This is a genomic window from Kitasatospora sp. NPDC032121 (assembly GCF_055580145.1).
Genome location: NZ_JBVILX010000017.1, coordinates 1 through 56,219 on the forward strand (window position 1 = coordinate 1; position 56,219 = coordinate 56,219).

General features: G+C 69.7%; 54 protein-coding genes and 4 pseudogenes (1 of these 58 running past the window's edge). 29 read left to right on the forward strand and 29 right to left on the reverse strand.

Features of this window, described 5'->3' with window-relative positions:
* From ACZ5OX_RS30970 to ACZ5OX_RS30985, 4 genes and pseudogenes are all read right to left on the reverse strand, one after another.
* The coding region (locus tag ACZ5OX_RS30970) for a tyrosine-type recombinase/integrase (RefSeq protein ID WP_465634581.1) at positions 1-2,057 on the reverse strand (2,057 nt) is incomplete at its 3' end.
* Positions 2,054-3,304 carry a tyrosine-type recombinase/integrase gene (locus ACZ5OX_RS30975; protein ID WP_465634582.1) on the reverse strand — a complete coding sequence of 417 codons (1,251 nt, stop codon included), beginning with the start codon at positions 3,302-3,304 and terminating at the stop codon, positions 2,054-2,056. The genes ACZ5OX_RS30970 and ACZ5OX_RS30975, both read right to left, overlap by 4 nt.
* A 112-nt stretch (positions 3,305-3,416) precedes the next feature.
* The gene (locus ACZ5OX_RS30980; protein WP_465634583.1) at positions 3,417-5,036 is read right to left on the reverse strand and encodes a Tn3 family transposase; all 1,620 of its coding nucleotides are present in this window, start codon (positions 5,034-5,036) and stop codon (positions 3,417-3,419) included.
* A 784-nt stretch (positions 5,037-5,820) separates the two neighbouring features.
* Positions 5,821-6,270, reverse strand: a pseudogene (locus ACZ5OX_RS30985) (DUF4158 domain-containing protein); the annotation flags it as partial.
* Between the two features lie 506 nt (positions 6,271-6,776).
* Here ACZ5OX_RS30985 and ACZ5OX_RS30990 point away from each other — a divergent pair.
* A pseudogene (locus tag ACZ5OX_RS30990) lies at positions 6,777-7,136 on the forward strand (IS701 family transposase); the annotation flags it as partial.
* A 51-nt stretch (positions 7,137-7,187) separates the two neighbouring features.
* Here ACZ5OX_RS30990 and ACZ5OX_RS30995 read toward each other — a convergent pair.
* Complete coding sequence (locus tag ACZ5OX_RS30995; RefSeq protein WP_465634585.1) at positions 7,188-8,360, reverse strand: metallophosphoesterase family protein; 1,173 nt, start codon at positions 8,358-8,360, stop codon at positions 7,188-7,190.
* 472 nt (positions 8,361-8,832) lie between these two features.
* Here ACZ5OX_RS30995 and ACZ5OX_RS31000 point away from each other — a divergent pair, with 472 nt between their 5' ends.
* The 4 genes from ACZ5OX_RS31000 (at position 8,833) to ACZ5OX_RS31015 (ending at position 11,365) form a co-directional block, all read left to right on the forward strand.
* A complete protein-coding gene (locus ACZ5OX_RS31000) occupies positions 8,833-9,258 on the forward strand; it encodes a hypothetical protein (protein ID WP_465634586.1) in 426 nt (141 codons plus the stop codon).
* A gap of 448 nt (positions 9,259-9,706) precedes the next feature.
* Positions 9,707-10,066, forward strand: coding sequence for a hypothetical protein (locus ACZ5OX_RS31005; RefSeq protein ID WP_465634587.1), 360 nt, complete (start codon positions 9,707-9,709; stop codon positions 10,064-10,066).
* Positions 10,067-10,344: 278 nt separating this feature from the next.
* Positions 10,345-10,629, forward strand: a complete 285-nt coding sequence (locus ACZ5OX_RS31010; RefSeq protein ID WP_465634588.1) for a hypothetical protein — start codon at positions 10,345-10,347, stop codon at positions 10,627-10,629.
* A gap of 298 nt (positions 10,630-10,927) precedes the next feature.
* Positions 10,928-11,365 (forward strand): hypothetical protein, encoded by a 438-nt coding sequence (locus ACZ5OX_RS31015; protein ID WP_465634590.1) that lies wholly within the window; start codon positions 10,928-10,930, stop codon positions 11,363-11,365.
* Between the two features lie 449 nt (positions 11,366-11,814).
* Here the strand turns inward: ACZ5OX_RS31015 and ACZ5OX_RS31020 are convergent, their stop codons facing one another.
* Positions 11,815-12,471: a hypothetical protein gene (locus ACZ5OX_RS31020; RefSeq protein WP_465634591.1), complete on the reverse strand. Its 657-nt coding sequence runs from the start codon at positions 12,469-12,471 to the stop codon at positions 11,815-11,817.
* 312 nt (positions 12,472-12,783) lie between these two features.
* Between ACZ5OX_RS31020 and ACZ5OX_RS31025 the strand changes: the two genes are divergently transcribed.
* The gene (locus ACZ5OX_RS31025) at positions 12,784-13,035 is read left to right on the forward strand and encodes a hypothetical protein (protein WP_465634592.1); all 252 of its coding nucleotides are present in this window, start codon (positions 12,784-12,786) and stop codon (positions 13,033-13,035) included.
* 88 nt (positions 13,036-13,123) lie between these two features.
* Here the strand turns inward: ACZ5OX_RS31025 and ACZ5OX_RS31030 are convergent.
* Both ACZ5OX_RS31030 and ACZ5OX_RS31035 read right to left on the reverse strand, forming a co-directional pair.
* Positions 13,124-13,231: pseudogene (locus ACZ5OX_RS31030) on the reverse strand (transposase); the annotation flags it as partial.
* A gap of 125 nt (positions 13,232-13,356) precedes the next feature.
* The gene (locus tag ACZ5OX_RS31035) at positions 13,357-14,565 is read right to left on the reverse strand and encodes an ISL3 family transposase (protein WP_465634593.1); all 1,209 of its coding nucleotides are present in this window, start codon (positions 14,563-14,565) and stop codon (positions 13,357-13,359) included.
* A gap of 383 nt (positions 14,566-14,948) precedes the next feature.
* Between ACZ5OX_RS31035 and ACZ5OX_RS31040 the strand changes: the two genes are divergently transcribed.
* Positions 14,949-15,347 carry a peptidoglycan-binding domain-containing protein gene (locus ACZ5OX_RS31040; RefSeq protein WP_465634595.1) on the forward strand — a complete coding sequence of 133 codons (399 nt, stop codon included), beginning with the start codon at positions 14,949-14,951 and terminating at the stop codon, positions 15,345-15,347.
* Here the strand turns inward: ACZ5OX_RS31040 and ACZ5OX_RS31045 are convergent.
* Complete coding sequence (locus ACZ5OX_RS31045) at positions 15,320-16,105, reverse strand: ArsR/SmtB family transcription factor (protein WP_465634596.1); 786 nt, start codon at positions 16,103-16,105, stop codon at positions 15,320-15,322. The genes ACZ5OX_RS31040 and ACZ5OX_RS31045 overlap by 28 nt on opposite strands.
* 751 nt (positions 16,106-16,856) lie before the next feature.
* On the opposite strand from ACZ5OX_RS31045, the gene ACZ5OX_RS31050 reads away from it, so the two are divergent.
* Positions 16,857-17,246 carry a peptidoglycan-binding domain-containing protein gene (locus tag ACZ5OX_RS31050; RefSeq protein ID WP_465634597.1) on the forward strand — a complete coding sequence of 130 codons (390 nt, stop codon included), beginning with the start codon at positions 16,857-16,859 and terminating at the stop codon, positions 17,244-17,246.
* A gap of 191 nt (positions 17,247-17,437) precedes the next feature.
* On the opposite strand, the gene ACZ5OX_RS31055 is transcribed toward ACZ5OX_RS31050, so the two are convergent.
* Positions 17,438-17,596 (reverse strand): hypothetical protein, encoded by a 159-nt coding sequence (locus tag ACZ5OX_RS31055; RefSeq protein WP_465634598.1) that lies wholly within the window; start codon positions 17,594-17,596, stop codon positions 17,438-17,440.
* 436 nt (positions 17,597-18,032) lie between these two features.
* Between ACZ5OX_RS31055 and ACZ5OX_RS31060 the strand changes: the two are divergent.
* The 5 genes and pseudogenes from ACZ5OX_RS31060 to ACZ5OX_RS31080 form a co-directional block, all read left to right on the forward strand.
* Positions 18,033-18,308, forward strand: a pseudogene (locus ACZ5OX_RS31060) (IS110 family transposase); the annotation flags it as partial.
* Positions 18,309-18,476: 168 nt separating this feature from the next.
* A complete protein-coding gene (locus tag ACZ5OX_RS31065) occupies positions 18,477-18,734 on the forward strand; it encodes a hypothetical protein (protein WP_465634599.1) in 258 nt (85 codons plus the stop codon).
* 130 nt (positions 18,735-18,864) lie between these two features.
* Entirely contained in the window at positions 18,865-20,607 is a 1,743-nt protein-coding gene (locus ACZ5OX_RS31070; RefSeq protein WP_465634600.1) for an alpha/beta hydrolase, read from the forward strand.
* A complete protein-coding gene (locus ACZ5OX_RS31075; protein WP_465634601.1) occupies positions 20,604-21,281 on the forward strand; it encodes a hypothetical protein in 678 nt (225 codons plus the stop codon). The genes ACZ5OX_RS31070 and ACZ5OX_RS31075 overlap by 4 nt, the downstream gene beginning before the upstream one ends.
* Before the next feature lie 79 nt (positions 21,282-21,360).
* The gene (locus ACZ5OX_RS31080) at positions 21,361-21,840 is read left to right on the forward strand and encodes a hypothetical protein (protein ID WP_465634603.1); all 480 of its coding nucleotides are present in this window, start codon (positions 21,361-21,363) and stop codon (positions 21,838-21,840) included.
* 72 nt (positions 21,841-21,912) lie between these two features.
* On the opposite strand, the gene ACZ5OX_RS31085 is transcribed toward ACZ5OX_RS31080, so the two are convergent.
* Positions 21,913-22,455, reverse strand: coding sequence for a DUF6368 family protein (locus ACZ5OX_RS31085; RefSeq protein ID WP_465634604.1), 543 nt, complete (start codon positions 22,453-22,455; stop codon positions 21,913-21,915).
* 154 nt (positions 22,456-22,609) lie between these two features.
* Between ACZ5OX_RS31085 and ACZ5OX_RS31090 the strand changes: the two genes are divergently transcribed.
* Entirely contained in the window at positions 22,610-23,182 is a 573-nt protein-coding gene (locus ACZ5OX_RS31090) for an SMI1/KNR4 family protein (RefSeq protein ID WP_465634605.1), read from the forward strand.
* Positions 23,183-23,261: 79 nt separating this feature from the next.
* Here ACZ5OX_RS31090 and ACZ5OX_RS31095 read toward each other — a convergent pair whose 3' ends face one another.
* Complete coding sequence (locus tag ACZ5OX_RS31095) at positions 23,262-23,702, reverse strand: hypothetical protein (protein WP_465634606.1); 441 nt, start codon at positions 23,700-23,702, stop codon at positions 23,262-23,264.
* Positions 23,703-23,909: 207 nt separating this feature from the next.
* Here ACZ5OX_RS31095 and ACZ5OX_RS31100 point away from each other — a divergent pair, with 207 nt between their 5' ends.
* Complete coding sequence (locus tag ACZ5OX_RS31100; protein WP_465634607.1) at positions 23,910-25,076, forward strand: site-specific integrase; 1,167 nt, start codon at positions 23,910-23,912, stop codon at positions 25,074-25,076.
* A 454-nt stretch (positions 25,077-25,530) separates the two neighbouring features.
* On the opposite strand, the gene ACZ5OX_RS31105 is transcribed toward ACZ5OX_RS31100, so the two are convergent.
* The 7 genes from ACZ5OX_RS31105 to ACZ5OX_RS31135 form a co-directional block, all read right to left on the reverse strand.
* The gene (locus ACZ5OX_RS31105) at positions 25,531-26,694 is read right to left on the reverse strand and encodes a hypothetical protein (RefSeq protein WP_465634608.1); all 1,164 of its coding nucleotides are present in this window, start codon (positions 26,692-26,694) and stop codon (positions 25,531-25,533) included.
* A 536-nt stretch (positions 26,695-27,230) separates the two neighbouring features.
* Complete coding sequence (locus ACZ5OX_RS31110) at positions 27,231-28,985, reverse strand: beta-galactosidase (RefSeq protein ID WP_465634609.1); 1,755 nt, start codon at positions 28,983-28,985, stop codon at positions 27,231-27,233.
* A 36-nt stretch (positions 28,986-29,021) separates the two neighbouring features.
* On the reverse strand, positions 29,022-30,983 hold the full coding sequence (locus ACZ5OX_RS31115; protein ID WP_465634610.1) for a glycoside hydrolase family 5 protein: 1,962 nt from the start codon (positions 30,981-30,983) through the stop codon (positions 29,022-29,024).
* A 97-nt stretch (positions 30,984-31,080) separates the two neighbouring features.
* Positions 31,081-31,926, reverse strand: coding sequence for a carbohydrate ABC transporter permease (locus ACZ5OX_RS31120; RefSeq protein ID WP_465634611.1), 846 nt, complete (start codon positions 31,924-31,926; stop codon positions 31,081-31,083).
* Positions 31,927-31,931: 5 nt separating this feature from the next.
* A complete protein-coding gene (locus ACZ5OX_RS31125; RefSeq protein ID WP_402413104.1) occupies positions 31,932-32,918 on the reverse strand; it encodes a carbohydrate ABC transporter permease in 987 nt (328 codons plus the stop codon).
* Positions 32,918-34,189, reverse strand: coding sequence for an ABC transporter substrate-binding protein (locus tag ACZ5OX_RS31130; RefSeq protein ID WP_465634612.1), 1,272 nt, complete (start codon positions 34,187-34,189; stop codon positions 32,918-32,920). The genes ACZ5OX_RS31125 and ACZ5OX_RS31130 overlap by 1 nt, the downstream gene beginning before the upstream one ends.
* 174 nt (positions 34,190-34,363) lie before the next feature.
* Entirely contained in the window at positions 34,364-35,521 is a 1,158-nt protein-coding gene (locus ACZ5OX_RS31135) for an ROK family protein (protein ID WP_400667009.1), read from the reverse strand.
* Between the two features lie 171 nt (positions 35,522-35,692).
* Between ACZ5OX_RS31135 and ACZ5OX_RS31140 the strand changes: the two genes are divergently transcribed.
* Together ACZ5OX_RS31140 and ACZ5OX_RS31145 are read left to right on the forward strand one after the other, a co-directional pair.
* Positions 35,693-37,810 (forward strand): alpha-galactosidase, encoded by a 2,118-nt coding sequence (locus ACZ5OX_RS31140; protein WP_465634614.1) that lies wholly within the window; start codon positions 35,693-35,695, stop codon positions 37,808-37,810.
* Between the two features lie 35 nt (positions 37,811-37,845).
* A complete protein-coding gene (locus tag ACZ5OX_RS31145) occupies positions 37,846-38,706 on the forward strand; it encodes an alkaline phosphatase family protein (protein ID WP_465634615.1) in 861 nt (286 codons plus the stop codon).
* Between the two features lie 141 nt (positions 38,707-38,847).
* On the opposite strand, the gene ACZ5OX_RS31150 is transcribed toward ACZ5OX_RS31145, so the two are convergent.
* Entirely contained in the window at positions 38,848-39,543 is a 696-nt protein-coding gene (locus tag ACZ5OX_RS31150) for a phytanoyl-CoA dioxygenase family protein (RefSeq protein WP_465634616.1), read from the reverse strand.
* A gap of 337 nt (positions 39,544-39,880) precedes the next feature.
* Here ACZ5OX_RS31150 and ACZ5OX_RS31155 point away from each other — a divergent pair, with 337 nt between their 5' ends.
* Positions 39,881-40,447: a Uma2 family endonuclease gene (locus tag ACZ5OX_RS31155; RefSeq protein WP_465634617.1), complete on the forward strand. Its 567-nt coding sequence runs from the start codon at positions 39,881-39,883 to the stop codon at positions 40,445-40,447.
* 438 nt (positions 40,448-40,885) lie between these two features.
* Here the strand turns inward: ACZ5OX_RS31155 and ACZ5OX_RS31160 are convergent, their stop codons facing one another.
* Entirely contained in the window at positions 40,886-41,059 is a 174-nt protein-coding gene (locus ACZ5OX_RS31160) for a hypothetical protein (RefSeq protein WP_465634618.1), read from the reverse strand.
* 37 nt (positions 41,060-41,096) lie between these two features.
* Here ACZ5OX_RS31160 and ACZ5OX_RS31165 point away from each other — a divergent pair, with 37 nt between their 5' ends.
* Positions 41,097-41,249, forward strand: coding sequence for a hypothetical protein (locus ACZ5OX_RS31165; RefSeq protein ID WP_465634620.1), 153 nt, complete (start codon positions 41,097-41,099; stop codon positions 41,247-41,249).
* A gap of 159 nt (positions 41,250-41,408) precedes the next feature.
* A complete protein-coding gene (locus tag ACZ5OX_RS31170; RefSeq protein ID WP_465634621.1) occupies positions 41,409-41,612 on the forward strand; it encodes a hypothetical protein in 204 nt (67 codons plus the stop codon).
* Positions 41,613-42,088: 476 nt separating this feature from the next.
* Here the strand turns inward: ACZ5OX_RS31170 and ACZ5OX_RS31175 are convergent, their stop codons facing one another.
* The 4 genes from ACZ5OX_RS31175 to ACZ5OX_RS31190 all read right to left on the reverse strand — a co-directional run bounded on the left by ACZ5OX_RS31175 (position 42,089) and on the right by ACZ5OX_RS31190 (position 45,323).
* Positions 42,089-42,712: an SMI1/KNR4 family protein gene (locus ACZ5OX_RS31175; RefSeq protein WP_465634622.1), complete on the reverse strand. Its 624-nt coding sequence runs from the start codon at positions 42,710-42,712 to the stop codon at positions 42,089-42,091.
* A 234-nt stretch (positions 42,713-42,946) separates the two neighbouring features.
* A complete protein-coding gene (locus tag ACZ5OX_RS31180; RefSeq protein WP_465634624.1) occupies positions 42,947-43,342 on the reverse strand; it encodes a hypothetical protein in 396 nt (131 codons plus the stop codon).
* Positions 43,339-43,737, reverse strand: a complete 399-nt coding sequence (locus ACZ5OX_RS31185; protein ID WP_465634625.1) for a hypothetical protein — start codon at positions 43,735-43,737, stop codon at positions 43,339-43,341. The genes ACZ5OX_RS31180 and ACZ5OX_RS31185 overlap by 4 nt, the downstream gene beginning before the upstream one ends.
* A gap of 110 nt (positions 43,738-43,847) precedes the next feature.
* Positions 43,848-45,323: a hypothetical protein gene (locus tag ACZ5OX_RS31190; protein ID WP_465634627.1), complete on the reverse strand. Its 1,476-nt coding sequence runs from the start codon at positions 45,321-45,323 to the stop codon at positions 43,848-43,850.
* Positions 45,324-46,066: 743 nt separating this feature from the next.
* Here ACZ5OX_RS31190 and ACZ5OX_RS31195 point away from each other — a divergent pair.
* Together ACZ5OX_RS31195 and ACZ5OX_RS31200 are read left to right on the forward strand one after the other, a co-directional pair.
* Entirely contained in the window at positions 46,067-47,242 is a 1,176-nt protein-coding gene (locus ACZ5OX_RS31195; protein WP_465634772.1) for an SGNH/GDSL hydrolase family protein, read from the forward strand.
* Between the two features lie 168 nt (positions 47,243-47,410).
* Positions 47,411-47,770, forward strand: coding sequence for a hypothetical protein (locus ACZ5OX_RS31200; protein ID WP_465634628.1), 360 nt, complete (start codon positions 47,411-47,413; stop codon positions 47,768-47,770).
* A gap of 89 nt (positions 47,771-47,859) precedes the next feature.
* Here ACZ5OX_RS31200 and ACZ5OX_RS31205 read toward each other — a convergent pair whose 3' ends face one another.
* Positions 47,860-48,306, reverse strand: a complete 447-nt coding sequence (locus ACZ5OX_RS31205) for a hypothetical protein (RefSeq protein WP_465634629.1) — start codon at positions 48,304-48,306, stop codon at positions 47,860-47,862.
* Between the two features lie 131 nt (positions 48,307-48,437).
* Here ACZ5OX_RS31205 and ACZ5OX_RS31210 point away from each other — a divergent pair, with 131 nt between their 5' ends.
* From ACZ5OX_RS31210 to ACZ5OX_RS31235, 6 genes are all read left to right on the forward strand, one after another.
* Positions 48,438-49,790 (forward strand): tetratricopeptide repeat protein, encoded by a 1,353-nt coding sequence (locus ACZ5OX_RS31210; RefSeq protein WP_465634630.1) that lies wholly within the window; start codon positions 48,438-48,440, stop codon positions 49,788-49,790.
* Positions 49,791-50,058: 268 nt separating this feature from the next.
* A complete protein-coding gene (locus tag ACZ5OX_RS31215; RefSeq protein ID WP_465634632.1) occupies positions 50,059-50,316 on the forward strand; it encodes a hypothetical protein in 258 nt (85 codons plus the stop codon).
* Positions 50,310-50,519: an IS3 family transposase gene (locus ACZ5OX_RS31220; RefSeq protein ID WP_465634633.1), complete on the forward strand. Its 210-nt coding sequence runs from the start codon at positions 50,310-50,312 to the stop codon at positions 50,517-50,519. The genes ACZ5OX_RS31215 and ACZ5OX_RS31220 overlap by 7 nt, the downstream gene beginning before the upstream one ends.
* A gap of 742 nt (positions 50,520-51,261) precedes the next feature.
* Positions 51,262-51,852: a hypothetical protein gene (locus tag ACZ5OX_RS31225; RefSeq protein WP_465634635.1), complete on the forward strand. Its 591-nt coding sequence runs from the start codon at positions 51,262-51,264 to the stop codon at positions 51,850-51,852.
* 21 nt (positions 51,853-51,873) lie between these two features.
* Positions 51,874-52,527 (forward strand): DUF6000 family protein, encoded by a 654-nt coding sequence (locus tag ACZ5OX_RS31230; RefSeq protein ID WP_465634636.1) that lies wholly within the window; start codon positions 51,874-51,876, stop codon positions 52,525-52,527.
* 128 nt (positions 52,528-52,655) lie between these two features.
* A complete protein-coding gene (locus ACZ5OX_RS31235; protein ID WP_465634637.1) occupies positions 52,656-52,838 on the forward strand; it encodes a hypothetical protein in 183 nt (60 codons plus the stop codon).
* A gap of 513 nt (positions 52,839-53,351) precedes the next feature.
* Here the strand turns inward: ACZ5OX_RS31235 and ACZ5OX_RS31240 are convergent.
* Positions 53,352-54,431 (reverse strand): trypsin-like serine peptidase, encoded by a 1,080-nt coding sequence (locus ACZ5OX_RS31240; protein WP_465634638.1) that lies wholly within the window; start codon positions 54,429-54,431, stop codon positions 53,352-53,354.
* 525 nt (positions 54,432-54,956) lie between these two features.
* Complete coding sequence (locus ACZ5OX_RS31245) at positions 54,957-55,373, reverse strand: hypothetical protein (RefSeq protein ID WP_465634778.1); 417 nt, start codon at positions 55,371-55,373, stop codon at positions 54,957-54,959.
* Here ACZ5OX_RS31245 and ACZ5OX_RS31250 point away from each other — a divergent pair.
* On the forward strand, positions 55,339-55,998 hold the full coding sequence (locus ACZ5OX_RS31250; protein ID WP_465634639.1) for a DEAD/DEAH box helicase family protein: 660 nt from the start codon (positions 55,339-55,341) through the stop codon (positions 55,996-55,998). The genes ACZ5OX_RS31245 and ACZ5OX_RS31250 overlap by 35 nt on opposite strands.
* A gap of 122 nt (positions 55,999-56,120) precedes the next feature.
* Here ACZ5OX_RS31250 and ACZ5OX_RS31255 read toward each other — a convergent pair whose 3' ends face one another.
* Positions 56,121-56,219: the final stretch of a hypothetical protein gene (locus tag ACZ5OX_RS31255; RefSeq protein ID WP_465634641.1), read on the reverse strand. It continues 309 nt past the right edge of the window; only the last 99 of its 408 coding nucleotides appear in the window; its start codon lies beyond the right edge, outside the window; it ends in the stop codon at positions 56,121-56,123.

Consider the following 56,219-nt stretch of genomic DNA (forward strand, 5'->3'; position numbering starts at 1 on the left):
GAGGCCAGCTCGTAGTAGCGTTGGGGTCCATCAGACCGCCGCTGCGAGCTGGCGACCTGCGACTTCTCGCCCGTCTGATGCAATTCCCGAGCCTTGGCGTACCCGAGCGTGGTGTCAACGGCCTGATGGCCGCAGATGCGGGCGGCGATGTGCGGTGGCAGGCCGGAGCGCAGGGCGTCGGTGACGAAGATCCTGCGGAAGTCGTGCGGGGTGTAGTGCAGCGGTTGGTCGCCGGGGCCGGTCAGTCCGCTCGCGGCCAGCGCGCCGTTGAGGCAGGTGTAGACGTAGTTGCGGGGGATGGCGCGGTCTTCGGGGCCGACGGGCCGTTGGAAGAGGAACGGCATCGGCGCGCTCCACAGCCGCTCCAGGTTGTCGTAAGCGCTGACCGCCGGCATGGCGGGCTGGCCGCGACGGACGCGCTGGATGATCGCAGTGAGGACTTCGCCGAGTTCCGGGGAGACCAGCAGCAGCCGCTCCTGGTCGAGCTTGGAGGGCGCGACCTGGAGCATGGGCACGATCTCGCCGGTGGTCGGCAGCCGGTAGGCGACGAAGCTGTGGTGGGTCAGCTCCAGGGCCTCCTCGATGCGCATGCCGGTGTGGCGCAGGACCTCGACGATCGCCCAGGCCCAGAAGGCGCGTTCCTCCTCGACGGTCAGGTCGCGGCGCCGGCCGGTGGCGGGGTCGTCGGCCATGACGCGGGCCGAGGCACCGCGGCAGCGGACCAGCAGTGGGCCCTCCGGTGTGGTGAACGAGGTGCCGGCCGGCGCCTGCCGAGCGCGGGCGAGACGGGCAGCGGCGGCCTTGAGCTGCTGCTCGACGGCGGTGACCAGGGCCGGGAGGGCGGGCAGCAGGGTGCGGGTGCGCTGGTCCATGGCCGCCTTGCGGCGGGCGCGTGCCTTGCCGTGCTCGGTGTCGCTATCGCGGACCGGGCACGGGGCCACCCACGGCCCCCACCTGCCGGGGTCGTCGGCGGCCCAGCGGGCGAGGTCCTGGTAGAAGGCGCGGACCCAGGTGAAGACGGAGTGCGCGTTGTCCCGGGGGCGGATCGCGATGCCGTGCCGGTCGCGGATCACGCCCACCCGTTCCCGCCAGGCCGCCACGGTGACCGCGTCCAGCCGCAGCGAGTTGATGCCGGGGTGGTGGGTCTCCAGGTCGCGCCAGAAGAGCCCGGCCAGGGTCCGGGCCATGTCCTCCAGCGTCGTGTAGTCGACCTCGGTGGCGCGCTCGGTCAGGTAGTCGACCAGCAGGTCGCGCACCGGCGTGCAGGCGATGGAGTGTCGGTCGACCATCGCGGCCGGGGTCAGCTGCCCGGGCAGCATCACGGTCTTCAGACGGGTTGGGGCGCCGGGGCCGAAGACGCCGGTCTCGGCGAGGAGCGCGTAGAAGAGGTGTTTGCCGTGGTGGCCGTTGGCCTGGTGCTCGCCGATGGCGTGCTGCAGCTCGACGCAGTCGCCGATGGTGATGTTCCGGATCGTCCCGCCCTTGCGGGCGAGGATCCAGGTGACACGGTTGAGCGCGTTGTTGCAGTCGTTGGCCCCGGCCCGCCCGGACTGCGCGTACCGGGTCGTGAGGCGGGCGAACCCGTCGGGGTCGGTGGCGCTGCGGATGTGGGCCAGCAGTTGGGAGGGCCGTTGCCGCAGCAGCCAGCGGTAGGTCGGGCGGACCGCCTGTCCGCCCAGGAGCGGGATCATGCCGCAGCACAGGTCGATGCGGTCGTAGTTGCGGGCGCGCTGACGGTCGGCCAGCCACTGCAGGGGCAGCCTGGTCCACTCTCGGCCGGCCGCCTCGGCGCCGCTGGCGAGCCAGCGGTCCTGCCAGGTGTGGCCGGGCTGGTCCTGCAGCCAGTCGAGCAGCTTCACCAGGCCGCGCCGGCGGGTGCGCTGGTTGGCGTCGCTGACGGCGGTGAACGGCAGGGCGAGGGTGCGCTCCAGCACGAGCTCGGGCGGCTGCTCGGTCTGCCACCAGGTCGTTGGTGCCTCGCGCGGTTCCTGCCCGGCGGGAACGCGTGCCGAGCGGGCCCGGGGCAGCGCGAGGGTGTACGACGTCGGGGTGGTCACGCCGGTCCTCCGCTCAGAACGGCCGTGCCGAGCAGGGTCTGCAGGACCTCCGGGCGGTAGCCCTGCGCCGGCATCACGGGCCGGGGCGGCTTCGCGGCTTGGCGGGCGTGGTGGGCCAGGATCTGTGCCACGACTTCGTCCTGGGCCGGTTCGAGGTACTGCTCGGTGGTGGCGACGTGCAGGTGGCCGAGGACCCACTGGACGTCGGTGATCGACAGCGCAGGGTCGCGCACCATGCGTTTGGCCGCGCTGTGCCGAAGGTCGTGCAAAGTCCAGTTCGCCCCCAGCTTCTCGTTGGCCCGGGTGAAGACCATGCGCGCGGCGTCGTAGCTCAGCGGTCGAAGCGGTCGCCGCAGCGTCCACCACAGCGGTTCGTCGGGTCCGTCCAGGGCCAGCGGGCGGATCTGCTGCTGGTAGAGCCGCAGCCACACGAACGCGTCGCTGGACGCCGGGATCCACTGCAGGGCCCGCGAGCCCTTCCGGACGACCCCGATGGTCTGGTCCCCGGGGCTGACCCGGTCGCGGGTCACCCCCAGCAGTTCCGAGGCCCGCGGGCCGGCCGAGATGTAGAACGCGACCAGGGCCCGGTCGCGGTGCGAGGGCAGGGCCGCGAAGAGCTCGTTGAACGCCTGGTCGGGGATGCCCCGCGGTGCCCGCCGGGGCTCCTTCGGCTGGTAGGGAGCCCGCCGGCCTGGCTGCCGGAAGGGGTGCATCGGGTTGTGGTGGGCGTTAAGGTGCTCGTCCTCGGCCCGCCTGGCCTTCGGGAACGGGTTGAGCAGCGGGCGGCCGTGCGTCTCGCGGTGGTACTCGTAGAAGCTGCGGACGACGGCGCGCGCGTGCCGCCGGGTCCGGGCCGCGTAGTGCTCGCCCGGGTACCGCTTGCCGGTCACCGGGTTGATCGACCCGGGCGTTGGAGCGTCCGGGCGGCGGGGCCGCGGCGGCTTCTTGACAGCCTGCAGCCACAGGGCGAAGTCGCGGGCCTCCACCCGGCCCGCCCGGTCCCACGACACCTCCACCGCCCACAGGAACCGGAACCAGGCCAGCAGCTCGTAGGCGTAGGAGCGGAGCGACGCCGGGCTGTCGTCGTTGGCGAGCATGTCGAGCAGGAACTCGCTGACCGCCGCCAGCTCGCTCCCGTCGCGGTCGAGCAGCCGGTACGGCAGGGCCACGTTGCCGGTCTCCTGGACCCGGCCGACCCTCGGCACCACCAGCGTCGTGACGTCCCGTAGCTGTACCGCCTTGTGCACCCGCGCCTCCACCGAGCTGCCGAAAACCCCCACAGCACGTGATGACAGCACATCAGGGCCGTGGTGTGGCTCGGGCCTTGGTCCCGCTGCGGCCGCTAACGACCGGATCTCGCTACTGTGCGTCAGCTCCGGGAGACGACCTGCCGCAATCCGGTAGTTCGGTCAACAGGTCCTCCATCCCTTCGCGGTAGTGCTGGCGCAGTTCGCCGCGCTGGCCGAAGAAGATCCGCCGGGCGAGGCGGTGGCGGGCCTCGGTGATGTTGAGCTGCTTGCCGATCATGCGGCGGTAGCCGTCGTCGGAGATGAACTGCAGCAGATGCAGGGTCTTGAAGATCCGGCCGTAGTGGGCGAAGGCGTCGCCCAGGCCGGTGGGGCGGCCGTCGCGGAAGAGCATGCGGATCAGGTCGTAGCCGCGGACCTCCCCGAGGGTCAGGGAGCCGGCCACGCGGAGCATGTCGCCCCAGCGGGCGCGGATGCGGTCCAGGCGCACGGTGTGGCGGGAGGCGTCCTGCAGCGGCCCGTAGTCGGCGCTGGCGTGTGTGCGCCACAGGCGGGCGTCGGAGATGTCGGCGATCCGTGGGGAGAACTGGTAGCCGCAGATCGCGAAGAGCCCGAAGACGATGTCGCTGTAGGAGGCGGTGTCGGTGACGACGGTCTCCGGCTGGGGGCCGCCGTCGCGCCCGAGCAGGGCGTCCAGGATGAACAGGGAGTCGCGCAGGGTGCCGGGCACCACGACCCCGCCCAGGCCCATGACCTGGTCGTTGACGACGTTCAACCAGGTGGCGCCCTTCTTGCGCAGGCCGAAGTACAGGGGGCTGTAGCCGGCGTGGATCGTCTGGACGGGCACGGTGAAGCGGACCCCGTCGGCGGAGGCGACCAGGCCGCCGCCCCAGGCCCGGACGATGTCGACCTTGGCCTGCGCTCCGATGAGCATCCCGTTCGCGGCGCTGATCGTCTCGGCCCGCACGTATCCCTGGTCGACCTGGACCAGGCGGGCCCGGGTGAGCGCGGGCACGTTCGGCTTGGCGACGGGGACCAGGCCGACGTTGCAGGCCTCCGCGAGCAGAAGCGCGCAGACGCTGACCTCGAAGTCGTCCATGTGCGGGTCGGCGCCGGAGATGTGGGTGAACGCGGTCGTCATGCCGGTCAGCTCGGCGACCTCCAGCAGCAGCTCGGGGAAGTCGACCTTCGGGAGCATGCTGTTGGCCAGCTGGCGGAAGGCTGGCATCAGGTTTGGTTCCGGCGCGGGGCCGAGGTGGTCCAGCTGGAGCTTGCCGTCCTTCACCGAAACGGCGCTGTTCGTCGGCAGCCCGGCGACGACCTGGTGGTAGGTGCCGTGCAACGCTCCGGCGAGCTCGGCGAGGTGCGCGGCCGGCTCCGCCTCCAGCCCGAGCGCGGTGAGCACGGTCGGCTGCACGGTCTCCCAGCGGTCGCCGGCCAGCAGTTTGGCGCGTGGGTCGCTCCACCTGTCCCCGTCTCGGGCGAACACGTCCCGGCGCCGCAGCGCGCGGTGCAGGTGCTCCAGCACGCAGAACGAGTACGCCGCCTTCTCCACGCACCCCGGCTCGGTGTCCGGGTTGGCGAACACCAGGCGCCGCCACGAGCCGGTCACCAGCTGCTGGTCCACCTCGGCCGCGGCGACCTTGCGCCGGCCGACCAGGTGCGGCAACTGCTTGAGCGCCTTCACCACCGGTACCCCGGCCGCCACCGCGCCGAAGTCCACGGTGTCCACCAGCAGCCGGATGAAGCCCGCGCACCGTGCCGTACCGGGAGGCGAGCGCGGCCCGCCACTCGGCGTCCTCGTCCCCGTCGCCGTCCGGCACGCACTTCGCGATCGTGGCCAGCGCCTCGGCGAGCTTGGCGCGCGGCACCACCTTCTCGATCGCCTCCCATGCGTCCAGCACCGACACCGCTTCGCCGTCCACTGTCGCCGGGGCGGTGTCCAGCAACACCTCCACCGCCTTGGCCACCCGCCCGGCCGCCCGCTTCAGCTTCGGCAGGGACTTGAGCTTCTCCTCCCGGCCGATCCGCTCCGCCCGCCCCAGCAGCCGGCTGCCCATCAGGACGTCGAGCAGGTCCAAGGCGTCGTCCACCGACGCGGTCTCCAGATGCCGCACCGTGGCCAGCACCCTCGCGGTCTTCCGCGTCTCCTCCAGGTCCCGCAAGGTCGGTGCCTTCGAGCCCATCCCGTACCGGGCCAGCGCCGCCATCCGCGCCGCCGGCACCCCGCCGGTGTCCACCAGGCCGGCCCCGAGCGCGCGCACCTCCCGCGCCCGATCCAGCGCCTCCCGCATCGCCGTGCCCGACACCCGCACCGGCCCGGTCCGCAACCGCTCCAGCTCCGAGACCCGCTTGCCGTCCGGGACCTTCAGCAGCTCGCGCATCGCCTGCCGCAGCTCGTCCGGCACTGCCTCGTCCAGCGTCCGGTACAGCTCGGCCATCTCCTGCGCCCGGGTCTCGGCCACCAGCCGGGTCAGCGTCGTGATCCCGGGCAGCAGCACCCGGTTCTCCACCAGCCAGACCACCGCCCGGTCGAACAGCGCTCGCGGCCCCTCCACCGACGCCCACACCCGCGCCGCCAGGAAGGCGCGCACTTCCTGCTCGGCCTCGCCGAACTCGCGGTACCCGAAGCCATCCCGGATCTCCCAGGCGTGCTCATAGCGGCTCTGCTTCCGCGCCCCGTACCCGGTCCACTCACCGGGATCGACACCCAGCTGCTCGGCCACGAACCGCACCACCACGTCCGGCACCACGGCCAGGTCGTCGGTCGGGAACGCCCCGAGCATCCGCACCGAGCCCCACAGCACCGCGAAGCCGAGCCGGTTCGCCGGCGCCCGCTTCACCCGGGCTGCCTCCAGCCCGGCGCTGTCGAAGCGGAAGAACTGCTCCAGCTCGCCCGGGGTGGGCTCGGCGGCGAAGCGGCCATAGCGGGAGACCTGATCGTCAGACAGGAAATCAACTGGCATGACCCGGAACGTAGGGCCGTTGACCAGCGCAGATAGCCGGAGTCACCGAACCGGAATCGAGGCGGCCCCGATGTCGCTACTGGCCGTTCCGATCCTCCTCAGAGGCCTACCCGCGGGCGCGGGGGTCAGCCAGCCTTGCTTGCGCGCATGTCCCGGAACAGCTCGTCCTCCCCGCGCCCGCGGGGGTCAGCCGGCGGCCGGCTACCGGACGGTGCGGGGGCGTGGCCGTCCTCCCCGCGAGCGCAGAGGTCAGTTTGTTCTCGGGGACGGCCGTCGTGCGGTGCTGCAGGCCTTGACGGTGACTCCTCCCCTCAGCTCCGTCCCGGTCCACGCAGGCTCAAGCGCTCCCCAAGCCTTCGACGTGATCGCAGAACGCGGTGTCGTAGCCGTCTGCCACGATGAACGCTGCTCCTTGACACCTCAACAGGCCAGCCCGCCTTCTGCTCCTCGGCAGGATGGATGGTGGTCGCGAACCGCAGGTTCTCGGGGATGCCCGCTGCCCGGCATTGGTCAAGGTGGCGGGGCGCCGCTGGACCGTCGAGGAGGCCTTCCAGGCCGCCAAGGGCCTGGCGGGGCTGGATGAGCACCAGGTCCGCCACTGGACGTCCTGGCACCGCTGGACCACCCTGGCCATGCTCGCGCACGCCTTCCTCGCGGTCACCGCCGCCATCGAGCGGGCCGATACGACGCCACCACCAGATCTCGCCCCGCTGACGTGCAGCGAGATCCGACGCCTCTTCGCTGCGTTCGTCGCCCAGCCGGCCCGCAGCCTCGCGCACCGACTCCGCTGGTCAGACTGGCGGCGACGACACCAAGCCCGTTCCCGCGCAAGCCACTACCGGCGACAGACCGCCCAACAACCGTGATCAAGATCTACAGCTGGAGTACTAAAGGGTTGTCCCGGATGCCCAGTCGCGTCACTGCTGGTTGGGAAGCAACTTGTGGTTTACCCAGTCGTACTCGAAGTAGTCGACGAGTTGGCTGCCTTTGGAGCGAGGATCCTGTGGCCGGGGTACCCGGTAGTAGCGACCGGTGAACTTCTGCTGGTCGACACTGAGACGGAGAAAGCCGTGTTGGTCGTCGCAGTAGGACTCCAACGTCACCGGGTCTCCGGCGTCGTCGGCGAAGGTCACCGGGGGGATCATCTTCTCCCCGTCCACCTTCCGGATCGCGTGCAGGTTGTGGTAGCCACCCGCGCCGGTGACCAGGTACGGGTACTGGGTCCCATCGGTGGTCGTCTTCGTCAGACGCTGGTAGTCGTGCACGTGCCCAGCCACAATCATGTCCGGGTGCCGGCCCGCTGCCCCAACGGCATTCTCGATCACCGTCTTCATGTTCGTCGACCCCGAATGGTGGTCATCGGCGGAGTAGGGCGGGTGATGCAACGTCAAGATGATCGGTACATCCACTGGTAGATTCCCCAGCTCCCCGGCCAGCCAATCGGCCTGATCGGGTTGGATCTCCCCACCCGCGGGGACATTCGAGTACAGGCCGATGAAGTTCACGCACGGGGTCAACAAAGTCCAGTACACATTCGGTTGCACCATCGCCGTGCGATGCGAGTCCTGCGACTCCGGCATCTTCACTGGCGCCGGCGCACAGAAATTGCGCACGAACCCGTCCAACGTCGCTCCGCCGGGCAGGTTCTCCCCATCGTGATTACCGGGCACCGCGAAAATCGGCGCCGCGTACAACTCGTACGGCTGGTAAAACTGCGCGTAGTACTTGGCGATTTCCCCGTTGAAGTAAACGCAGTCCCCCACAATGTAAAGAAACGCGGGCTTCCCGGCCGGGTCGGTGCCGACCGCCAGGTCGGCCTCCATCCCGGCGGCCACCAGTTCCTGTGGCACTGCGTAATCGATCCCGCCCATGTCCCCGTTCATGTGAAACGTCAACGACCCGGCCTCGGCGATGGCGGCGTAGGTGCTGGCGTCCAGCACGTTGCTCAGGTCCAGCCGGAACGGCGCGGCACCCGTCGGCGGCGGCAACGGCCGGAAATGCGTGTCCCGCGGCGGCTCCATATGCAGCCCCGCGCTCGGCCGCGTCCGGGCGAACACATGCTCACCCGAACCCTTGACCATCCCTGCCATGCCCGCCTCCTACAACCCGCTCAGGCTATGCATCGCACGCTAACGGCGAACCCGGCCCGTGCACCGCGGCAACACGCCGGACCATACCGCATTAGCGCATATGCGCTAGCCTCGAACCTCTATCAGTTTCCCAGCGTGCAGTGCCGCATGTCGCCTCGCATCTGGAAGCCCGGGCCTCTCTCCACAGTTCGAGGAGATTGACAGTGGCGGGCCGTCTGCCATCGCACGGTTCTTCGAGGTGGTCAGCCTGACTCTCACAAACTCCCGGATCCGCTGGCGTGACGTTCCAGGAGCCAGCCGTAGTCGCGGGCCAGTCGGGTGATGTGGGCATAGTTCGCAGCAGCCCATCCCTCAGCCCTAGGCGGGCGTTGTGGATGATCAGCAAGGAGAGAAGGAGAGTGGCCTTGCTGAGGTTACCCCAACAGCGCAGGTTAGCCTGCGGGGTTGGGGCAAAAGGCGTACATCTAGAGCTGTGCCTACACAGCCCAAGCGTCCGAACGGCGCGACAACCGACGGCGCCAAAAGAGATGGGGAGGCGCCTCTCGTCTGGATCAGGACCGGTTTCTTCTTTGCGATCAACGGTCTGTTGTATTTCATCCTTATTGATCCGCCTACGAATCTTCCGGAACTAGGAAGCGGAGCCGGCGCGTTCGCCACCGGGCTTCTCGGGTTGTCTGTCAACCCCAAAGCTGAAGCAAAAATGGAAGAATTCTGGCTCTTCGCAGTCCGATGTTTCGCCTACCTCGCTCCGGCTGCCCTTGCTGTGCTGGCAGGCATCTGGATGTATCACTCTGACAACAAAGCCGCCGGCGGCGTACTCGCAGGGGCTATCGCGGGACTAGGCGGACTATCGCTTGACACGGCCAATTTCACGCTCCCTCAAGGGAAGAAGCTATAGGCCGGTTCTGTAAGGCAGATGGCAATGAAGCGGCCGAGACGCAAGCGCCGCCGGCGCTGAGGCTAGCGAAACGGGTGGAATCGGACACCTGAGACACGGGGTGGGACAGAGCTGGGACCGCCTGTCCCACCCCGGTTGGCCCGCCCGCCGACGCCCCGCCTACAGGTGCGGGCCCAGCCGCAGCACGGTGACCGTGCCGCCGTCGCGGCCGCCGCGCCTCCAGGCCCAGTGGATCCGCCAGGCACCCCGCCCCTGGTCGATGTAGGACGTCCACGCCGCCGTGCCGCGGTGGCCGGGCAGGTTAGCGGTGGCTGCGCAGGCCCGGGTGGTACGGGTCGGCGGCCAGGTGCTTGAGCGCCTGGCGGACCCGGCTCCCGGGCGGCCTCCTGGCTCGGCCAGGCCGTGCTGCCCGAGCCTGCCGTCGCCGAACTGGTCACCGTCCTCGCCCGTGCGGGCGCCCCGCGACCGGGCCGACGCCGTGCTGGCGGAGCTCGCCGTCGTCGGAGTGCACCAGCCGGGCCCTGCCAAGCACCGCGCCACACTCGCCGCCGACACCGCCCTCGCCCTGGAGCTCACCGCCCAGGCCGCCGCTGCCGGCGTCGGCCTGACGATGCCGGACGCGCTGTGTGCGGCGGCCGCCCACCGGCTCGGCCTGCCCCTGCTCGCCGCCGACCTGCTGCCCGCCGAACAGGACACCGCGAAGGCGCCCGACAAGCAGCCGGGCCAGGGACTGGAGCCAGCCTCGGAGCCCGACATCCAGAGCGACGGCGACAGCGAGGAGCTGGAACCACCCACCGGGCAGCCGTAGAGAGCCGCGCCCGCTGTCCTGGCCCTGGCCTGTCGAAGGCGCAGACCGGCCGGTCCCGGGGTAGAGGGGGTAGTTTCCCGGGGCCCGCCGGTGGGAGGTCAGCCGTGCCGGGGCGTGGCACGGCTGCGCTGCTCGGCGGCCCAGTGGCCGGGAATGCTAGACCTCGCAAGCCGACGTGAGAAGTGCCCTGACCTGGGATTTTTCGGCCGCGAACATGCCATCCGGAAGGATCTGCTCCAGGGGATGTGCTCCGGCCCCTCGTACGCGACGATGACGCGATGGACAACAGCACCCATGCCATGGTCAACCTCCTGCGCAAGAAGTACCGCAGGAACCTCAAGACCCACGAGGACCTCTTCACCACCATCGCCGACAGCCGGATCGGCGCGGAGCTCGGCGGCTCCCCCGAGGCCCGCGTCGACTTCGCCCGCCGCTGCCTGCACGAAGCCGAGTCCATGCTGGAGCTATTCGAAACCACCATCGTCGCCCACCTCGGCACCGCCGGCCCCATGGGCGCCATCGCCGAACAGCAGCTGCGCATCCTCGCCCGGCCGTTCCTGTAGCCCCGGCTGACGCGTTCCCCAGGCCGACCACGGGAATGAGCCGGACATGGAGGAGGACCAGAAGCAGGCTGGCCCGGTCGACCGCGCTCGGGAACTGACCGAGCATCAGCCGAGGGTACGGATCGCTCGATCGTGTTGAGTTCAGGCGCATGGAGTCAGCGTCCATGGCCCGGACGGTCTCAGAGAGGATCGGAACGGCCGGTAGCGACAACGGGCCGATCCTGGGAATTTTTCAGGACACAAGCCGCTGACTCAGCGCCTTCATCACGATCACCGGCAAAAAATGCATCATGAAATCGTGCAGATGACAGACACGTACGCTTCCACCGCCGCAGTCACCATTCCCGTGTTGGCACTGGCCAGCGCAGTCAGTTTGCGGGGAATCGGTGATAGAATTCTCAACCTTCCGGAGCCCAGGAGAATCTCGGTGCCCGCCGTAGCGGGCGGGATCGTAGCCCTCGCATGGTGTGCAGCACTAGCTTTGGGACTTGTCGCAGAACTTAAGTGCTTCGACTCCCTAGCAACGCCAGAATCCATGCGAGGCGCTCAATTTGACGACTGGTGGCATAGCACAAGTTTCATCAATTTCGTCATCGCGGCGCTATTTCTACCCCTTATTTTCATCCTGGTAATTACCATCCCCGTTCGCATTCTCGCAAAGATTCTTTATTATTTTTCCAATAAGCTTTCGCCGCCCTCAGATGAGTCAGCCAGCCAAGATGGTCGCCAAGGTTAAGGCCGCCAACGGGGTCCGCTGCGGACCCAAACCGCGGCCTCGCTCGTCCTGCCAGCGGTTGGAGGAGGCCGAGCGTCAGGCCGCCCACGCGGTATGGGCGGACGGGTACTGGGCCGGGCTGTCGGGTGAGGACCGGGTGGCCGCCCGCAGTCGGCTCAAGCCGTCGGCGAGCCGGCGGAGCTGGCGGCCGTGTAGTCCGGCCCCCGGGAGCTGCCCGTCACGGCCGGCGCGGCGCGGCCGAGGAGGTCACTTCGTCGGTGTCGGGCCGCGGCGTAACTCACCACCGCAGGTCGGCGACGTCCGCGGCGGGCGGCGGCTGGCCGCAGTCCCGGCCGGGACGGGCGGATGTGTGGGCGGACGGAGTTGTAGGGCGGCGATCGGGAACGGCGAAGCGGCAGCCCCGGGCGCGGGCCCCCCTTTCGATCGCTTTGCGTTGCCCGGCTGGCCGGTCAGTCGAGGTCGGCGGATGCCAGGGCCACCGCGAGCACCAAGTACGGGACGGCTTCCAGGCACTGCTCGGCCATCAGGCTCGGGTCGGACGCCGTGCCCGCGTCGGCCAGCGCCAGCAGCCCGGCACCGATCGCCGCGTCAACCGCCGCGCCCAGGACCTCGGCCGCCGTGAACTCCCCGCACGCCACCAGCTCACGTACCAGGGCGACAGCCTTCGCCGGGTCGCCGCGCCACAGCTCGGCGACCTCGCCGCCGGCGCCCGCCAGGTCGATGACCGCGCTCTGTTCCGCGGCCGGCAGCGGCACGGGCCAGGACGCTCCGGGCTCCTCCACGACCTTCTGCGCCCGCGCCAGCACCACCCTGGCGGCGCTCGTCCGCCGGGCCTGCTCCCGCTCCCAAGCGACGGCGGCCGGCCACCGGGCCTCGTCCTCGGCCCGGGCCGCCTCCAGCAACGGGGCGGCCGTGCGGCTGAGGTAGACGACCGGCAGGGGATCCACCACGACCGCTTCCTGCCCGGGCGGGGCGTCCGCGACCGGCTGGTACAGCGCCTGCGCCGCCGTGGCGCAGGCCCCGACCGTGGTGGTCAGAGCGGTGATCAGCCGGGCATGGCGACGTCGGCGTGCGGGCAGGTCCAGACGGGTGGGAATCGCGGTCACCCCCGCACTATGCCGCGCCGCACCTGCCCGCGAATTCCGTTCCCATGAACAACGTGCTGTCGGCGGGCGGTTGACCGTGGTTCTGGATCACTTTCCGTGCCAGAGCCACAGAGCGTCACCGGAACCGCGATCATGAACGGTCGTGACTGCTGTGACGCCTCATGGACAGCCAGAGCAATCGGTTGTCCCTTGAACGCCACCCCAAGGCAGAATCAGCGCATGGCAACTTGAAGAGCACCGGCCGGACGGAAGCCCTGGCGCAAGAGGGGAAACGGCTGGTCCGTCCGCGACGGTGACCGCTGGATCTGCGTCGTGTGCCACGAACCTGTCCGCTCCTACCAATACCGCTTCCATCCGCCGGAGTCCTCCAGTTTCGAGCGTTGCATCGGGCTTGCCTGGTGCTCGGGGTGCCGGATCTACTCGGGCAACATGGTCTACGTTCCTCGCAAGCGCGTCCTGGTCGACGCCCTTGCCTCGCTGCCTGCCGATGACCGCGACCAGTTGCTCCGGAAGGAGGCCGCGCTGATCGACTACCTAGACAGCCGAGGACTCGGCCAGCGCTGACCGGAGCCCCCATCCTGGGCCGTCGTGCTCGGCGCCATCACCGTCCAGCTCCGATCCGTGACCCTCCGCGCCACCACGACCAGCGGTTTCACGTGTGGAGGACGCGCTTGCGCAGGAGGTCGAAGTTGGCGCGTCCGAACATCTGCCGCTTCAGCATTTTGATCTTGTTGTTGTGGCCCTCGACCGCGGCGGTCGTTCATCAGCTCGGCGAAGGCCCTGACGTGCTCCGCGGTGGTGGCCAGCACTGGGACTCGGGCGAGGACCTCCTTGAGCTGCTGGGCCTCTTCGTCGTGCAGGCGGTCGGGGCGGCGGGTGATCCAGCTAGTCACGTCCCTGACGGAGGGCTTGCGTCGCGGCGGGTCCTGATTGGGGAACGCCTCCCTCAGCCGACGCACGTAGACGCGCACGATTTGCTCCTGCCCGGGGAATCCGCGCTGCCGGATCTCCTCGAACAGGCGTCGGGCGATGGTGTGGCCCTCGGCGAACCGCTGGTGGATGTAGGGCTTGTTGGGGTCGAGGATGCTGGTGCGTCCGGTCCAGCGGCCTACCAGCAGCTCGTCCGGGTCCTTCGCGCCGACCAGTCGGCGCACCGTGTTGCGGGCCAGGCCCAGTCGTCGGCCGATGGCGCGCAGGCTGAACCCGTCCTCCTTGAGCGCGTGGACGGGCGGCGTGCTGTTCGCGGACCCGGTCGGTCCGGCGGGGCTCGGAGCTGACGGACGCCAAGGCGACAGCCGGAGCCGGCTTGGCCGCAGGGGCCGGTTCGGGCAGCAGGGCACGGTGTTGGAGCACGGTCTTCTCCACTGCGTCGGCGAGGTTCTGCCACAGGTGGAACCGGTCGGCGACGTGGATCGCGTCCGGGGCACCGAGCCGGACGGCTTCGGCATAGGAAGCCGACCGGTCGCGGCAGACGACCTTCACCCCTGGATGGTCGGCCAGCCAGGACCGGACGGTCTCGACCGTCTCGGGCAGCAGATCGACTGCGCGGCGGGTCTCGATGTCGACCAGGATCGTGGCGTAGACGTGGCCCTTGCGCAGGGCGAACTCGTCGAGGCCCAGCACGCGCAGCACCGCGTGCGCCGGATCCGGCAGGGCGCGTATCAGCCGCAGGAGCATGGAACGGCTCACCGGGACCGCGAAGGCCTCGGCCAGGCGAGAGCCGGCTCGGCCCGCCAGGGCCAGAGCGAGCTGCTGGAGCGCGATCTGCAGGCCCTGGCTCCGCCGTCCGTGACGGAAGGTCAACCCCGCCGCCTGCTCGACGAACGTGGCCCGGGGACAAGCTCGTTCACGGCAGCGGAACCGGCGGACCCGTAACTCGACCACCACCCGACGTCCGCCTGCCGCGCTGTCGTCCAACCGCCGCACGTAGCCGCTGTGAACCCGGGTCGAGACGGTTCCGCACGACGGACACCCCGCCTCCTTGCCGGTCGTGGCGGCATGGACGGTCACGCGGTCGGCGCGGATGGTCAGGGTGTTGACCGCGACGTCGGCGGTCCGGTGGAGCCAGAGGTCATGGAGGAGGTCGTCAGTCACGACCGTTCATGATCGCGGTTCCGGTGACGTTCTGTGGCTCTGGCACGGAAAGTGATCCAGAACCCAGAAGTTGGACCAGAACCCGTTGTCACCTACGGAGCCAGCCTGCCAAGGTCTCCTCGCTCAGGAACCGGGCCGCGCACTCCGAACAGGTCGTGCACCTGTCGGGCGACGGCCGGGCCTTCAACGCGGGCGCGGGCAAGTGGTGGCCGTGCATGCCTGCCCGGGTGGTTCAACAACCGGTCGAACGCTGCCTTCTGAGGCCGGCTGCGGCCGGGCCCGTCGGCGAAGCTTCCGCCCGAACGGCCTGGACCTTCGGAGGATCATCGGCCATAGTCAGGTGCTCGACGATCGATCGTCTTTCTCAACCACTGGGGGTTCCTTTGAACAGCACGTCGAACAGCACGTCGCGCGTCGCGTCCGCCAAGCGGCGAGGCGCTTTCCTGTTCACGGCCGCCGCCCTGGCGACCGTCGGGGTCGCGGGCACCGCCCAGGCCGTGCCCAACTCCGGCTCGCTCTGGGTTGGGTACGGCAAGGCCAACGCCTACAACAGCGTGCGATGCGTGCAGCAGATCTCCAACAGCCTGCACTGGCAGACCGGTTACCACACCATCGCGGAAGACGGCGCGTTCGGGAGCGACACCTACGGCGCGGTCATCGCCCTCCAGCGGTGGGCGGGTCTGCCCCAAGATGGCGTCGTCGGCCCGCAGACCGGCGACTACATCCTCACCGCGACCAAGGACGAGTACGGCTGCTACTGGAGCCTGCCCTCGCTCCACTGACGCGTGACGAGCGGTGGGCCCGGAGAGCAGATGAGGCGCATGTGCGGTCGCTTCTCGGGCTCTCCGGCCTGGGTACGCGACACCGGGTAGAGATGCTCGATCAGCTTGGGATGATCTGGTCCGTCTCCGACGCGCGGTTCGAGGCCGGCCTCGACTGGGCGCGGGTGTGGGCGAAGGAGCATGGCGGCTCGCTGGCGGCGCCGGCGCGGGCTGCCGTCGAGCAGCTCGGCCCGTGGGTGCGGGCGCAGCGGGCCGGCTTCGCCGAGCTCGACCAGGAGCAGCGGGACCCGCTGACGGCGATCGGCATCGAGGAGGACCTGGAGCTGGCGGCGGCGCGGGCAGCGGCCGCGGCGAAGCCGAAAGTGTCGCGGGCGGATCGGTTCCAGCAGCACCTGGCCGCGCTGGTGGCGTTCGTCGAGCGGGCACGCGAAGGTGCCGCGCACGCACAACACGGGCGGAGGGCTGTCGCTGGGTACCTGGCTGAACAACCAGAAGGCCCGGCGGGACGTCACCAACCGCGTGTCCCGCAGCGCCCTGGCGTGTTCCGAAGCGGAAGCCTTGCTGATGCCGAGGGTGCGGGCGATCTCCGTGGTGGTCCGGTGCGCGGTGAGCAGCCGCAGGACCGCGGAACGGGTGCTGCCGGGCAGCGTCCCCAGCGGGTCGCCCGGCCCGTCGTCCTCCGTCGCGGCGAACCGCAGGGGCGCCGCGGCCATCGGATAGATCAGGACGCTGGGCGCGTCGGCGTGGTGGGCGATCATCGGACCGCCCCGCCGGACGGCCGACGGAAGCACGCGCAGCCCGTGACCGGCCAGCGGTACGCGGACGTCGCCGACACGCTCGTACGCCAGGGTCGTCGCGTCCTCCCAGTGGCCGCCGGGCGCGAGACCAGCGAGCGCGACACGGAGACCTTCCTGGGCCAGGATCCCTGTGCGCCAGGCGAGTTCGGAATCTTAGGCGGCCTCGATCCGCGGCCACTGGTGGGCGAGCAGAGCCGCCCAGGCCGCGCGGAGGGCGTCAGCGGGCGGGAGGTGGGGCACACAGGGTCCAGGTCGGTCCGGATCGTGCCGGCCGGGGTGTGCAGGACCAGGTCGAGGCCGGAGCCGAAGTCGCGGCTGACTGGGTCGAGGAACATCGGCCCCTTGCCGGAAGGGGGCACCAGATCCAGCAGGGGCCGCCCCGCCACAGGGAAGGACCGGCGGGCCACCTTCTGCCACCGCCCCGCGTCGGCCAGCTGCGGTGGCTTCTGCAACTGCGCCACCGCCAGGGCAAGTTCCATCATCGGAGCGGGAGCGGGAACGAAGGTGACGCGCAGGAAATCGTCGGCGGAGAAGTATAATCGCACCACTCGTGTCCCTTCTCGGGGACGTGCGACGGCCACGTCGTTCGGTCCAGGCCGAACGGATTGCCGGTCGCGGACGACTGTCCCGAGTATGGCAGCGCCGACGACGCCAGGACGTCCATTCGTCACCGTCGAGGCACCTGTCCGAACACTGCGATGGAGGAAACGTCATGGGACTGAGCCGCATCGGCAAGCGCGCGGCCGTGCTGGTGGTCGCGGGGCTGTTGGGGGTTGGGGCGTCTGTCGGCTCGGCACAGGCCTCCCCGGACGCGGGATACATCGGGGACGGCTACGGCAACAACGCCCACGGCGTCTGGTGCGTGCAACACCTGCTCAACGACGTGGTCGCCGCTCACGGCAAGGGGCGCCCGCTCAACGAGGACGGCGTGTGGGGGCCCAACACCAAGAGCTGGGTGCAGTGGTACCAGGACGGCGCCGGCCTGTCGAAGGACGGCATCGTCGGCAGGGACACCGGAGCTGCTCTCCTCCGCGACGGCGACTCGTACTACGGAGGCTACAACTACTGCTACACGTACGTGCCGTCGCCTTCTGAGCTCTGAGCCGCCGGTGCGGCGGGCCCCGGCCGGTGGCGGCCGGGGCCCGCCCGCCCGGGGAGCGGACCGTGGCAGGTCTGTTGCACACGAAGTGACGCGGCTCACGGCGATGCGGCGCGGGGCGTGATCGACTCGCTCGATGCGCCAGTCCGATCCGCCCCGCCATCAGCTGACTGTCCGTCACATCGCTGCGGCGGTCAGCGGGCGGCCTTCGAGGCCCGGTGCGCCTCACTCAGGGTGCGCAGGTGTTGGCGCTGCTCTCGCAGGATCCCGCCGTGGTCGACCGCCGTGTCCCGCAGGTAGATGCCGTCCTTGAAGTGCTGGCGGTGACCTCGCGGATCGACCACAGCGAGCATCACCGGCTCCCTCCCGCAGTGGAACACGAGCCGCAGAAGCTGCCGTTCCCCCGCGGTCGATGCTGCGGGGGAACGGCAGCCCTCATGCCTGGTCCGGGATCCGATCTCAGTCGTCTTCGAAGTTCAGCCCCTCGACCGCCTCGCTGAGGATCTCCCGTACACGGTGTCCTGGTGGCGCACGATCAGGCCTCGCCGCTCCAGTGCGCTCAGCGAGGCCCCAGCTCCGGGATCGTGAACACCGGCCGCGCGCAGACGCTCCTGGACAGGTGAGTACCCGACGGCCCGAGCGGGCGCGTGCAGGCAGAACAGGAACCTGCGCCACTGCGGCGCCGGGCTGTACGGCGAGCCGTCGAGGCGCCGCTGTACCTGTTCCTGCTCCTGGTCCTCATGGAACTCCTCCCTGGACCCGCGGGGGTCAGCCGCCCACCTTGTGCTCGGACGGGAGCCTGCTCTGCTGCTGAGCCTGCTGATCGCCCACGGCCAGGAGGTCCTCTACAGTCCCGGGTGCCTGGTGAACCGGGCCGCTGACGGCTACCGCGGCGAGGGCAAGACCGATGCCCGCGACGCCTACGTGATCGCCGATCAGGCCCGGATGCGCCGCGACCTGCAAAGGATCCGGCCCGGCGACGAGGCCGCGATCGAGCTCAAGCTGCTGACCGGACGGCGCGCCGACCTGGTCGAGGACCGCATCCGCACGGTCATCCGCCTTCGCGGCCGGCCCGACCGGTCCGACCGGTCCGACCGGTCCGACGAGATGGCCGTGATTCCGGTCTGCTACGTTCACATGCACGAATGAATCGCTCAAATGTGCAGTCATCGCAGTTGTGGCGGCGCTGCTCCGTGAGCGGGCACAGGACGGCCGGCAGGGGGACCGTAGTCCATGAACGCGTACGCAGGCTCGGACGGGCCGGGAGGGCTCTACGCAGTCCCCTCCACCACGCCGCCGCTTGGACCGACCTTCGGGGTCAATCCGGCGGACCTGGACTTGGCGGCCAAGGCCGCCAAGGAGAGCGGTGAGGCGATGCCCGGCGAGCTCAAGGCGATCCACCAACCCTCCGACACGGCGGTCGCCGCTCTGTCGGGCTGGCAGGTCGGCGCGCGCTGCACAACTGCACCGCGGCGTGGGAGGAACTGCTGAACAAGCTGGCCTCCGAGGTCGACGGGGTCGCCCTGAAGCTGAGCCAGACCGCCACCGATTACCGCAACGCGGACAAGAGCGGCGCCACGAGCCTGAAGCCTTCCGGGCTGTTTCCGCAGGGGACGCACTGATGGTCGGCCTCGCCCAGCTGCGCGACGCCAACCTGTTCGGCCTGGCGCCGGCGGCCACCGCCTACGACACCCTTGCCGCCAACTTCGGCAAGCATGTCCAGAACACGCAGCATGAGGTCCTCAAGCACGTCTTCAACGCGAACTGGGTCTGCAACGCCGCCGGCGCCGCCAACGCCTCGCTGCAGCGCACCAGCAATCGGCTGGACGCCGCCCACACGGAGATGTCGGCGGTCTCTGGGCTGCTGCGCGAGGCCTCCGAGAGCTTCCTGCTGGCGCAGTCCAAGAAGCTGCAGATGGCATTGCAGGAGGCCCAGAAGCTGGAGCTGACCGTCGCCGATGACGGGACCGTGTCCCGGCCCGCGCCGTCCAAGGCCGAGACGAACGACCCGGGGTACAACATCCCCGAGCAGGCAAAGGCGCTGGCGAACCGGATATCCGGCGCCGTCGCCGAGGCCGGCAACGCCGATCAGAAGATCGCGGGGCTCCTGAACTCCCTGGCCGAGCGCGCCCGGAACGGCACGGGGCTGGAGACGGACAAGGCTGCCGCCGACCTCAAGGCCGTCACACAGCAGGGCGTCGACCTGATGGCCGCGGGCTTCCCGCCGGCCGGTACCTCGCCCACCGAGGTCAACTCCTGGTGGAAGGGCCTGACGTCGGGCGAGCAGCAGCGGCTCATCGAGGCGCACCCGGACCTGCTGGGCATGCGCGACGGCATCCCCGCAGTGGCCCGCAACGAGGCCAATCAGCTCAATCTCGCCAACCTCATCAGCAAGTACCAGCAGAAATCCAACCTGACGGAGGACGAGAAGCAGAAGCTCGACGGCTTCATCGCGATCAGCAAGAAGCTGGAGGAACGCAGGGGCAAGCAGCCGCCCGTCTTCCTGATCGGCGTCAGCGAGGAGGGGCAGGGCCGCGGCATCCTGTCCTACGGCAACCCGGACACCGCGAAGAACGTCAGCGCGTACGTGCCGGGGCTGGGTACCACGCTCTCCGCGGTCGGCGGCAAGGACGCCGACCGCGCCTTGAACGTGTGGAACGCCGCAGCCGCCGCCGATCCCAACGCCGAGGTCGCCTCGATGGTCTGGCTCGGCTACGATCCGCCGCCCGGTCTGGAGAAGCTCGCCCAGGGCGACCCCCGGCCTCTGGAGGTGATGGACACCGGCCGCGCCGCCAAGGGCGGCGCCGCCTACGACAAGTTCATGGCGGGCCTGCGCGCCACCCACGACGGTCCCCCGGCCCACCTCGTCGCCCTCGCCCACAGCTACGGCTCCACCGCCGTCGGCCTGGGCGCGCAGATGACCGGTGGCACCGGCGCCGACGACATCATCCTCGTCGGTTCCCCCGGCACCGGCGCCACCAAGGCATCCCAACTGAACGTCGATCCCGGCCACGTGTGGGTCGGCGACGCGGAGAACGACCCCGTGAGCCATCTTCCGCCTGCAACGCGTGTCGCCAACGACGTGGCCCTCTTCCCTGCCCTGGGCCCCCTCGGCGACGAGGTGTACAAGATGTACTCCGCTGACAACCAACTCTGGTTCGGCCAGGACCCGGCCAGCAAGGAATTCGGCGCCAACCGCTTCGCCGTCCCGGACGGCGCGCCGCTGTCCTTCGACTCGCACTCCCACTACATGGACGAGCCGAAGAAGGACCCCGCACCGGACGATGCTGCGGTCTCGGTCAACAACATCGGCCAAATCGTGGCCGGCAAGTACGACCACGTCACAAGGCAGGGCCAACGATGACCATCCCGTCCCGTCGCACCTCGCTCATCAGCGCCGCACCCTCGACCGCCCCGCGACCCGGCAAGCCGCTGACGCGGCGTCTCGCTGCGGCCGCCGTGCCCATCGCGCTCGTGCTGACGCTGACGGCCTGCGGGGCCTTCACCGCCGCCGTCGGCGACGGCGCCCGCCCGGACCCGACGGCGACGGCCCCGCTCATGGCGCCCGGGCAGGCCCTGCAGAAGCTCAACGCCCTGCTGGAAGAGGCGACCTCGAACGTGCAGCCGACGCTGCGGTATTGGGATGCCTGGCCTGAGAGCAGGGAGCAGTACTCCTCCGGCCTGAACGAGCACTCCCTCGGCTACGCCAAAGCCTCCCGCAAGCGCCACGTCATGACCAAGGTCGCCCCCGCCAAGTACGCCACCCTGCTGGAAACGGTGCGGAGCGTGTGGGAGGCCAAGGCCTACCGCATCGAAACGGGCCCCGCCGGGCAGGCCGTGTCCGCCACCACGGCGGAGGGGTTCAGCGTGCGCATCGGCATCGGCTCCGCTGGGGACATCGACATCGAGGCCACTGTCAGCCCGATCCCGGTGCCCGATGGCCGGGACCTGTTCGGCACCCCGACACCCGACCCTGTCATGGCCAACGGCAACCCGGACATCCTGCCCAAGTACGACGACCCGTACTGGTCTGCCTGACCACCGGCCCGTCCCCTGTTCCACGTACCGTCTGCTGGGCTGCCGCCGTACGGCGCCCGCACCTTCGGAAAGTCCTCGAATGACCCCCGAACAGGCCGTCCAGGCACTCAACGCGCTCCTCGACGAGGCGATGTCCGCCATCCGCCCCCGGTTGCAGTACTGGGACGGCTGGCCGCGGTCCACCGAGCAGACCACAGGCCCCGACGACCGCTCCCCGGGCTACGCCGTTGCCACCCGCGACCGCTACATCATGACCAAGGTCGCCGCAGCCAAGTACGGCGCGCTGCTGGGCGTCGCCGAACGTGGCTGGCAGGCCCTCGGCTACCGGATCTCCTCCGTCAACCCCGGCCAGCCCGCCATGTTCGCCACCACGCCCACTGGGTACAGCGTGTGCATGCTCTTCGGCGCCGCCGGCAACATCACCTTCCAAGCCACCGTGGGCCCCATCCCCGTCATCCGCGACCGCGACCCATTTGGCACCTACGTCCCCGAGCCGACTCTGCCAAACGGCAACCTCGACATCATTCCCCGGTACGACGACCCGTTCTGGTCGCACTGAACTACCACCCGGCAGCGCTCGAGGCGAGCCGAACTCTCGAACCTCGCGGGCTGAACACGTTCTCGCCGCCGACTATTTGAGAAGCCTGAAGCCCGGTTGAGCAGCCCACGCGCGCAGGAATTCCGCCGTGCCGAACACGGCCGGCAACGGGCCGTCCGTCATCGCGAGCACACCCGGAAGTCCGTCCACGACTGCAACCTGGTCATCCAGTAGCTCAGCGTTGGCAACGCCGCCGACCACGTCCATGATGGCAGCCGTCAGCAGGGCCGTGGCGAGGTGATCGATCGGTCTGTTGCACCCAGCGATGACATCCACAGCGTGTGTCGGGCTGAAGCCGATGAGGGGTTCCAGATCGGGGCCGTCCGCGTGCTCGGCCTCGAAGGTCTCCTCGTCGCCGATTCCGGGACCCATTACATAAACCAGGAATGGCCGGCGACCGTCGACTTCCCCTGGGGCCGGGGCGCCGAGTCGGTCGGCGAACACGTTGAGGTCATAGCCGCCAGGGCGCTTCTCCTCGAAGCAGGCTGACGATCCCACCAGGAAACCCCGGAGTCGCTTAACAACTGCGGCCGGAACCGCCTCTGCCAACGCAATCACCAACACTGGACCACCCATAGCGGGAGCCTAACCAGCCGAGCGGCATGCCCCCCAGCCCATTACTCAACGTGACCGTGCCCACACAAGCCATGCCAGAACCCGAGAACGGACAGCACCGTCTGAATCCCTGCCGCAAGATCAAGCTGTCGGACGCCTGTGCCAGCATGCTCCCGTGACAACCACACCTAATCACCGTCCCGATGAGGCGACGCTTGACCTCCTGCGTTCAGCGTTCGCAACTGAGTGGCGCGAGCCAATCTTGGGCCACGATGGAGTCCGGGCCTGGGAGGCCGAGAATCGGGTGACGCTTCCGGAGCCCTACCGGACCTTCATCGCAGAGATCAGCAACGGCAGCAGCCTCGGCCCCGCGGAGGACGGCGGCCTCCAGCCGCTGGGGTGGCTGCCGGACAGCTGGCCGGGCACGGGTCCGCGGCACCCGGGAGAGCCGTTCCCGTTGGATGAGGCGTGGTTGTGGGAGGACGACGAGACGGTCGACGCTTACGATCCCCGCATCGATGCCGTCCTCAACCATGGGTCAGTCGTCCTCGGAGCCGAGGACGGGCCGTGGTTCTGGCTGCTGGTGACGGCAGGACCCCGCCGCGGTGAGGTCTGGACGGTGTCCGACGTGGGAGCCATCCCGGCGCTGCACACCGACGCCCGGAGCTTCGATGGATGGGTGCGGCACTGGCACATGGGGAACGACTGGCCGGCCAGAGAGCGACATGGAGACCCTTCAGCCGCGTAGTTCGATTCCGGTGACGGTCAACTGACTCCCGAGGCTGAACATGTGCTGTCCGGCAAATAGCAACCTGTCGAGGAGATTGTCAGCGGCCATGCGGCAGCAGATCGCGCAGCCCTGCTCGAAAAGAAGGATACGGAGAATATCCAGTGCCGCACCCCGGCATCTCAAGCTTCTTGAGCTGCCCGCCGACGATGTGTGAGAGCAGCGGCACCGGGAGAGCGTCGGGCCAGAGGCCGGTCCTCTTGCCCTCCGAGAGCACCCGACGGAACGCGCCGGTGGATCCCCGCAGGCTTCGGCCGTTCGCCTTCAACTCGTCGGCGGCGCACTCGCCCTCGCCTTCGACGATCTGGAGCAGGATCTGCTGCGCGCGGGGCGGCAAACGATCGTAGTACGAGCGGGCGCGCTCCGGGGTCCAGCGGTCGTCGGGTACCGCGGTCACGACGGCCGTCGGTGTGACGGCGAGAGCGAGCAGCTTCTCGAGTACCTCGGGTGTCGGATTCTCCACGGTGATCGTGATCTTCATGGCGGACACCTTCGCAGCTTGAGAGAGTGAACACAAATAACCTCAGCAAACATTCCGCAGACGGTCTCGCCACCTTGGGCGCGCACATTACGTACCAAGGTATGTGTTGCGTCCTCTAACTGGATTTAGAGGACGCAACACACGGCCTGGTACAGATAGGCTGTCCCGGACGGATCATCAGCCCGCTAGGCCGGAAGGAGAACGCCCGTGGAAGCCGAGGCGTCGGACGGCCTGCCCGCCCTGGCGGAACGCTCCACCGAGGTCGTCGTCGCCGAGCTGGTGGACGACGGTCAGGCGCTCGCGCGGTTCGCGCACACTGGGGTCGACCCCAACGAGACGCTGACCGAGGATGCGGCCGACGACCTCGCCTCCGCCCGGCCGGCGCGCACCAGCCAGACCTACGCCGAGCAGTGGCGCTACTTTGCCCGCTGGTGCGCCGACAACGACCGCCACCCCGGGCCGCGCACCAGCGAGGCGAACATGGTCTCCTACGTCTCCCACCTGCGCCGCCGAGGCGGCCGTGACGGCACGGGCGCGCCCGTCAGCTCCCTGCGCCTGGCGATGGCCGCCATCCGCGACGCCAACGCCCGTGCAGGGTACGAGAACTGGCCTCCGAAGAAGGCGACCGCCGAACTGATCCGCAAGCAGGCCGCCGAGCACGCCCGCGCCCGCCGCACACCGAAGTCGAGCCCGCCCGTCGACGCCGCCCGCATCGCCCACCTCCAGGAGGGCACGAACGCCGACATCCCGCTCGCCCGCTGGCGCGACCTGACGATCCTGCACCTCGGCTACCGCACCCGCGCCCGCCGCTCCGAGCAGGCGGCCTACCGCATCGACTCCGTCGTCTTCGAGCGCCTGGACGACGGCACCGAGCAGATGGTCGTCGGCAAGCGCACGTCGAAGAACGACCACTGGTCCACCGGCCGCGAGTACGTCGTCCGCGACCCGGTAGCGATCACCGTCGTGCGCACCTACATCTCACTGCTCGCCGAACTCGGCCAAGCAGCACCGCAGTTGCCACTGCTACGCGGCATCACCCGCTGGGGCCGGCTCATGCCCGTCCCCGCCTCCGGAACCGGCATGACCGGCCACGCGGTGAACCGCGCCTTCAAGCGCATGGTCACCCGCACCCCCGGCTTCGACGCCAAGAACGCCACCAGCCACGGCCTGCGCGCCGGCGTCCCCGCCGACCTCGCCGCCCAAGGCTACAGCGCGGCGGAGATCCTGGTGATCACCGAGGACTGGAAGTCCACCACCATGGTCGAGAAGTACGCCAAGGCCGGCCTGCGCCGCGCCGGCAAGGACAACCTCGGGCGGGCCCAGCAGGCCCTCGACGCCCTGGTTGTGCCACCGCCATCCCACCTCGCAGGGTAGGACAGGTCCGAACTCGACCTCGCTCGGAGTGGCACCTCCTCGTGCCGGAAAGCGACGTCCGGATACTCGCTGCCCACCGGGCCTTCGCAGTCGATGGGAAGGTCATCTCCATCAGGCAGAGCGACCCCGCACCGTACTGTCAGACGGCGATGGAGGGCGGGCAACGGGACTCGCGGGTGACGCATGTGCAACCCCTAGCCGCCCCCCTCCCCCGCCCGGCCGCAACACTCCGAATGCGAACCGACGGGCCGGGACATCACCTGATCGTGGCGCTCACCTGCGGACGGCGGGTGGCAGGCAGCGGGCCGTGCCCGGCCCCCGTCGGAGTCGGTTGCGGCCGGCCCTCCTCCCACTGATCGATGCCATGCAGGTCCGCTCCGGCCCACCTCCAAGCCGCCCTGTACACCGCCCCGGCGCGGGAAGCCGGGCCGCCCGTTGTCCCGCGAGGTGGCCGCTACTGTTGCCCGTCGCCCCCGGACGCCCTCCGGGCCCGTACCTTGCGAAGAACCTGTTCCAGCGGCTCGCTCAGACCCACGTAATGGACCTCGGTCCCGTCCGTCTCGATGGTCTCGATCTTCCGGAACTCGGCAAACTCCTCGACGGTCAGCGGCTCGCGCTCGAAGAAGGCCTTGAGCTTGCCCAGCCGGTCGAAGCCGGGCGCTTCCTCGCACGTCAGCCGATCGACGATGTCACCGAGATCCACTTCGGGTCCGTCCTCGGCCCAGGTCTCCGTGAAGCCTCCTTGCGGGAAGTCCTCGGCGGTGCAGCCACTCGGATGGTTCCGCACCACACGCAGGACGAACTCCTCCACCGTCCGCGCGGCTTCCCTGTTCGGCACCACCCGCTGTTCGACCAGAATGCCGCCCTGCGCCGCGTGGGACGCGAGCCGGTCGTGCCGCACCTCGGTGCTGGTGATACCCACCTTGTGGGCGCGGAGCTTCGGGAAGTACATGATGTAGACGAGGTGCGGGGCATCCGGGTCCGTGATCGCGGCGTCGCAGGCCAGGCAGGGCGAGACCCCGCTCCTGAGTTCGGAGACGGAGATCCTGCGTGCCGCCCCGCAGTCGGTGCAGTGCGCGTCGACCCGCTCGCCGAGCCGGGCGTAACCCGCGTGATCGCGCACGAGCCCATGCGCGTCGAAGAACTCGACCTGCCAGGCGGTCAGGGGCAACGCGAAGCAGTTCGAGCACCGGCTGCGTCCGGGCGTGGCCCGGCTGCCGAGGCTCATCGACGCGCTCCACCTCCTGGCTGTCCCGCAGACGACGCACTCCACGTCCACGAGCGACCACACGTGCTCCATCCGCCGGGCGAGTCCGGGCTCGTCCACCAGGGCCCCGCCCGCGTCGCGTGCCAGGAACTCCTCCCCCAACACGATCCGCGCGGCCTCCTCCTTCGTGATGTCCCACTTCTCGGGCTCGCGTACGAGGCCTTGTTCGTACATCTTCCGGGAGGCACACCAGCGGCAGTATCGGACCTGTTTGCCGCGGATCTCGCTGTACGCGATCGCATCGGGCTGGTTGCAGGTGGCGCACAGGCAACGACGCTCATGCTCCGCGGAGACGTGCGGCTCGCAAGGGGCCCAGCCAAGCTTCCGGTAGTGCTCGTCGATGCAGGGCACACACCTGCCGGGCTTTCCCTTCCGGTTGGCGCTCGCCCCCTTCCCGCACTCCCCGCACTTCCGCTCCGCAGTCATGCCGATCCCTCCCGCGCAGACTTCACACCGGTTCGGACGGTACCCGGGACCACTGACACACCGGCCGCGTCCGCCATGAGCTTGCTGCCCGGCCAATGCGCGACGTTCCGGGGATCATCGGTCTGCCAGCATGTGCGCTGCATAGACCGGGGCGGAGTGCGGGCGGCGGGTCGCAATCGCAAGAAGCTCAGCTGGGAAATCCCCGGCCGAGCGTCTCTCCACCCTGCCCGCGGCCGGCCGCGGTGGACGAGGACCAGGACGAGGAGTAGCCCCGGGCGGCCGACGGCTGCTCGTCTGCCGGGGTGACGGCCGAGTCCGGGCCAGGACTAGGGTGGGCGTCAGTAGCAACGACGAGGCCGGAGGGGGCCGAGGTGACCGAGGTCGAGGTACCGGGACCCGAGCCGGACTGGGAAGCGGCCGATGCGGTGGAGCATTGCCGGCGAGTCCGCGGTGTGTGCGCCTCAGTCCTCGGTGGGGCCCAGGTCGGCGGTGCCCCGCAGTTCGACCGTGCGGGTGGTGGAGCCGTGCAATTCGAGCACGGTGATCTCGTTCCGGCCGGCCTTCAGGACCGGTGCGGGGACGTAGAGCGTGGTCTGCGGGCCCCGGGACCAGTACCGGCCGAGCGCGAAGTCGTTGATCCAGACCTGGCCCTTGGTCCAGCCGTCCAGGGCGATGAAGCCGTCGGCCGACTGTTCGATATCCAGATGTCCGCGGTGGAAGGCCGGGCCGACCGGGGGCGCGGCGGGCTCGAACGCGGTGAAGGACAGTCCGCCCAGCTCGTCGAGCGGCAGCGGCCGGCTGTCCCAGCTCTCCGGGGCCCGCCCGTTGACGGTGACCTCGCCGAGCAGCCCCTTGCGGTCGTGCATGCCCTGGCCGTAGTTGACCCTGCCCTGGTTCTCCACCAGTACGGACAGCCGCGCGCCCCGGCGGGGGGCGTGGAAGGAGAGCGTGTGCTCGTGGCTCTCGCGTTCCAGGACGCCGACCGGCTGGCCGTCGACGAAGACCTGGGCGCGGTCCTGTACCTCGGCGATGTGCAGGACGGCCGGTCCGGCCGCCGGGAGTGCCGTCTCGTAGAGGGCGAAGCCGAAGGACTGGCCGAGCTGTTCCATGGTCTGCGGTCGGTCGGCGTGCACCGCGTCGCCGAGCCGCTCGCACTGGTCCAGCAGGCTCGCACAGGTGGTGAGTTCGACGGTGGTCGGGGCGAGCTTGGGGGCGGGCCCGGGTGCCGGCTCCGCGGGGACGGGAGCGTACCTGGCGATCACCTCGCGGAAGGCGGTGTACTTGGGGGTGGTGTCGCCGGCCTCGTCCAGCGGCGCGTCGTAGTCGTACGACGTGACGGTGGGGCGGTACGTGCCCTTGTCGTTGGCGCCGTTGGTGAAGCCGAAGTTGGTGCCGCCGTGGAACATGTAGATGTTCACCGAGGCGCCGGCCGCGAGCAGCCGGTCGAGGTCCGCCGCGGCGTCGGCGGCGCTGCGGGTGACATGGGTGCCGCCCCAACGGTCGAACCAGCCGATCCAGAACTCGCTGCACATCAGCGGCCCGGACGGCTGTTGCGTGCGCAGTTCGGCGAGCCCGGCGTCCACCCGGCTGCCGAGGTTGACGGTGCGCAGGACGCCGTCGAGGCCGCCGCGTGCCAGGTCGGAGGGCTGGTCACAGGTGAACAGCGGCACGTCGACTCCGTGTCGGTCCAGCATCTCCGCCAGGTCCTCGAGGTAGCCGGAGTCGTCGCCGTACGCGCCGTACTCGTTCTCCAGCTGGACGGCGAGGATCGGGCCGCCGCGGGTGGAGAGATACGGGAGAACGGGCGGTAGCAGGGCGCCGAGGTAGGCGTCGACCGCCTCCAGGTAGCGCGGGTCGCGGCTGCGCAGTTCGATGTCCTCGTCGGCGAGCAGCCAGGAGGGCAGGCCTCCGCCCTCCCACTCGGCGCAGATGTACGGGCCGGGGCGGAGCAACACGTGCAGGCCTTCGGCGGCGGCGAGGTCGAGGAATCGGGGCAGGTCGAGACCTGCGTCCAGCCGGAACTCCCCGCGCCGGGGCGCGTGGAGGTTCCAGGGGACATAGGTCTCGACCGTGTTCAGCCCCATCAGGCGCGCCTTGCGGAGCCGGTCGGCCCACTGCTCCGGATGGACGCGGAAGTAGTGCAACCCGCCGGAGATTATCCGCAGCGGTCGGTCGTCGAGACGGAAGCCGTCTGCGGCGATCTCCAGTCGTGGCATGCCGTGGTGCTCCTTGCGATCGAGACGGTTGTCAGGTCAGCTCAGCGGGCGGCAGAGCAGGGTGTCGGGGACTCCGCCGTGGTTCCACTTCCAGGTGTAGGCCACGCCGGCGAGGTACTCGTTGTCGGCGCACTGGCCTTTGTAGTAGCCGGGTGCCCAGTCGCTGGCGGTGGAGCCGCCGGTGGCGGGGCGGTTGTCGCCGTGGTCGAACCAGGCGTTGCGCCCGGTGGTCCGCAGCGGAGCTGCGGCCGGCGCACAGAGCAGGGCAGACATCGCGTTGCTGTGGGCGCTGTAGCCGACGGCGTAAGTGTTGTCGGGGCACTGGAGCTTGTTGTAGCCCGGGGCCCAGTCGCCGTGGGTGACGTAGCGTTCGTCGGTGACGGTCACCCAGTCGCCGGCTCCGGCGGCGGGCTGGCCGGCGTCGGTGCACAGGCCGCGGCTGTCGCTGCGGCCGAGGCCGACCAGGCGCTCGGTGTCGGGGCAGTTGCCCTTGCGGTTGCCGTTGGACCAGTCGCCCTGGGCGAGCATGCGGGTGGAGACGTTCTGGTCACCGAAGTCGAGGTCGAGCATGTTCCAGTGTGTGACCGGTGCCACCGGGCCGGTGAGGCTCGGCGCGTTGATCAGCTTGTTCCAGTCGGCGGCCCGCCAGTCGCCGGGGTCGCCCAGGCCGAGCCGCTTGCCGGTGGCGTCGTAGGAGAGCAGTGCCCAGTTGTCCTGCGGGTTTCCGTTGGCGTCGCTCCAGCCGACGACCGGCCACTGGGCGAAGTCGGTGTCGTTCTTCACCAGGATGTCGGTGAAGTTGTGGAACCAGGCCTGCTCCTTGGCGTTGGTCGAGCCGCGGCCTGCCGCGCCGAACTCGCTGATCCACACCGGCGCGGTGAAGTGCTGGCCGGACTGGGTGACGAACAGTGCCTCGTCGTTGACGACCTGGGCGAGCTGCTCGGGGGTGAAGTCCTGGTAGCGGGGGTCGCTGGTGGAGCCCGGGCCGCTCTCCGCCCCGGTGTTGGCGGGCCCGGTGTAGGCGTAGAAGTGGGCCGCGTAGACGAGCTTGTCCGACCGGACCAGCGTGTTCGAGAGGGTGCGCACCGGGGTGAGCATCGGCCGTTCGTGCCAGGTGATCGCGGTCGGGATCCCGGACCAGTTGATGCCCTCCATGATGACCAGCATGTCGGGGTCGGCAGCCAGGATCCGGTTGCCCGCCTCCTCGAAGGCGGCGTACTCGTCGTGGGAGTCGCCCCAGCCCCAGTTGGGGTTGTCCCAGGTGTCACGGCGGACCTCGTTGCGCAGGTCCGCGCCCACGACACGCTTGTTCGTCCGGTACCGCTGCACCATGAACAGCCAGTCCGCCTCCCACTGCTCGGTGGACTGGCTGCTGTTCCACCGCTCGTTGCCGTCCAGGCCGCAGCAGAAGCGGTAGGTGGTGGTGTGGTTGTTGAGGATGACCGCGAAGCCGTCGGCGGTCAGCGCGGCAACCACCGCGTCGTAGACCTGCAGCGGGGTCTTGCCCTTCAGTTGCGGGTTGGCGGCCACCGCCGCGTCCGGCACGGTGCTGGTGTCGTGGATCAGCGCGTTGGCGAAGGGCAGCCGCATGCTGTTGAGGCCCAGGCCGTGGAAGTCGGCCAGGATCTGCGTCAGCGGTGTCCGGTCCAGGCCCAGCGGGATGTTGTGCGACACCTGTCCCGCCTGGTTGTTGGCCGGATCGTTGACGTCCCCGCTGCCCTCCCAGGTGCCCTGGGCGCCGGCCCAGTTGCCGGCCTTCAGCTTGAAGCGGTCGCCGTTGGCGTCGACGATGTACCGGCCCCGGGTGCTCAGCGGACCGGTCCACGAAGCCGCGAGCTGCGTCCCCGTCATGACGGACGCGGTGGTCGAGGCGGTGGTGGGGGGCGCTGCGGCGGAGGCGGACGTTCCCCCGAGGACGAGGGTCACCGCGGCGGCCGCGGCGGGCAGGATTCGGGCGAAGGAGCTTCGGACGGTGGGAGGCGAACTGTCTGACCTCATGGTTTCCCCTCCAGGGGTGGCGGTGGGGCCTCGGATCTTCAGGTGGTGCGGCCCGGACCGGACGGTCCGGAGTCACGGGGGGCGGACCGGGGGCGGCTCAGCCCTTGAGTCCACTGGTGGCGATGCCTTCGACGATGTAGCGCTGGGCGACCAGGAACATGGCCACCAGCGGTGTGATGGTCACGACGGCTCCGGCGAACAGTCCGGGCAGGTTGATGGTCTGTGAGGTGAGGAAGGTCGACAGGGCGATCTGGGCCGTCCACGCGGACGGGTCCTGGCCGATGACGAGCGGCCACAGGAAGGAGTTCCAGCTGTCGATGAAGGCGAGCGCGCCGAGCGAGGCCAGCATCGCTCCGGACGACGGCAACGCGATCCGGCGGTAGAGGCCGAACCAGCCGAGCCCGTCCAGGCGTCCGGCTTCCTCGATCTCGGTGGGGAACTGGAGGTAGAAGTTGCGGAAGAGCAGGACGGCGAAGGGGTTGAACAGCCCGGGTGCGATGATTCCCCACAGCGTGTTGACCCCGCCCATGGAGCCCACGAGGACGAAGGTGGGCACGAACGTCACCGAGCCGGGGATCATCAGCGTGGCCACCACCAGGGCGAGCAGGAGGCCGCGTCCGGGCACCGGTATCCGCGCGAGGGCGTATCCGGCGGCCGAGGCGAGGATCGTCGACACCGGGGCGGTGATCACGGCGATCAGCAGCGAGTTGCCGAGGGCCTGGCCCATGTGCAGGGCGGGGTCGCTGAAGAGCGAGCTGAAGTTCTCCCAGTGCATGGCCGACGGCCACCAGGTCCACTGCGGTGACGTCAGGCCCCGGGAGTCCATCAGCGCGTTGCGCAGCATCAGGTAGAAGGGGGCCAGGAACACTGCCGTCAGCAGGCCCGCCAGCACCCCCCGCGCGCACCGGCGAACTACCTGCGACAGCTCTCGCGTGCTTCTCATTCCACTCACTCCTCACCCTTGCCGAAGCCGGTGACCCGGCCCTGGAGCAGGGTCACCCCGACGATGAGGGCGGTGAGTACGAAGGCTCCGGCCGATCCGAGACCGTAGTTCTGGGCGCCCATCGCGGTGTCGTAGAGATAGACCAGCGGGGTTCGGACCGGGGCCGTCGACGCCCCGGACAGCCCGCTGTTGAACAGGTTGTAGAACTCGTCGAACGCCTGGAAGGCGGCGATGAACTGCAGCATCAGGACGGCCACCGAGGTGTTGCGCAGCATCGGCAGGGTGATCCTGCGCAGCAGGCGCAGGCCGGTGGCGCCGTCGAGTGCGGCGGCCTCGTGGATCTCCTTGGGGATGCCCTGGAGGCCTGCCAGGAAGAGCACCATGTAGAAGCCGACCTGGAGCCAGAGGCGGAGGGTGACGAGGACGACCCAGTACAGCGGCGGCGACGTGGTCTGCAGCCACGGGACGGCGGACATGCCGAACCATCCGCCGATGGTGTTGGCGATCCCGGCCGGCAGACCGTTGAACAGGCACATCTTCCACACCAGGGACGCCGCGACGTAGGAGACGGCGGCCGGGATCAGGAAGGCGGTGCGCAGCAGGGCCCGGCCGCGCCGGATCCTGTGCACCAGCAGCGCGAGTCCCAGCGAGGCGGCGAACGTCACCGGCACGATGAACAGCGTGAACAGCAGGATCTGGACGAGCGATGTGCGGAACACGGCGTCGGAGAGCAGCGCCTGGTAGTTGTCCAGGCCGACCCAGTGGCCCAGGGCGATGGTGCCGCGGGCCTCGCTGAGGCTGAGCAGGAAGCTCCAGCCGATCGCGACGTACTTGAAGACGCCCACGCCGATCAGCAGGGGCCCGGCGAGGAGTGCGAACGCTCCCCAGGCACGCCAGTCCGTGCGGGGCCGGCGGGTGGGGGCGCCCTGCGGCCGGGCCGTGGGGCGCCGGGCACGCTCGTCGGGCAGCGTGGTCGAGGGTACGGGCTTCATCAGGCGCGCTGCTTGTCGATCTCGCTCTGGGCCTGCCTGGCCGCGTCGGCCAGGAGCGAGGACGCATCCCCCTGCCCGCTGACGATCTTCGACGCGGCGGCGCTGAACAGGGAGCTCACCGCGCTGTTCCAGGTGCCGGGGTTGTGCCGGCCGTACGTGGCGGCCAGTTCGACCGTCTCCTTGGCGGTGCCCTGGGCGACCTTGTCGGCGGAGGCGGCGACGGACTTGCGCGGCGGAATGTGGAAGCCGTAGCTCTCCGCCCAGTCCTTCTGCAGGTCGGTCTGCTGGATCCAGAGCCACTGGACGAACTTCTTGGCCGCGTCGACGTTCTTGCCCTTGGCGTTGACGCAGCTGGTCCAGCCGCCGACGCGCACGACGGGCGTGCCGCCTGGCCGGTAGGCGGGCCAGGGCAGGACGCCGAAGTCGTCGCCGAGCGCGGTCCTGATGGCGGGCATCGACCAGAGGCCGCCCCACTGCATCGGGGTGACGTTCTGCACGAGGGCGGCGGGATCCCACCAGTCGGTGGTGAAGCCGAGCAGCAGGGACTGGTCGTCGTGAAGACGCTTGAGGCCGGCCACGGCCTCGGCGGCCTGCGGGGAGCCGAAGACGGCCTTGCCGTCGGCTACCAGGTCGCCGCCGTTGGACCACACCGCCATGATGGCGCTGTCGCCCAGGCCGTCGTTGCCGAGGAACAGGCCCTTGGTGTTCTTGGTGGTCAGGGCCTTGGCCGCGGCGACGAGCGCGTCGAAGGTGTCGGGCGGGGTGATGCCGGCCTTGGACAGCGCGCTCTTGCGGTAGTAGAGCATCATGACGTCGTCGATCATCTTGACGCCGTAGAGCTTGCCGTCGACGGTCGCCGTGTCGAGGTCGCCCTGGTTGAAGTCGGACTTGGCGCTGCCGTAGAGGTCGTCCAGCGGGGCTATCTGGCCGTGCCAGGCGAGGCCGTCGTTGAAGTCGCCGATCTCGAAGACGTCCGGGGCCGCGTCGGTGAGCAGGGTCGCGCTGAGCTTGCCGGCGTAGTCGCCCGGGGTCCAGGTGACCTTGACCGCGATGTCCGGGTTGGCCTTGGTGAACGCGGCCGCGTAGCGGGTGAGGGCCTGCTGGGTGCCGGCCTCGCCGTAGGCGTGGGACCAGACGTTCAGGGTGGTCTTCGCCCCGCCGGAGGCCCCGCCGGTCGGGTTGCTGGTGCAGCCGACCGCTGCTCCGGCGACGAAAAGGACGGATCCGCCGAGGAATCCTCTGCGGCTAAGCTGGGATGTCTGTGCGCTCACTTCGCATCCTTCAGGCTGAGGGTGTGGGGGTGTGGGTGGTTGTCCGGCGTGGCCGGTGTCCGACGTTCACGGCTGGCAGGCGGTGCCGGACATCGGTCGTGCCGGAGGCTCGGGTTGGTGATCGGCGGATCCCCGGTTGCCCGGGGCGGCGTGGTGGCGGTTCGCCAGGGCCCTTCAGGGCAGGAGGGCCTGGATGCCGACGACGGCGGCTCCGCGGGCCCACTCCTCCCAGGGGAGTGGACGCAGGGTCAGCGGGCACCTCGCCGCCGCCTTGAAGCAGTGTGCGGCGTAGGCCTCCTTGATGTGCGTTCCGAAGAGGTCGTAGGTGTCGAGTCCTTCGCCGGTGACGACGACGCGCTCGGGGCCGAGCAGGTTGACCAGGGTGGCGATGCCGGTGCCGATCGCGCGGCCGGCCCGGGCGAAGGCGTCGCGGGCGGCGGGTTCTCCGCCGCGGGCGAGCTGGACGGCACCGTCGAAGTCGAGGTCCGGGTCGTCGGTGGCGCGGCGGACGGTGGCGAGGATGGCGTCGCTGGAGGCGACGGCCTCGACGCAGCCGACCTGGCCGCAGTGGCACCGCGGCCCGACCGGGTCGATGCTGATGTGCCCCATCTCGCCGGCGACCCCGTACGCGCCGGTGACCAGCTCACCGTTGACGACGATCCCCGAGCCGATCCCGGCTCCGATCGTGACCAGTGCGAAGTACTCGGTGCCGATGCCCTCCCCGTACCAGTGCTCGGCGGCGGTGAGGGCCTTGACGTCGTTCTCCACGGTGACGATCAGGCCGGTCGCCGCGGCGACGGTCTCCGCCAGCGGCACGTCGCGCCAGCCGGGGAGCACGGAGTAGCGGACGCGCCCCCTGGGGCGGTCCACGTCGCCGGAGACCGCGATGCCCAGGTGCCGGGTGCGGGCCCGGTACTCGGGTCTCGCGTCGAGGAGTTCACCGACGAGGTCGGTCAGCAGCGCGCACACGGCGGCAGGGTCGCGCTCGCCCAGCGGCCGGACGGCGGTGGTACGCATCCGGGCCCGCAGGTCGCAGACCGTGCCGAAGAGGGTGTCGGCACTGATCTTCACACCGACGAAGAACTCCCGGTCGGGAGTGACGGCGAGCGGGTTGACGGGACGTCCGGCCCCCGGAGCGGTGCGCTCCGGGGGGAGTTCGTGCAGGTAGCCGTCGTCGATGAGTGGTCGCGCGGCCTTGGTCACCGCGGTCGAGGACAGGCCCGTCCGGCGGGCCAGCTCCACCCGGCTGAGCGGGCTCTCGGCCAACAGCAGAGCGAGGACGGCGGTTTCGGCCGGTGCGGTGACCAGTGGCCGCGAGTGGTTTGGAAACACGGCCGCAACCTACCGGTAAATAAATAACTTCGTCCAGTATTGATTTCCCTTCCGGGCGGTCCTACGCTCTGGCCCAACTCCGGGCGTTTCCATCGTCGTTCACCATGGCGACCGGCCGCTTCCGGTCCGCGTCCGACCCCCAGCGTCGCTCGACACCCCTCAGGACCTCCTGTGCCCACCACGTCCTCATCCGCTTCCTTCGACCCCGCCCGCGGGCTGGCGGTCCTACGGACCCCGAACAGCGTCTACGCCGTACGCATCGGCGCTGACGGCAGCCCCCGGCATCTGCACTGGGGGGCACCGCTCGACACCGACGCCCTCGGTGGACTGCCGGCGGCCGCCTCACCCGCCGCGAGCAGCTTCGAGGCAGACCCCGCACCGGACGAGCTGGCCCCGCAGACCGGTGCGCGGTTCGGGCCCGCCGGCCTCCAGGTGCGATTCGCCGACGGCACCCGCGGCGCACAGTGGTCCTTCACCGGGCACACGGTCCACGGCGGGGAGCTGCGCCTGCGCCTGGCGGACCGCCGCTACCCGCTGGCCGCCGAGCTCTGCTACCGCGTCCGCCCCGACAGCGACGTCATCGAACGATGGGTGGAACTCACCCACACCGGTGCCGACGACGCGGGCCCGATCAGCGTCGACCGGCTGGACTCGGCCTCCTGGACGACGCCGGCCCTGCCCGACTACCGGCTCAGCCACCTCGTGGGCGGCTGGAACAGCGAGTTCCAGCTGCACCGCGACCGGCTCCCGGTCGCTGAGACCGTGCTCACCAGCCGACGCGGCGTCACCAGCCACCACGCCAACCCCTGGCTCGCCCTCGACGACGGCACCGCCGACGAGGAACACGGCGAGGTCTGGAGCACCGCCCTGGCCTGGAGCGGAAGCTGGCGCATCACCGTGCACCGCGACCCGGTCGGCCGGACCACCTGGACCGGCGGCTTCGGCCACGAGGGACTCACCTGGACCCTCGGGCCCGGCGAGAGCCTGCACACCCCCGTCTTCGCCGGCCTCCACACCCGCGACGGCTTCGGCGGCGCCAGCCGCGCCTGGCACACCCACCTGCGCACCGCCGTCCTGCCCGACCCCGAGCGTGACCGACCCGTCGTCTACAACTCGTGGGAGGCCACCGGATTCGACGTCGACCAGGCCGGCCAGCTGCGCCTGGCCCGACTGGCCGCCCGCCTGGGCGCCGAACTCTTCGTCCTCGACGACGGCTGGTTCGGCGGCCGTACCAGTGACCGCGCCGGCCTCGGCGACTGGAAACCCCGGCCCGAGGCGTTCCCGGACGGGCTGCGCCCACTGGCCGACGAGGTTCACCGCCTGGGCATGGCCTTCGGACTGTGGGTCGAGCCGGAAATGGTCAACCGCGACAGCGAGCTCCACCGCGCCCACCCCGACTGGGTCGTCCACGCCCCCACCCGGGACGCCACCGAACTGCGCAACCAGCTCATGCTGAACTTCGCCCGCCCCGACGTCGAGGCCTGGGCCCACCGCACCCTGGACCAACTGGTGCGCGAGAACGACGTCAACTGGCTCAAGTGGGACGCCAACCGGGTCGTCACCGAAGCCGGCTGGGCCGGCCACCCGGACCCCGACCGGCTCTGGATCGACCACACCCGCGCCGTCCACCGGATCATGGACCGCCTCCGCACCGACCATCCGGGCCTGCGCATCGAGGCCTGCGCGGGCGGCGGCGGACGGGCCGACCTCGGCATCCTCGCCCGCACCGACCAGGTCTGGACCTCCGACAACACCGACCCCGTCGACCGGATCGGCATCCAACACGGCTTCAGCCAGCTCTTTCCCGCCCAGACCATGGCCGCCTGGGTGACCGACAGCCCCAACCTCGCCACCGGCCGCACCACCCCTCTGCGGTTCCGCTTCCACGTCGCCATGGCCGGCGCGCTCGGCCTCGGCGCGGACCTCACCGCCTGGTCCGAGGAGGACCTCGACGAGGCCGCCGCATTCGTCGCCCGCTACAAGGAGATCCGCCCCCTGGTCCAGCACGGCCGCCAGCACCGCCTGACGGGCCCCGGAGGAGTGACGGCCGTGCACTACGCGTCCCAGGACGGCGCCGAACACGCCGTCCTCGCCTGGCGCCCCGCGACCCGGTTCGGCCACCAGCCCGCCGGCCTCGCCCTGCCGGCCCTGGACCCGGCGGCCCGCTACCTCGACGTCGACGAGGGCACCACCCACAGCGGTGCCGTCCTGACCCGGCGGGGCATCGACCTCCGGCTGCCCGCCGGCGACTACGCCAGCCGCCTGATCCGGCTGCGCCGGACGATCTGACCCTTCGCCACCCTCCTCACGAAGGACCCGCGCACATGGCCACGCCCCGCGTCCTGGTCGTCGGCATCGACGGCGTCCGCCTCGACCTGCTGCCGCTGCTGGACACCCCGCACCTCGACGGGCTCGCGAACGCCGGCTTCCTCGCGCCCGTCCACGTCGACGACAGCACCCCGACCATGTCGGGCCCCTGCTGGACCACGATCGTCACCGGCGTCGGCGTGGCCAAGCACGGCGTCTGGGGCAACAACTTCACCGGAAACCGGCTCGGGGTGTTCCCCGACTTCACCACCCGGCTCGCCACCGAACACGGGCTGCGGACCTTCGCCGCCGGCGGCTGGGAACCCCTGTTCCTGGCCCGGCAGGGCGGCCCGGTCTTCGCGGCCCCGAGCCGGCTCGCCTACATCGCCCCGCGCGAGGACTCCCCGCAGGCCTGGGAGGAGTGCGACCGGAGCGTGACCGCCGAAGCCGTGCGGGCACTCAGCTCCGGCGAGGACTTGGACGCCTCCTTCGTCTACCTCGGCGCGGTCGACGAGACCGCCCACTTCCTCGGCTGCGGCCCCGAGTACCGCCGCGCGATCGAGACCGCCGACCGACGCCTCGGACAGCTCCTCACCGCCCTGCGCGAGCGGCCCGACGCCCGGGCCGAGGAGTGGACCGTCATCGCGGTGACCGACCACGGCCACCGCGACGAAGGCGGCCACGGCGGCCGGAGCCCGCTGGAGCGCACCGCCTGGATAGCCGCGAGCGGCCCCGGCCTCACCCCCTCCACCAGGCCGGACAGCCTCCACCACGCCGATGTCGCCGCCCACGTCTACGCCGCCCTGGGAATCGCGCCCGACCCGCACTGGACGCTCGACGGACGGCCCTTCCCCACCCTCACACCGCGAACCGCCTGATTCCTGCGGGCCGGGCTCCTTGCGGCGTTCGACGGTGGCGCCGTCAGACGCGCGCCACTCCGCGGCGGACTACTCGTCCGGCCGATCGGACTCGTCCGAGCAACCTCCCCCGACGAGGGTGAGCGTGGGGGTAGCCCGGCGTCAGTGCGGGCCCGATTCCTCGGTGCCGCAGGGGCCGCCAGCCGTCGATGCGGGCAGTTCGACCGGCTCCCCGCCCATCGTCAGGGTCGGGTACCACGCCGAGATGCGCTCGGTCGAGCGTCCGGTGTAGTGGCAGATGAAGCTTCGCCTGAACCGGTCGGCTGTGGTGTTGGGCTGCGAGCCGTGCACCAGACTGCCGTTGAAGAACAGCACGTCCCCGGAGTCCATGTCGACCGGGTGGCGCGACAGGCCCGGCGGTGGCGGCACGTATTCGCGGGTGAAGGAGGCGGTGCCGTCGGCGTCCTCGGGGCAGAACAGGTCCATGCGGTGTGTCCCGGGCACGACTTCCAGTCCGCCGTTGGCCCGGTCGGCCCGGTCGATCGCCAGCCAGGCGGCGACACAGGTGCCGCGCTCGACGCGGAGGTAGAAGTTGTCCTGGTGCAACGCCTGGCCCCGGGCCCCCGGCGGACCTGCTCGAACTCCTCGGCATCGACGAAACCCGACCCCGCTGGCTGGAAACCTAAAACCCCATGTGCTCATCTCACCGGCGCTCAGGACCTCTTCACCGCCGGCGCACACCACGTGCTCGCTGCGGCGCGGAGCCAGCCGCAGCACCCCGCTGGCATCGACGACGAACGTGAACGGCTCGGCCAACTCATCCGGGGTCAGCGCTGAGACCCACGCGCCGAAGTCCACCGACGAGCGCACGCTCCGACCGCGGATCTCGTCGTACCTCTGCCCGGCCGCCGGCTGACCCCCGCGGGGGCGGGGAAGACCTGCGCTGCGCCCGGACGGGTCGAACGGGCCGCGGCTGACCCCCGCGAGCGCGGGGCCGAGCGGCGCCAGTCGGGGCCACCGGTGGCCAGCTCGCGGACGGGACCGCTTTCCAGTCGGTCACGGCCCACGCGATCCGGCACGCCGTTCACGCCGCATGGCAGCTCCTAGTAACGTTCCTAGGTGCCGCAGATCCCTCGAGCGCCCCTAACCGACGGGAGCCAGCCCGAGGACTGAGATCCGGACAGGAGAGCAGCACATGAGTACGGCGCATGCCAGCCCGGGTGACTACAGTCAGGTGCCGAACCCAGAGCAGGCGCTGAAATACGCGATCCAGCACATTGCGGGTGACCGTGTCGAGATCGTCGAGGGAGTCATCACCCCCGTGTCACCTTCCTGGGCCCATGAGACCGCCGTCGACCTGATCCGCGAGCAGATCGGGCCCCGTTTGCGCGAACTCGGGCTGCGTGCCGGTTCCGGAAACCTCGACCTGCCCGGAACGCCGAACTACTACGTCCCGGACCTGGCCGTCGTGCCAGCGGAAATCGCGAAGACCGAAGGGGCGCTGCTACCCGACCAGACCGTGCTCGTCGTCGAGGTGACCTCGCCATCGAACGGGGAGACCGACCGGACGGCGAAGCGCCGGCGATACTCGCAGTTCGGCGCTCCCGTGTACCTCCTGGTCGACCGCCAGGAACGTACCTGCACCCTTTTCTCCCAGCCGGGCCAGCTCGGCTACACCCGGGTCGAAGGCCCACATCCCTTCGGCACACCGCTGCAGCTCCCGCCCCCGTTGAGCCTCGAACTGGACACCGCAGGCTTCTGAACACAGACAGGTAGGGTCTCCTCTCAAGCCGCAGCCGGCTGACCCCCGCAGATGCGGGGAGGACGCGCACAGCGGGGGCGGCTGACGGTCAACGTGGGGCTGACCCGGCCGCGGCTGGTGGACCTCCGCGCAACCTCATCGCCCGCATCGTCGAAGCCGAACGTGAAGGCTGGGGCGGCGAAGCCGAGGGGCTCAAGGTCAGCCTGGCAGCGGCGAACGCCAAGCTTGCGCAGCTCGACAACCTTCTCATCCGCCGCTCGACAGCCGTCAACCTGGGCATGCCGACCTTCGCCGACATCGCCACGCGCACCACCACGGCGGCGACGGATCCGCGACAGCTCTGAATATCCATGGCCGCGGAGAATCTGCACCACCTACGCTCCACCCATGCGCACCGTGTTCGTCTTCCCTACAGGTGAGCGAGCTGAGACCGTCGCCTCACTCGATCGGCATCTGCCGCAGCAGCGCAGGCCGTGGGTTCTGGCCGGCAGCCTCTACATCGACATCGACGATGAGCAGACTGGCTACCTCTTCTCCGACTGGGATCCCGACGACGTGGCGGCCGTCGAAGCGGCCCTCGGTCACCACCCGACGGGCAGTCCAGATCGACATCTCCGGGCGGATCGACGGAACCGCGGAGGTCCACCAAATGGTCACACTGCTGCTTGAGCACGGAGGCGTCGCGACTGACGACTACTCCGACCGCCCCTGGACTCTGCAGGAAATCGAGTCCACGGCCGAGTTTGAAGGCCTGCGCTTCTTCGACTTTCGCACCTACCCCGAGCTCCACCACAAGCGCTGACAGCCCCAGCCCGACCAGCGCTCAAGCACAAGTGCAGAGAAGATCACGGAGCCGGGGCTCTGGCTCCAAGCGGACTGGGGCTGGGGGCCGAAGGTCCCTGGCCCCCTCACCGTTAATAGCGGGCGCTCCCCGGTCTCCGAACACTACGCTGCTGGGCTCGTGGAACAGCTGCCCGAAAGCGTCGATCGCGACATCCTGAAGCATCGGACATTCTTCGCCCTCAAGGCGATCCGAGAAGCACGCAACTGCACGCTTCACAAGGCACTGGACGTCTTCGTTGAACGCTACGAAGAACTCCGGCGCGACCGCCCGGACGACTTCACGCTGTCACGCGAGGAATACGGCCAGGGCTTCCATTCCTGACCCACCACCACGCCCCAACCGGGTGACCAATAGTCATACCGCGCAGGGAGATGAACTGCCCGCTCACAGGGAGCACAAGCTGTCCGCCTACACGGACGGGCTACTGTCCGTGGACAACGCCCGCACCGTCCGGTAGCCGGCCGCCGGCTGACCCCCGCGGGCGCGCGGGGAGGATGCGCCCGCCGCTTCTCCAGCTCGCGCTGGGCGGCTGACCCCGCGCTCGCGGGGAGGACGAGCCACGGCGGATCGGTGGGCACGCAGCCTCCGGCTGATCCCGCGTAGGCGGGGAAGACGACCAGTGCACCGAGAGTCGCAACGGGGAAACGAGTACCACGGACGGCGGATCAAAAGCGGGTCACCCCGCGCTGGCGCAGCCGGCCACCGGCTGAGGCCCGCGGCGTTTCGCGGAGGCCGTCCTCGCCTCGGTCGCCGTCCCGCCGCCCGGGCCGGAACCCCGGTGCGCCGTCCCGACGGGACTACAGCACGACCCGCCAGCCGATGCGGTGGTGTCCGGGGGCGTGCCGGTGGGTGTCCGGGACGAAGTGGTGGAACGGCCGGCCGGTGGTCAGGCTGTCCGTCAGGGCCGTGAACATGTCCGCGAGGCCGGTGGCCCAGAGGCTGCCAGCGGCGTCGCCTGAGCCGAGGCCCATCTCGTAGACGTGCCCGTAGACGGGGCCGGGGAGGTGGTCCACGAAGAGCAGGCCCCCGTCGTTCGGCAGCGCGATGGGTACCCACCAGTGCGCGTGGCTGACTAGGACGCGCCAGCTCTCGGGGCCGAAGGTCTCCCCGGGGAGCACCTCGGCGAACTCCCGGTGGCGCGTGAGGATGTGCTCTGTGGGGATCAGCCGGTGTCCCAGCGGCAGGAAGGATCCCGCGGGGTACGTCTCCCCGTCGGGTGGCTGCGCGACGCCGTCGTGCAGTTCGAGCAGGGCGCGCAGCTGGGGGTGCAGGGTGAAACCGAGTCCTTCCTCCAGATGTGTGATCCGCCCGGCGTCGGCCGGCGGGCGCAGGGCCGCATGGTCGTCGGGGGAATGGGCGGCCAGCCAGGCGCTGAAGTGCTGCCAGGCCGCGGTGAGAGCTGCGGTGTCAGTATCGGTCACACCGGGACCGTAGGACCGCGCACCGACAGACCGGTCGGGCGTCCCTCGGCTTTCCCCTGGTCGGGAGCAGAAGGAGTGAACAAAACCCGAGCCGCCGACGGCAGGGCGGCCCGGCACCGTCCGGGCCATCGACGTCGTCCGTGTCGACCCCGCCCCTGTGCTGCGGCTCGGCGCTGCAGTGAGTGGCCTCGGCCTCAATACGTTTCGCGATGCACAGTCATGAAGCATCGGAGCTCACACCGAGTCGAGACGGTGGAAAGCCCCTTCGAACTCTTCGGACGAAAGCAGCTCGGCGATCACGATCACCATCTCCCGGATGCCGGGATCTCGAACAATCAGGCCGTCCGAGCACCAGAAGCACCGACCACCTGCCGCTTCGCCTGTCTCCTCCCACCTCTTCATCAACCGGCTGACCTCGGCGACTGTGAAGATCGTCGCACTCCAGCGAGAGCCATCGGGGAGGCGAACCTCAGCATCGACGTTGCAGACCTCGTCGAGTACCTCATCAGGGTTCGGGAGAAAGAAAGCCTCGAAACCATCGGTTCGAACGCGATAGTAGGGGCCGTCCCACTCGGCCTCGGAACGAAGTTCCGTCGGTGTTGGCGTTGCGCGATCCGGACCCAAGGTCACTCCAGTTCCTTACCCGGCGGGATGAAGGTGTCGGCGCTGTCGGCGTCGTCGACGTGGCCGTAGGCGTCGACCGTGATTGCTGTTGCTCGGCCCTGAGATGTGATCAGCCAGGCCAGGACCTGCTCGGTGAGAGGAGTTCCGTTTGGACCCTGATCTGTCCAGTGAGCCCTCCACCCTCCACCGGGCACCGCGGCTACGACCTGGTCAGCCCGCTCCAGGTGGGAGAAGTCCTCATAATCCGTGACCAGGCGCATGGCGCCTCTTTTGGGGTCAACCACCAGCGCTGTTCCGGTTCCCGGGTCCCAGCCCTCCACGCGCACCGTGCGGCCGGTCTCGGTCTCGGTGCCGTTAAAAATGGCAGTCCAGCCGGTCTGATTGAAGTAGCGAAGAGACACCGCTCCATCATCTCCAACGTAGGAGAGGACCCGTCAGGCGCTCCGCCAGCTCCGTTCGCACATCATGCGAACACCACCGGCAGCGCCCGAACGAACGCCCGATTTGGCGGCTACAGACCCGCCCGGTTCAGCAGCCACTCCATGTGCTCGACCGGAAGGAACGGTGAGGAGCCGGCGGCTTCTGCGACGCGCTCCGAGGAGTCGGTGAGCAGGCGGAGCAGGGATTGGAACGGGAGGTTGCGGTGGGGCGCGACCGCGCGGCGGACACGGTCTTCGGGGTCGGCGGCCAGCTTCTCGGCGAGTTCCGAGGGCAGATCCGGATCGCGGGGTGCAAAGGAGCGGAGCCGGGGCTCAGGGTCGGTGGCGAAGCGGCGCAAGGCTGCCGACGGGAACGTCAGGACTTCCTTCTCGTCCCACCAGAACGTGAACTTGTCCCGCCGGGGCCGGTAGCGGCGCTCGATGCTCTCGGCGGTCGCGAGATCGACCAGGTGCGGGGCAGTGTACGCCATGGTGAGGCGGACCATCTCCTCTTCGTCGTCAAGCAGTCGGGCCACCGCGTTGGGGGGAAGGGCCTTGCTGGCGGCCGCGGAGACTCGGAAGCTGACGTAGGGCGAGTCGATGTGCGGCAGCGGATCGGCCGTCACCCAGGGCAGCCGCAGGATCCGCAGTTCCGTGGGTGCGAACTCGTTCCGGAACCACTGCAGGACCGTTTCGTCGTCCGCGTCAGGGTCCGGATCAGCCGTCGAGCGCGACAGCTCGTGGACCGAGGCGTGGATCTGCGCCCGCACGTGCTCGGGCGTGTCCGGCCGGGCGAAGACCTTCACACGGACGCTCAAGGCCGGATCGACCGCGAGGGCCTCGCGGGCCGGCGGCGGAAGGTCAGGATGCCGGGCGAGCTCAGCGCGAACCTCGCTGTCCGGATCTGCGGCGAGCCGCTGGAGGGTGTCCGCGTCGAGAGCGGCGTGAATGACCGCGCCCGCCCGAGTCACCGGGTCCGCCAACAGCGCCGGCAGTAGGTCCGAGGGCGGTGTCGGATGCGGCCGGTGCGTGTAGTAGGTCGAACAGGCCGCAGCGCGGACCTTGGCCTCGGGATCGGTCAGCAGGATCCGGCGGACCGCCTCCGGGGCTTGCGGCCAGTGCTTCGCCAGCGTGGCGCGGATCGCGGGGTCTGAGTCGGCGGCGAGACGGGCCCGGAGGTCGGGCGGCGTGTGATGGCCCTGAGCCAGGTACTCACGGACCCGTGTATCGGGATCGTTGATGAGTTGTTCCAGCATCTCCCTCGGTGCAGTGGCGGCGTGGATAACGAGCGCGGCCCGCACCGCCCCGTCCCGATGGGCGGCCAGTCGGATGCGGAACTGGTCCGGCAGCCGGTCGTTGAGCGCCAGGCTGTGCAGGAGCCAGTGGTCGTCGATCGCGAGCATCTCGGCGATCATGTCCTCGGTAAGGTCCGGCCGCTTCGCCACCTTCCCCATGCCCCGCCGCCATGCGAACAGTCGCCGGACCATAGGAGCTGGCAGGGCAGAATTCATCGCCAACCCGTCCATCACCTTGTCGAGGTGAATCGGAGTCAGAGCGTCGTCATCCATGCGGCCAGCATGCCAGGCGGGCTTCCATGCGACGCCGCCAGGCGACAATCACGACGGCCGCTTCGAGGGATGCGCCAGCCACCGCGGTAATCCCCCAGGGCATCGCCACAGGCACCGAAAGCGGCTCGACCGTCACCCACACGGGCGTGGGCCGAGCCGTTCACCACACCAGCCCAGGGGCCCTGTGCGCATCCCCTCCACGAACCGCGCGGCTTCGCCACCCGTTCCTGAGATTGGCCTGGCAGAGTCGTCCCAACCAGTACCTGGAGCACCACGACGGCCCTCTGCACCGAGGAGGACCAGGTGACCACCCAGCCCGACCACCAGGACGCCGCCGCACCCCGGCCGGCCACCCTGCACGAGCTGCGCACCGCGCTGTCCCGCTACGGCCTGCCCGGCGACCGCGAGGCCTTCGAGCAGGCCCTGGCCGCCCGCCCTCGACTCCTCCCTGATCGGCGACCGTGCCGCCGTCGCCGAGGTCATCGCCACCCACCGCCTGACCCTACGCACCAGCCCCGAGGTCATGGACTCCCTCGTCGCGCCGATCGGCGGCGACGACGGAAGCGGTCGACGGCGCCGACGCCGCCGTCGGCACGCCCGACCACCTCGGCATGGAGCGCCCAGAGGCCTTCACCAAGGCCTTCGAGGACTTCCTGCGCATCCTCTGATCCCGGGCCCCGGCGGGCAACCGGGGCAGTAGGTTCGGGGAGGGGCCCCGAGGACGAGGAGCGGTGACAGTGGCGATGCGGGAGTACCCGCTGGTGGGCGGGCCGGTGGAGATCCGGGGCGCGCTGGACCTGGAAAGGACGCCGGCGGGAGTGCTGCCCCGCCGGCTGCCGGCGTGGACCAAGGAGCAGTACCAGGACCCGTCCGTCCACGGGACGACGGTGATGCCGTCGGGGGTGCGGCTGGTGTTCCGCACCGATGCGCGGGTGCTCGAGCTGGAGGTCCTCACCTCCACGGGGCAGTTCGACGGCGACCCGGAGCCCCGGCCGACCGGGATGCTGGACCTGACGGTGGACGGCGTCCTCGCCGGCCGCCGGCGGGCGCCACTGGGCCACGTGGTGCGGATGGCGGGCCCCGGGGCCGAGCAGCGGCTGACTCCGGGAGAGCCGGGTGCGGTGCGCTTCGCCGGGCTGCCGGCCGGCATGAAGGACATCGAGCTGTGGCTGCCGCAGCAGACCCCCACCGAACTGGTGGCGCTGCGCGCCGATGGCGAGGTCCTGGCACCGCTGCCCGACGACCGTCCCCGCTGGGTGCACCACGGAAGCTCCATCAGCCACTGCCTCGAAGCCGACGGGCCCACCGGTACCTGGCCCGTGGTGGCGGCGTCGCTCGGGGGTGTGGAGGTGACCAACCTCAGCCAGCCGGGCAACGCCCTGCTCGACCCCTACGTCGCCCGGACGATCCGCGACCTGCCCGCCGACCTGATCAGCCTCAAGACCGGCATCAACATCGTGGCCCTGGCCGCGTTCCGGCTGCGGACGTTCGGCCCCGCGGTGCACGGATTCCTGGACACGATCCGCGACGGGCACCCGGACACCCCGCTGCTGGTGATCTCCCCGGTGAGCTGCCCCGCGCTCGACACGCGCCCCGGCCCGACCTCGGTCGGGCCGGACGGGAGGATCACCGCGTTGGGCGAATCGGCCGAGCTGGCCCGCGGGGCGCTGTCGCTCCAGGTGGTCCGGGACGAGTTGGCACGGATCGTGGCCGTGCGGCAAGCCCACGACCCCCACCTGCACCACCTCGACGGGCGCGCGCTGCTCGGCCCTGCCGACGTGGACGACCTCCCCGACGGGCTGCACCCCTCGGCGGCCGCGTACCGGCGGATGGGCGAACGCTTCGCCGCCCACGCCTTCGCCGCCGGGGGCCCCTTCCACACCCCCTCGCCCGCGAGGCCGACGACCCACCGGGCATGACCGACAGCGGCGGATGACGGCCCGCCTAATAGGAGGAACGGCCAGGCAGACCCCCGCCCGACCTCCCCTTCGCTCTTCCCCACCCCAGGCCGGCGGGCCACCTGGCCCCGGTCTCAGTTTGTCTGTTCCGTCGGTGATGCTGTCGGTGCGGGATGGCAGGCTTCGCCCATGAGTTACAACCTTGCTGTCTGGGAAGGCGAGCGGCCGGCAGATGACGCTGCCGCAGGCCAGCGCTTCACCGATCTGTATAACAAGTACATCGCCGCGGGCAGGCCTGACGTCCCTCCGGCGGAGCGAATCGCGGCCTATGCCGCCGCGCTCTTGGAGCGATGGCCCGATCTCACCCAGGATGAGGACGACATCTCGCCCTGGTCGACCGGTCCGCTGATCGGAGAGGCAAGTGGCCCTCTGATCTACTTCCCGATGCGCTGGAGCATGGCCGAGGAGGCGTCCGCCTACGCGGCGGAAGTGGCCTCGTCAATGGGCCTCAACTGCTATGACCCGCAGACACAGCGACTTCGGCCCTGATAGCCGCGAGGGGAAGCCAACTCTCCGCTGAGCTGGATCACGTCGGTCGTCCGAACCCGGCACACCCAACCACCCGAGGGTGCCGGCCGTCAGCGGGCGCCGATCACCAACTGCTTGACCAACCGCACCGTGTTGGGCGCGGACAGCCGACCGCTCTCCGTCCCGACGGCAGCGCACATAGTGACCAGCAGCTGGACGAACGCCACCGATCGCACCGGCTCGTCGGCTTCCTCCCACACCAGGCGAGCCGCCCGAACACCGAACTCTCGGTGAACGGCCAGCAGCTCCAGCACCATCGACGTCACCGGATCCAGCGTCGCGGTCGCAGCCTGGCGCAGCCGGGCGACGCCGGCGTATTCGTCCAGCCGGCCGTAGACCGGCCGGCTGGAGAGCACCGCCAGGCAGACCAGGGCTCCCTCCAACAGGGCGTCTGCGTCCCGCCAGTCCAGTTCGTCGAGAAGGGCTCGGACGGCGGCGGGATCACCGGTGCGTACGGCGGTGTCGGCAGCTTGGTCGATGAGGTCCTCGACGGACAAGGCCCCAAGGCTGGAGGGCGACTCATGGTCGGGGGGATCGGCGTGCATGCCGAGACGGTACCGGGCCGGTCTGCCGTCGTCGCCGCCGGACCGGCGCTCGGTGTCAGGGATGGGGGCTACGGTGCCTGTCCGTGGACGCCACCGATCTCGAACGCCAAACCCGCACACAGTCCGGCTGTATCCCGCCGGAGCTGGTCTCCCGGCTGCTGGAGCGCGGGCACGCCGCCGTGGTGGAGGAGCAGGCCCGGAGCGGGGAGTGGTTCTGCGCCCGGGAGTGGGCGCGGTTGTTGGGTGAGCGGGGCCGGCAGGCCGAGGCGCTGGCTGCGCTGGGCCCGTATCTCGCGACCGGCCGGTGGACGGCCGTTGAGGCCACCGCTGGGCTGTTGGAAGGCTGGGGCCGGATCGAGGAGGCGATCGAGCTGACCCGTGCCCGGATGGCGCTCGGGCACCCGATGGCACTCGAGTCCTATACCCGTCTTCTCGCCCGGAACGGCCGGGCGGGGGAGGCGTTCACGCTGCTGGTGCCGTACGTCGACAACTGGTCCCTCGCCGAGGTTCTGGTCGACGTCGCCGATGTCGCCGGCCGCGACGAGGAGGCCGCGGCGCTGCTCGACTCCCAGGTCCGGGCCGACCACCGGTGCGACGGCCCGTGGTGTCGGCATGGCCTCGATCTCGACACGGCGATCGGTCTGCTGGCGACGATCCGCGAGCGCCAGGGCCGCGTCGACGAGGCCGTCGCCCTGCTCCGCCGCCGGGAGACCACCTCGGTCAACGGCCGCGATCAGATGGCCGACCTGCTGGCCCGGCACGGCCGGATCGAGGACCTGCGAGCCTACGCGGCGACCGAGGACCTGGGTGACGCCGCGCAGCGGCTGGCGGAGCTGCTGGAGGAGCACGGCGACGTCGAGGGCGCGATCGCCGTGTACCGGCAGGCCGCCGAGCCTGCGGCTCAGGACCCGAACGCGGCCTTCCATCTCGCTCGGCTCCTGGCCCGGCACGGCCGGGGCGGCGAGGCGATCGACGTGATGCGGGCCCAGGCCGACGCCCGTCCCGGCGAGGACTGGATCCTCCATGCCCTGGCCGATCTGTGCCTGGACCAGGGCCGCGCCGGGGACGGCCTGGCCCACCTCGACGACCTCAGGGCCCGCCGCGGCGGCGAGGAGAGGTGGGACCTGTTCTGGATGCGGCTGCCGTTGATCGCCGCCAGCGCAGGTGCCGACGCGGCGGTCGAGCAGGCCCGGGCTCATCCCGAGGGCAACACCTGGTACACGGCCGAGCACATCGCAGAGCTCCTGGCCGACGCCGGACGCATAGGGGAGGCCGTCGCCGTCCTCGAACCGCACGCCCCCGCCAACCGCCGCGCCCTGGCCGGCTACCTCATCGACCTCGGCCGCACCGACGACGCCCTGGCCGCCCTACACCAGCACCGTCCCCGGACGCCCGATCCGGCTCCCGTCCAGTGGCACGACGAGCCTCCGTTCTGAGGTTGTGAACGGTCAGCGATTTCCCCCACTTCTGAGGCTTCGTGGTCATGGAATTGGCCAGGGTCGCGATCACGATTCCCCAAGGGAAACTTGACCACGGCGGAAGCCTCGAATACCCCAGATCAGGTGGTTCGACCTGCGAGTGACCGTTCCATCCGAATCGTTCAGGTTCCCCTTGGGCATCCCCGAGCCGGGTTGAGGGTCCTGACCGTCTCGAAGTCGTCACCGTCCCTCGACAGACAGGCCGAGAGGTCGACGGACACTCTGGATGGCAAGGAGAACGTTCACCGTGGTCGACATCGTCGAGATCTACGTCCACTGGTACGCGGGCCGGTCGAAGAACCAGCTCGCGGCCTCGTTGGGGGTGGACCGCAAGACCATCAGGAAGTATCTGGCGCCGGCGGAGGCGTCCGGGATGGCCCCGGGTGGGCCGCCCATGAGCGAGGCGGACTGGGGAAAGCTGATCAAGAGCTGGTTCCCGGAGCTGGCCCGGACGCCCTGGCGGAGAACTTCTGGAGCGTGCTGAAGACCGAGTGCGTGCGCCGCACCGCCTTCGAGACCCGCACCGACGCCGACCTGGCCCTATTCGCCTACATCGACGGCTCCTACAACACGCGCCGCATCCAAAAACGCCTCGGCTGGCTCAGCCCGACGAATACGAGGCCAAGTACCACGCCGACCAGGCGACGGCCGAATCAGTGGCCGTCGAACCACCCACACCCGCCCTGACCAGGTAATCAGCACCTCCCGCTCAACGGGGGAAGCTCAAATGCGGCATGATGCGGAGCCGTGACCGTTCCTACGCGTATAGCCATGCCCGGCCAGGTGCAAAGTCTGTCAGCCCACCATTCTGCGGGTCCGCTGTACGTGACGAGTTACGGCAGCGACATCCTCGAAACGGTTCTGACTGCTGTGGACTTTCGGGAGCTTTCTTGTGGCAGCGGACCTTCCAAGGCACCGGGCGTCCGCGGTCTCGGGGTTCCCAGCAAGGAGTGATGTGGCTGGCCTGGCCTGGGGATGGCGGTCCGGTGCTGGAAGAAGTCGGCCCGGACGGTGATACCCGGAGCATAGTTGTCCCTGCTTGCGATGCTGGCGAGGAGATCGGTGCCTTCGTGGTGCTGGACGACGGGTTCTGCATCTCCTGGGTCGCTGCTCCTCCCTTCCAGCGTGGCGGCGCCCCGTACCGCGAACCCCGTGTGGCTCGGTACGCTCGCGACGGCCGGTGCGTGTGGTCGTCACCGATCAGTCTTGGCGCTCTCTCACTCAGGTGTGGTCGAGGCGGGAGTCCATACGGGCTGGGAGGTGCGCCCGAAGCGGCCATGGACTCCGCAGGAGGTCGACGTCGATCACTGGGAGCCGCTGTTGGTGTCCGGGGACAGAGTGGCCGCGAGTTTCGTGGACTCGCAGGGGGATCGGCGTCACCTTCTTCCTTGACCTGGCGAGCGGCGGGATCGTCGCGTCGACGAAGCCCTTGCCGGCAGGCCGGAAAGCCATTGCCGGGCCAGCGGGGTTCCTGATCGGCTCGCAGGGCTACGGGGAGTTCAGCACCGCACGCTACGACCGCGACGGCGCTCAGGTCGCGCAGTGGAACAGCCACGGAGCCATGCTGGTCGATGCGTCCGGAGCGGTTCGGGGGCCCGAACTGGAAAACCGTCTCCCGTCCCGCTCAAGGTTCCGAGAACTGACCGATATAGGCACACTGGTAGACGGTCCGGTGCTGACCGGCTACTACACCTCCTACCCCGCGCTGGACTGTGCGGGCACCGCTGTGTTCTGGCGGGACGGCAGGCTCCTGGCCATCGACTCAAGCCTGGGGCAGCACGAGTACTTTGCGACCGATGACTCCCGAAACGTCATGAGCCGCACCCTGCTGCTCGACACCGGGCAGGTCGCCTTCGCGTTGGACAACGAGCTGCTGCTTTTTCAGACCCGCTCGGCCCACCTGCCCCCGGCGCCTGGCCCTGTGGAGACGGCAATCTGCACGGTAACCCAGTCAGGTGGACCGACTGAATCCTGCCCCAAGATACCGAGCAGGGCGTGCCCCGCTCGGCTGAAGGCGTGAGGGCTTCGAGAGGATGGCCCGATGAGCATGAGGCATCCGCGCGAGGCCGGCCAGGAACATGTGCTGGCGCGCTATGTCACGCCCGGCCAACGGTACTTGGAGCTACTGGGCGGCAACTTCTTCAGGCTGGACGAGCCAGAGCGGTCGAACTTCGCTGAGGCCCTCTCCTCGGATGCCGCTTCGGTGAATGCCGAAGAGCTGAGTGCGCTCCTCGGCTATGAATGGCGCTCACGGTTGACTGGCTCCTGGCTGGCCGGGGTGGCCAGGCGGACCGAGCGGCGGAGCTTGATCGGGCAGCTCCTACTGGCCAGCGAGCTGACGTACGCCGGTCAGGGCTACTGCTTCGCGCTGGCCCGGTTCGGCACAACCGAGGATGCCCAGATCCTCACGGAGTACCTCGCCCGGTATCTACCGCAACTCGACCGCCGCTACGACCAGCCACTTGCCTTGGGCGCCCTGCTCCGGCTGGACAGCCTACTGGGCACCGACTACGCGCAACGCTTCACTGCTGTCGACGGTCCGTGGGATCGGTGGGTAGAGGCCCTGCCGCACCTACGCGGTAATCCCGCATGGACGGCAGATGCTCAGCGACACAGCCTGGACGCTTGGTGTGAGTGGCCGTGGCCGGACGCCCCGCTCACGGCCGAACCCGGAGACAGCGGCAGCCTCGGCTAACGCCTGCTGCCACCGTTACCCCGCCCTGCTGGGCCTCGGTGGTGCCGTGCCGTACCCCGGCCGGTAGCGGTGCGGTGGACCAGTCGCGGGCGTAGGCGTTCAGTCTCGATGACAGGCGCTCGGCGCTCATGGTGCCGCGGTCGACCTCACTGCGCCCCAGGGTCGGCGAAGTCTTCACCGTCTCCGCCGCCGACCCGGCGGTCGCGACGCTCTTCCTCCAGCCGAACGGCAACCTGGAGGTCTGGAACGCGACTGGGTCGTTCGGGGGCTGGATCAGCTTCGGCGGTGTGGAGTGGTCCTGTGCCGCCTGACCGTATTCGGCGGCTCGCCGCCCACACGGCGCTGTGCGGAGCGTCGTTCGTCGTTGCCTCGGTTTGGGGCACCCAGTTGTTCAAGTGCTCTCGACACCGAGCTCGGCCGCCTACATTGTTGACAGAAGGTTCTGAGCCTTCTGTGGTGGCTCAGTTGGGGGCCGCGGTACGGCGATAGCCGGCCGGGCTTGGCAGTCGGCAGGGGAGGGGGCCCAGGTGTCCGTTGGGCGGGCAGGGGCGGTGCTTTTGGCATTGGGTGGGGTCTTGGTGGCCGCTGGCGGAGTCACGGCGGCGGTCTTCGCCCGGGACTCGGGAGTGGTGGTGAAGCAGGAGAACCTCCCGCTCACCCCGGAGATGCAGGAGTATGTTCAGAACCCGGCAGCGTTCGAGGAATATCTTCGTTCGCATCCTCCGCGGCCTCTGATGGGTGAGATCCGCGAGGGAGGCAAGTAGAGCACCGCTGCGGGGCTGCGCAACTCGGTCAGCGCAGCCCCGCAACCATCGCCCCTGGGATCAGTGGGAGTTGAGCCAGTTGATCACGCCGACGGCGTTACCTCCATGGTTGGACGAGTACATGTAGTTCTCGGTCCAGTTGCCGCTCTCGTCTGCCACCCGGTGGCTGTTGGTTCCCACGATCTGGCTACTCCCCTGGAAGTCGGCGACGATTGGCCCGCCGCTGGCACCATGCCCCATGTCGCAGGCGAGCTTCAGCCGGTTGTCGAAAGGGTTCCAGTTGCCCGCGTCGACGGCGTTGCCGTGGCAGTACATGGGCTTAGACCCGTTGTGGAACTCGGAGGTGGGGCGGTTGTAGCCATCGACCGGGTACCCGAGCGAAGTGACTCCGTTGATGTCGGATTCGCTGTTGAAGCGGTAACCGTAAGCGCCGATCCAGTCCTGGAGATTGCCGTATTCTGATTGCGCGGTAACGATCCCTCCGCCCATGTCGCCCCAGAGGTGGTCGCTGTCATCGGCCCAAGCGGACGAGACAATGATTGACTTGACGGGCCAGAACCCCCAGGGAGCCGTTTCGTCGTACCCTGGCGCGAAGAGAAACTTCGAGTAGAATCCGCCGCCCTTGCCGCTGTGCAAGCAATGGCCGGCAGTCCAGATCGAATTCTTGTTGTTCGCGACGATGACGGCGGCGCTGCACGTTCCGAGCCTATCGTTGCCGGCGTCGAAGAAGAGTCGACCAGTGATGTTGATGTCCGGCCCGAGAGGTGAGGCGAGGTCCGAGCGTGACAGATCCCCGATCGTGGCAACCGTTAGCGGCGAAGTCTGAGCCGCTTTCTGGCGCAACCTGAGCGGCGCGACCGAATCTGCGATGGCAGCCTTGGCGGCCTGTGGCTTGACTTCTGCGTGACGAAGCGCCCGTTCGTGTGCCTTGCCAGCGGCGTCCTCGGTGACTGTTGGTGCAGGCAGTGGGTTGGCGGTGGCCTGACGGATCCGCTCGGGTGTCCAAAAATCAAGGACGGACTGTTCGGGCTCGGGCGTGATCCATGATGTGACGCCGCTCTCCGGAGTCTCCGAAGTGACGGGGACGTCGGGGGCGGCCTTGGCAATACTGGCTCCGGCTGCCGACATGGCCAGAATCACGGCGGCTATGAAAGTGCGGCGAAATCTCAACTCTTGCTCCGTCCATTCGATTTGCGGCACACCGTTTGCTCGCGGCGTATTTCGACCGTAGCGGCGGACCGATGATCGAATAATCGGCAATGTGCTGTTGGCTGGAAATGCTCGCTAACATGTCTCAAATCCCGTGCGGGCTTTCCGGGAAAAATCCAAAGAGGATCCTATTGGTCAATAGCGGGCGATGCCCCCAAAGGGCGTGTCAGGTGAAATCAATCCAGATGGCGACATGTCGGATTAATATTGGAACGGGCTACCGTTTGTCGCGATGGTCGCGCGTTGAGTCTCTTCGCCAACTGAATACTTGAAGATGCCTTCGAAACTCCACGTCAGGGCAACTTCGGGCGAGGTAGGCGTAGCATGTCGGGCGGCGAGATCGCGGTGTAGCGGAAGCCGTATGATGGCTTCCGCCGCGGGGAATGTCTGTTCGGAGTCTCTGTGAGCGTCCCGCCGACCGCAGAACCCACCCTGGGGGAGCTCCAGCGCGCTCTGCTACAGCTCCGCGAAGACCAGCGGGACGGCATCGCGGGACTGCGCGAGAATCTGCGAGCTGACCTTCAGGTCCTTGCCGGCCGTATCGAGTAGGCCGTTGCCAAGGACGTCTACTCGTCCGACCAGCGATAGATCGACCAGCGACTCGTCGTCATCGAACGAGACCTCACCGTCGGAGACCCGCGCCCGGGAAGCGGCCGAGACGTCGGCGGTCGCGGGTCGGCGGTGGCTGGTCGGCGCGTTCCTCGCACCACTGGTCGTGGCCGCGATGCAGCCGTCCGCCGCCTGCGCCGGTGTGGTGAACCCGTTGCCGTTGCACTGGTTCCAGAAGGACGCCGTGGCCGCCGCCGTGAAGGCGGTGAAGGGCGGCGGCCGCGCGACCGTGGTCGCCACCACCGACTCCGGCAAGACCCTCATCGCGGCCGGCTACGCCCGCCGCCTGGCCGCGTGCGGCGTCGTCCTGGTCCTGGTGCCGACGATCGAACTCCTGGAACAGACCGCGGAAGCGTGGTCGCTGAAGGGCGGGCGCCGGGGCCTGGTGGTGGCAGCCTGCTCGCGGGAGGAAGCGCTGGAGAGTGCGAAGGCCGGCGGCCGGGTGCGGGCGCAGGTGTCGACGCAGGCCGCGCGGATCGCGGACCTGGTCGCCTCGGCGAAGCCGGGCGAGCCGGTGACGGTGTACGCGACCTACGCGTCGCTGGAGCGGATCGTCCAGGCCCACCGCGACTTCCGGCCTGGGACCTGGTCGTCATCGACGAGGCGCACCGCACCGCGGGGGCGGAGGGCAAGGCCTGGGCGGCCGTGCACGACGACGCCCAGGTCCCCGCCGTGCGCCGGCTGTACTTCACCGCGAGGCGGGTGTCTCCCCGGCCGGACCGCAGAGCCGCCGGCCGGAGTCCGCGCCGCCTGCTGCCCCAGAAGCACTGCGGTCGCCGCCGGATCGGCGCCGCATGGAGGGGGGACCGCCGCCAGCTACTCTCCCGTTGTTCTGTGCGCCGGCCCGGGGGCCGCGGGGGCAGCAGGAGGTGGCAGGCCACCGCCATAGGCACATCCCTGTGCGCACCATGATCCCGACCGAGCTCCGTGAACGCCTTCTCCGACACCGTCCCGCGCAGCTTGAGCTCACTAGGGACGGCGACGACGGCCGGACTGCCGCAATCATGAAAGTTATCCGCTCGGAGTTGGCCCTTGATCTCCGAGCCACGAGGGAGAGCGGATCAGTGCATCCAAGTGCTCGTTCCTTGCCAGAAACTCGCGCACCATGGG

Excerpts from the sequence above, each read along its gene's own strand:
- ACZ5OX_RS30995 (WP_465634585.1), bottom strand. The coding sequence starts at position 8,360 with ATGGCAGGGATGGTCAAGGGTTCGGGTGAGCATGTGTTCGCCCGGACG.
- ACZ5OX_RS31010 (WP_465634588.1), top strand. The coding sequence starts at position 10,345 with ATGGACAACAGCACCCATGCCATGGTCAACCTCCTGCGCAAGAAGTAC.
- ACZ5OX_RS31045 (WP_465634596.1), bottom strand. The coding sequence starts at position 16,105 with ATGATCGCCCACCACGCCGACGCGCCCAGCGTCCTGATCTATCCGATG.
- ACZ5OX_RS31050 (WP_465634597.1), top strand. The coding sequence starts at position 16,857 with ATGGGACTGAGCCGCATCGGCAAGCGCGCGGCCGTGCTGGTGGTCGCG.
- ACZ5OX_RS31055 (WP_465634598.1), bottom strand. The coding sequence starts at position 17,596 with ATGCTCGCTGTGGTCGATCCGCGAGGTCACCGCCAGCACTTCAAGGAC.
- ACZ5OX_RS31065 (WP_465634599.1), top strand. The coding sequence starts at position 18,477 with ATGAACGCGTACGCAGGCTCGGACGGGCCGGGAGGGCTCTACGCAGTC.
- ACZ5OX_RS31070 (WP_465634600.1), top strand. The coding sequence starts at position 18,865 with ATGGTCGGCCTCGCCCAGCTGCGCGACGCCAACCTGTTCGGCCTGGCG.
- ACZ5OX_RS31075 (WP_465634601.1), top strand. The coding sequence starts at position 20,604 with ATGACCATCCCGTCCCGTCGCACCTCGCTCATCAGCGCCGCACCCTCG.
- ACZ5OX_RS31080 (WP_465634603.1), top strand. The coding sequence starts at position 21,361 with ATGACCCCCGAACAGGCCGTCCAGGCACTCAACGCGCTCCTCGACGAG.
- ACZ5OX_RS31085 (WP_465634604.1), bottom strand. The coding sequence starts at position 22,455 with ATGGGTGGTCCAGTGTTGGTGATTGCGTTGGCAGAGGCGGTTCCGGCC.
- ACZ5OX_RS31095 (WP_465634606.1), bottom strand. The coding sequence starts at position 23,702 with ATGAAGATCACGATCACCGTGGAGAATCCGACACCCGAGGTACTCGAG.
- ACZ5OX_RS31110 (WP_465634609.1), bottom strand. The coding sequence starts at position 28,985 with ATGCCACGACTGGAGATCGCCGCAGACGGCTTCCGTCTCGACGACCGA.
- ACZ5OX_RS31115 (WP_465634610.1), bottom strand. The coding sequence starts at position 30,983 with ATGAGGTCAGACAGTTCGCCTCCCACCGTCCGAAGCTCCTTCGCCCGA.
- ACZ5OX_RS31120 (WP_465634611.1), bottom strand. The coding sequence starts at position 31,926 with ATGAGAAGCACGCGAGAGCTGTCGCAGGTAGTTCGCCGGTGCGCGCGG.
- ACZ5OX_RS31125 (WP_402413104.1), bottom strand. The coding sequence starts at position 32,918 with ATGAAGCCCGTACCCTCGACCACGCTGCCCGACGAGCGTGCCCGGCGC.
- ACZ5OX_RS31145 (WP_465634615.1), top strand. The coding sequence starts at position 37,846 with ATGGCCACGCCCCGCGTCCTGGTCGTCGGCATCGACGGCGTCCGCCTC.
- ACZ5OX_RS31155 (WP_465634617.1), top strand. The coding sequence starts at position 39,881 with ATGAGTACGGCGCATGCCAGCCCGGGTGACTACAGTCAGGTGCCGAAC.
- ACZ5OX_RS31160 (WP_465634618.1), bottom strand. The coding sequence starts at position 41,059 with ATGTCGATCTGGACTGCCCGTCGGGTGGTGACCGAGGGCCGCTTCGAC.
- ACZ5OX_RS31165 (WP_465634620.1), top strand. The coding sequence starts at position 41,097 with ATGGTCACACTGCTGCTTGAGCACGGAGGCGTCGCGACTGACGACTAC.
- ACZ5OX_RS31190 (WP_465634627.1), bottom strand. The coding sequence starts at position 45,323 with ATGGATGACGACGCTCTGACTCCGATTCACCTCGACAAGGTGATGGAC.
- ACZ5OX_RS31195 (WP_465634772.1), top strand. The coding sequence starts at position 46,067 with ATGCGGGAGTACCCGCTGGTGGGCGGGCCGGTGGAGATCCGGGGCGCG.
- ACZ5OX_RS31200 (WP_465634628.1), top strand. The coding sequence starts at position 47,411 with ATGAGTTACAACCTTGCTGTCTGGGAAGGCGAGCGGCCGGCAGATGAC.
- ACZ5OX_RS31215 (WP_465634632.1), top strand. The coding sequence starts at position 50,059 with ATGGCAAGGAGAACGTTCACCGTGGTCGACATCGTCGAGATCTACGTC.
- ACZ5OX_RS31230 (WP_465634636.1), top strand. The coding sequence starts at position 51,874 with ATGAGCATGAGGCATCCGCGCGAGGCCGGCCAGGAACATGTGCTGGCG.
- ACZ5OX_RS31235 (WP_465634637.1), top strand. The coding sequence starts at position 52,656 with ATGGTGCCGCGGTCGACCTCACTGCGCCCCAGGGTCGGCGAAGTCTTC.
- ACZ5OX_RS31245 (WP_465634778.1), bottom strand. The coding sequence starts at position 55,373 with ATGAGGGTCTTGCCGGAGTCGGTGGTGGCGACCACGGTCGCGCGGCCG.